32 protein-coding genes (2 of these 32 only partly in view) are annotated in these 57,671 nt (G+C 49.2%); 20 read left to right on the forward strand and 12 right to left on the reverse strand.

The window, feature by feature from the left end; genetic code table 11:
* From ACE3MZ_RS05380 to ACE3MZ_RS05400, 5 genes are all read left to right on the forward strand, one after another.
* On the forward strand, nt 1-1,177 hold the 3' portion of the coding sequence (locus tag ACE3MZ_RS05380) for a sensor histidine kinase (protein ID WP_411345448.1). 977 nt of this gene lie to the left of the window's left edge; the window shows 1,177 of its 2,154 coding nt (coding positions 978-2,154); its start codon lies off the left edge, out of view; the stop codon is at nt 1,175-1,177.
* Nucleotides 1,152-2,735: a response regulator gene (locus ACE3MZ_RS05385; protein ID WP_411345449.1), complete on the forward strand. Its 1,584-nt coding sequence runs from the start codon at nt 1,152-1,154 to the stop codon at nt 2,733-2,735. The genes ACE3MZ_RS05380 and ACE3MZ_RS05385 overlap by 26 nt, the downstream gene beginning before the upstream one ends.
* Before the next feature lie 139 nt (nt 2,736-2,874).
* Nucleotides 2,875-5,724, forward strand: coding sequence for a CHASE3 domain-containing protein (locus tag ACE3MZ_RS05390; protein WP_411345450.1), 2,850 nt, complete (start codon nt 2,875-2,877; stop codon nt 5,722-5,724).
* A 292-nt stretch (nt 5,725-6,016) separates the two neighbouring features.
* Nucleotides 6,017-7,528, forward strand: a complete 1,512-nt coding sequence (locus ACE3MZ_RS05395) for a hypothetical protein (protein ID WP_411345451.1) — start codon at nt 6,017-6,019, stop codon at nt 7,526-7,528.
* Between the two features lie 349 nt (nt 7,529-7,877).
* Nucleotides 7,878-9,527 (forward strand): hypothetical protein, encoded by a 1,650-nt coding sequence (locus tag ACE3MZ_RS05400; protein WP_411345452.1) that lies wholly within the window; start codon nt 7,878-7,880, stop codon nt 9,525-9,527.
* Between the two features lie 192 nt (nt 9,528-9,719).
* Here ACE3MZ_RS05400 and ACE3MZ_RS05405 read toward each other — a convergent pair whose 3' ends face one another.
* The 4 genes from ACE3MZ_RS05405 to pruA all read right to left on the reverse strand — a co-directional run bounded on the left by ACE3MZ_RS05405 (nt 9,720) and on the right by pruA (nt 17,487).
* A complete protein-coding gene (locus ACE3MZ_RS05405) occupies nt 9,720-11,624 on the reverse strand; it encodes an ABC transporter ATP-binding protein (protein ID WP_411345453.1) in 1,905 nt (634 codons plus the stop codon).
* Nucleotides 11,614-13,359 carry an ABC transporter ATP-binding protein gene (locus ACE3MZ_RS05410; protein WP_411345454.1) on the reverse strand — a complete coding sequence of 582 codons (1,746 nt, stop codon included), beginning with the start codon at nt 13,357-13,359 and terminating at the stop codon, nt 11,614-11,616. Before ACE3MZ_RS05410 ends, ACE3MZ_RS05405 begins: the two co-directional genes overlap by 11 nt.
* A 913-nt stretch (nt 13,360-14,272) precedes the next feature.
* On the reverse strand, nt 14,273-15,448 hold the full coding sequence (locus tag ACE3MZ_RS05415; protein ID WP_411345455.1) for a GNAT family N-acetyltransferase: 1,176 nt from the start codon (nt 15,446-15,448) through the stop codon (nt 14,273-14,275).
* 470 nt (nt 15,449-15,918) lie between these two features.
* Nucleotides 15,919-17,487, reverse strand: a complete 1,569-nt coding sequence (gene pruA / locus ACE3MZ_RS05420; protein ID WP_411345456.1) for an L-glutamate gamma-semialdehyde dehydrogenase — start codon at nt 17,485-17,487, stop codon at nt 15,919-15,921.
* A 220-nt stretch (nt 17,488-17,707) separates the two neighbouring features.
* Between pruA and ACE3MZ_RS05425 the strand changes: the two genes are divergently transcribed.
* Nucleotides 17,708-19,477 carry a sigma-54 interaction domain-containing protein gene (locus tag ACE3MZ_RS05425; protein WP_411345457.1) on the forward strand — a complete coding sequence of 590 codons (1,770 nt, stop codon included), beginning with the start codon at nt 17,708-17,710 and terminating at the stop codon, nt 19,475-19,477.
* A 104-nt stretch (nt 19,478-19,581) separates the two neighbouring features.
* On the opposite strand, the gene ACE3MZ_RS05430 is transcribed toward ACE3MZ_RS05425, so the two are convergent.
* Nucleotides 19,582-20,496, reverse strand: coding sequence for a proline dehydrogenase family protein (locus ACE3MZ_RS05430; RefSeq protein ID WP_411345458.1), 915 nt, complete (start codon nt 20,494-20,496; stop codon nt 19,582-19,584).
* A gap of 355 nt (nt 20,497-20,851) precedes the next feature.
* Nucleotides 20,852-22,498, reverse strand: a complete 1,647-nt coding sequence (locus tag ACE3MZ_RS05435; RefSeq protein ID WP_411345459.1) for a methyl-accepting chemotaxis protein — start codon at nt 22,496-22,498, stop codon at nt 20,852-20,854.
* A gap of 345 nt (nt 22,499-22,843) precedes the next feature.
* On the opposite strand from ACE3MZ_RS05435, the gene ACE3MZ_RS05440 reads away from it, so the two are divergent.
* From ACE3MZ_RS05440 to ACE3MZ_RS05490, 11 genes are all read left to right on the forward strand, one after another.
* Nucleotides 22,844-24,079 carry an aminopeptidase gene (locus ACE3MZ_RS05440; RefSeq protein ID WP_411345460.1) on the forward strand — a complete coding sequence of 412 codons (1,236 nt, stop codon included), beginning with the start codon at nt 22,844-22,846 and terminating at the stop codon, nt 24,077-24,079.
* A gap of 557 nt (nt 24,080-24,636) precedes the next feature.
* Nucleotides 24,637-27,021: a glycoside hydrolase family 3 N-terminal domain-containing protein gene (locus ACE3MZ_RS05445; protein WP_411345461.1), complete on the forward strand. Its 2,385-nt coding sequence runs from the start codon at nt 24,637-24,639 to the stop codon at nt 27,019-27,021.
* A gap of 270 nt (nt 27,022-27,291) precedes the next feature.
* A complete protein-coding gene (locus ACE3MZ_RS05450) occupies nt 27,292-31,110 on the forward strand; it encodes an alpha-mannosidase (protein ID WP_411345462.1) in 3,819 nt (1,272 codons plus the stop codon).
* Between the two features lie 8 nt (nt 31,111-31,118).
* Nucleotides 31,119-32,438 (forward strand): glycoside hydrolase family 125 protein, encoded by a 1,320-nt coding sequence (locus ACE3MZ_RS05455; RefSeq protein ID WP_411346708.1) that lies wholly within the window; start codon nt 31,119-31,121, stop codon nt 32,436-32,438.
* A 169-nt stretch (nt 32,439-32,607) separates the two neighbouring features.
* On the forward strand, nt 32,608-35,778 hold the full coding sequence (locus ACE3MZ_RS05460) for a beta-galactosidase (RefSeq protein WP_411345463.1): 3,171 nt from the start codon (nt 32,608-32,610) through the stop codon (nt 35,776-35,778).
* Nucleotides 35,779-35,936: 158 nt separating this feature from the next.
* Nucleotides 35,937-37,379: an alpha-L-fucosidase gene (locus tag ACE3MZ_RS05465; protein WP_411345464.1), complete on the forward strand. Its 1,443-nt coding sequence runs from the start codon at nt 35,937-35,939 to the stop codon at nt 37,377-37,379.
* A gap of 410 nt (nt 37,380-37,789) precedes the next feature.
* Nucleotides 37,790-38,854: a response regulator gene (locus ACE3MZ_RS05470; protein WP_411345465.1), complete on the forward strand. Its 1,065-nt coding sequence runs from the start codon at nt 37,790-37,792 to the stop codon at nt 38,852-38,854.
* Nucleotides 38,851-40,827, forward strand: a complete 1,977-nt coding sequence (locus ACE3MZ_RS05475) for a sensor histidine kinase (RefSeq protein ID WP_411345466.1) — start codon at nt 38,851-38,853, stop codon at nt 40,825-40,827. The genes ACE3MZ_RS05470 and ACE3MZ_RS05475 overlap by 4 nt, the downstream gene beginning before the upstream one ends.
* 297 nt (nt 40,828-41,124) lie before the next feature.
* A complete protein-coding gene (locus ACE3MZ_RS05480; protein ID WP_411345467.1) occupies nt 41,125-42,639 on the forward strand; it encodes an ABC transporter substrate-binding protein in 1,515 nt (504 codons plus the stop codon).
* A gap of 125 nt (nt 42,640-42,764) precedes the next feature.
* Complete coding sequence (locus ACE3MZ_RS05485) at nt 42,765-43,673, forward strand: ABC transporter permease (RefSeq protein WP_411345468.1); 909 nt, start codon at nt 42,765-42,767, stop codon at nt 43,671-43,673.
* Between the two features lie 14 nt (nt 43,674-43,687).
* Nucleotides 43,688-44,593 carry a carbohydrate ABC transporter permease gene (locus ACE3MZ_RS05490; protein WP_411345469.1) on the forward strand — a complete coding sequence of 302 codons (906 nt, stop codon included), beginning with the start codon at nt 43,688-43,690 and terminating at the stop codon, nt 44,591-44,593.
* Between the two features lie 281 nt (nt 44,594-44,874).
* Here the strand turns inward: ACE3MZ_RS05490 and ACE3MZ_RS05495 are convergent, their stop codons facing one another.
* The gene (locus ACE3MZ_RS05495) at nt 44,875-45,897 is read right to left on the reverse strand and encodes an ABC transporter substrate-binding protein (RefSeq protein WP_411345470.1); all 1,023 of its coding nucleotides are present in this window, start codon (nt 45,895-45,897) and stop codon (nt 44,875-44,877) included.
* A gap of 97 nt (nt 45,898-45,994) precedes the next feature.
* Nucleotides 45,995-47,995: a helix-turn-helix domain-containing protein gene (locus tag ACE3MZ_RS05500; RefSeq protein ID WP_411345471.1), complete on the reverse strand. Its 2,001-nt coding sequence runs from the start codon at nt 47,993-47,995 to the stop codon at nt 45,995-45,997.
* Nucleotides 47,996-48,399: 404 nt separating this feature from the next.
* On the opposite strand from ACE3MZ_RS05500, the gene ACE3MZ_RS05505 reads away from it, so the two are divergent.
* Nucleotides 48,400-48,828 carry a DivIVA domain-containing protein gene (locus ACE3MZ_RS05505; RefSeq protein WP_411345472.1) on the forward strand — a complete coding sequence of 143 codons (429 nt, stop codon included), beginning with the start codon at nt 48,400-48,402 and terminating at the stop codon, nt 48,826-48,828.
* 76 nt (nt 48,829-48,904) lie between these two features.
* On the opposite strand, the gene ACE3MZ_RS05510 is transcribed toward ACE3MZ_RS05505, so the two are convergent.
* The 3 genes from ACE3MZ_RS05510 to ACE3MZ_RS05520 form a co-directional block, all read right to left on the reverse strand.
* Nucleotides 48,905-49,819 carry a TetR/AcrR family transcriptional regulator gene (locus tag ACE3MZ_RS05510; protein WP_411345473.1) on the reverse strand — a complete coding sequence of 305 codons (915 nt, stop codon included), beginning with the start codon at nt 49,817-49,819 and terminating at the stop codon, nt 48,905-48,907.
* 215 nt (nt 49,820-50,034) lie between these two features.
* Entirely contained in the window at nt 50,035-53,157 is a 3,123-nt protein-coding gene (locus tag ACE3MZ_RS05515) for an efflux RND transporter permease subunit (protein ID WP_411345474.1), read from the reverse strand.
* Nucleotides 53,150-54,667 carry an efflux RND transporter periplasmic adaptor subunit gene (locus ACE3MZ_RS05520; RefSeq protein WP_411345475.1) on the reverse strand — a complete coding sequence of 506 codons (1,518 nt, stop codon included), beginning with the start codon at nt 54,665-54,667 and terminating at the stop codon, nt 53,150-53,152. Before ACE3MZ_RS05520 ends, ACE3MZ_RS05515 begins: the two co-directional genes overlap by 8 nt.
* A 364-nt stretch (nt 54,668-55,031) precedes the next feature.
* Between ACE3MZ_RS05520 and ACE3MZ_RS05525 the strand changes: the two genes are divergently transcribed.
* Together ACE3MZ_RS05525 and ACE3MZ_RS05530 are read left to right on the forward strand one after the other, a co-directional pair.
* Nucleotides 55,032-55,202 (forward strand): hypothetical protein, encoded by a 171-nt coding sequence (locus ACE3MZ_RS05525; RefSeq protein WP_411345476.1) that lies wholly within the window; start codon nt 55,032-55,034, stop codon nt 55,200-55,202.
* A gap of 288 nt (nt 55,203-55,490) precedes the next feature.
* Nucleotides 55,491-56,780, forward strand: coding sequence for a TolC family protein (locus ACE3MZ_RS05530; protein WP_411345477.1), 1,290 nt, complete (start codon nt 55,491-55,493; stop codon nt 56,778-56,780).
* A 263-nt stretch (nt 56,781-57,043) separates the two neighbouring features.
* On the opposite strand, the gene ACE3MZ_RS05535 is transcribed toward ACE3MZ_RS05530, so the two are convergent.
* Nucleotides 57,044-57,671, reverse strand: the final stretch of a protein-coding gene (locus ACE3MZ_RS05535) for an MFS transporter (RefSeq protein ID WP_411345478.1). It continues 629 nt past the right edge of the window; only the last 628 of its 1,257 coding nucleotides appear in the window; its start codon lies beyond the right edge, outside the window — the gene reads right to left on this strand; its stop codon occupies nt 57,044-57,046.

Here is a 57,671-nt window from a genome sequence, read left to right on the forward strand (position 1 = left end):
ATACAGAGAGGATGGGCAATCGTATCTGCTGACCAGCATCCCGGTGGAACGACTCGGTGCACGACTCGTACAGGTCACTTCGCTGGAAACGATGCTTCAGGATACTGGTCGCGCACGGAATCTGATCATTATGGCGACGGTTGCTTTTATCTTGCTCGTCTCGCTGATTACGTATGTGGCGAATGCATTAATTCTCAAAAATCTGCGCAAGCTGACCCAGGCGATGCAGCAGATGCGCCGGGGAGAGTTTCCCCCTGTCGTTCAAGTGGACGGCGGTGGGGAGATTGGCGAGCTAGCGTACCATTTTAACCGGATGAGTAGCACGATCAACGAATTGATTGCGCAGGCAGTACGCAAGCAGGCGCTGATGAAGGAAGCGGAACTGCGAACGCTGTACAGCCAGATTGATGCGCATTTTCTATACAACACGCTAGAAAATATCAAAATGCTCGCCGAAATTCAAGATCAGCGTCAGATCTCCGACGCGCTCACTTCGCTTGGCGGGATGATGCGTTATAACTTCAAGTGGGCGGGCGAATACGTCACGCTGGAACAGGAGCTGCGCCATATTCGCAATTATATCGACGTAATGAATATCCGCTTCGACGAGCCGGTTATACTGGATGTGCAGGTAGCGCCTTTGTACAACGAACTGGAACTGCTCAAAATGTCGTTGCAACCCATTGTAGAAAATGCTTTCAAACACGGCTGGGACGAGGAGATGAGTAGAGAGCGCCTGCTAACCATTTCTGTAGAAGACGAGGATCATATAGAAGATACAGATGTCACGCTACCCGGAACCAATAGAAGAGTACAGGGCATGGACGATAGCATAGAGGAAGCGAAGCCTTCTCATGTCCTTATCCGTATATGTGATAACGGTCAGGGGATGAGCGCTACTGCATTGCAACAACTCAATGCCAGATTACTGCAATATGATGGGCATACTGAACCGTCTGAGCTAGCCTCACAGACCGATTCCTCCTCATCTGTATCTATACATCAGGGTGTTGGACTGCTGAATGTGCAGCAGCGTATTTCACTATTTTTCGGTGAACCGTACGGCTTGCAGGTGCGCAGTGTGGAGGGTGCTGGTACTGAAGTCAGATTGCGTATACCCAAAATTATACTGGCAGGAGGAGACATTCGGCATGAGACAACTACTGATCGTGGATGATGAGAAGAATATTCGGCATGGCTTACAGGTGATGATCGAGCGGCAATTTCCGGGGCGTTATGTGATTCGTAGCGTGCGTCATGGACGCGAAGGACTCGAAGCGATCATGCAGCTGGCTGCCGATCTGATCATTACCGATATTCGTATGCCGGTGCTCGATGGTATCGGTATGCTGGATGAATTGCGGGGTATGGCAGAGTTGTCGGTACAGCCGGAAGTGATCGTGCTGAGTGGGCATGATGATTTTGAATATGCGAAGGCGGCGATTCGTTATCAGGTGCGCGAATATCTGTTAAAGCCGATTCGGCGTGAGGATCTGTTTCAAGCACTGGAGCGGCTGGAAGTGGAATTGCACCAGCGCGATGAACGGGCGCGTAAGCTAGCGGATGCGCAGCAATATCGAACGCGCTGGCAGGAGGAACAACTATCTCGCTTGCTGGACAGCAACGGGCAGGATGCCGATAACATGCGTATGGACGGCGATTTGCCGGATTTGCCGCACCCTTATGTGATCTGCATTTGGCAATGTGTTACAGCGGATGGGCATCCCGTTCCGGTACAGGAATTGGATATGCTGTTGCGTCAGCTGGATGCAGGAGAAGGCTACGGTACATCTGCCATTGCGGATACGCAATTACTGGATCGCGAGGGTAGGCGTGTCTGGATTGTGCATGATCAGCAATTGCCACGGTTGCAGGAGCTAGCGCAGGCGGCAGGACGGCGTGATGTATCCGGCTTGTGGGTGGGCATGAGTCTGGCAGGCGAAGGGATTGCGCGCTTGCCGCTTGCGTATACCGAAGCTTGCAGAGCGCTGGGATACGGATTTTTCTGTCCGGGTGTGTATCTGCTGCATTATCAGCCAGAGCAGGAGTATGTAGCGTCCTCATCGGTGTCGGAGGAAGAGATTCGCCAGCTTGGCAATCTGCTTGGCACTGGCGATGTGGAGGAGATGAACCGTCGACTGCACCGACTGTTTCGCTTGTCGGAGCTGCATCATATGAATATCGACGTTGTACGGCGTACTGTATTGCTGGTGAACGAGCATATTCTGGATGAAGTCTTTCGGCATTTTGGCGAAGCATCGCTGGAAGTGCTGCGATTGTATCGCCGAGTGTGCAGTCTGGAGCATTATCGTTATTTTCACGATTATTACCGTGATCTGGAACGCTTATTGCTCTGTCTGGACGAGTATATCGGTCAGCTGCGATTCGTGCATAGCGAGCATCACCGACTGCGCGAAGCGGTCGAATACATGCAGCAACATTATGATCGTCCGCTCAATATGGCGATGGTTAGCAATCATGTGTCGCTCAACTATTCGTACTTTAGCGAAGCGTTCAAAGCGTACACTGGTGAGAACTTTGTGTTGTATTTGAAAAAGTTGCGTATTGCGCGTGCCAAACCGCTGCTGCATGAGTCGGAATTGCGGCTGAGTGAAGTCAGCCGACAGGTTGGATTCGAGAGCAGTCGACACTTTTCCAAAGTATTTCGTGAGCTGGAAGGCATCACCCCACAGCAATACCGATCCAAGCTGGAATTACGATCGAAAATTTATTAATATTTTCAGCGAATTTTACATTCTGATCGTTTGCAAACACAATAATTTGAAGTAAAATAGTTGGGTAGCCAAAATAATTGATTTTCGGTCTATATTATCGAACATATTGGCCATTTAACTATATACTGGAGGGCTTTAAGTGCCAAATGGTGCAAAATGGAGTATACGCACTAAAATTGTGGCGGGTTATATCGTGATTATTATCTGTCTGGGCGTCGTGCTGACAATGATGTCAAGCCGTGTGAACCAGCTGGAAGAAGAAAGCCGATATATTAATGATCATGACCTTGAAGTCCATAACCTGACCAATGCACTGGAAAAGCATGTGCTGGATATGGAAACCGGGCAGCGAGGCTTCGCCCTGACCGGAGAAGAAAGTTATCTAGTGCCTTATAACGATGCCGCGACCCAGTGGGAATCGGATTATAACGAGTTATTGTCCCTCATTGCAGGCAATGCGTTACAGCAGAGCAATCTGGAGACGATCAAGACAGGCATTCAAAGCTGGATCAATGATGCGGGCACGCCCGTTATTCAGATGAAGCGCGATGGCGACGAAGCGGGTGTTACACGCTTTTTTGCTAGCGATCCGGGCAAGCAGCAGATTGACCAGTTACGCACAGAATTGGACGCATTCCGTACGAGTGAAAAGGCATTGACCACAGCGCGTATTGAAGCAACATCGGCAAGCAATGAACGATTGCTGGCGATGATGATCGCTGTGTGGGTGCTGCTCGGTCTAGTGTCGATTTTGACAGCGGTATTCATTTCCCGGCAGATCGTGCGCACGATCAATGATGTGCGCGATACGGTAAGAGGGATTGCGACTGGTGGCAATCTCAAGACACGGATCGAGATTCAGAGCCGTGACGAGGTCGGTGAACTAGCGGAAGCTGCCAATGAACTGCTGGATCATGTGCAGTACGAGAACTGGGTCAAGGATCAGATCGCTCAGGCAGCTACTCGTTTTCAGGAAGCATCTGATGCGAATGCGTTAGCATCAATTTTGCTAACCAAAGGCAACAAATGGTTTCACGCGCCGTATGGGATCGCTTATTTGCAACATAGCGATGGCACATGGCACCGGGCAGCGACATTTGCCGCTGATAACGAAGAGGCAGAGCTAGGAACAGAGATGATTCAGCAAGGACGCGGTTTGACCGGTCAATGTATTGCTGAGCGTCGCATGCTGGAACTGCATCCACTTCCGGCAGAGTATATACGCAATGTCAGCTCCGGTCTCGGACAAGCAGAGCTGCAAGCGATGGTAGCGGCGCCGATTATTTTTGAAGGCAGAGTCATTACCGTTGTCGAATTCGCGCTGCTTCAGCCGTTGACCGAGCAGCAAAAGCAGCTGTTCCAGCAATTGCTGGATATCTTTGCAGTTACGATGAATTTGGTGATGACTCGTATGGAAGTGGAGCAGTTGTATCGTGATTCGCAGTCGATGAATCACGAGCTGCAAGTACAGTCGGAGGAATTGCAAGTTCAATCCGAAGAACTGCAAGCACAGACGGAAGAATTGCAGATGCAGACGGAAGAACTGCAAATGCTTAACGAACGCTTAGAACAAGGCAAGATGGCAGCGGAGAGTACAGCGATTGAGCTGGACAAATACGCCCAGCAATTGCAGGTTAGCTCCCGCTACAAATCCGAGTTTCTGGCGAATATGTCGCATGAGCTTCGTACTCCATTGAACAGCATGCTCATTCTGTCGCAGATTCTGGCGGAGAATGGTTCTGGCAATCTGGTGGCAAAAGAGCAGGAATACGCTTCGATCATTCACTCGTCCGGTAAGGATCTGCTGAATCTGATCAACGATATTCTCGATCTGTCCAAAGTGGAAGCTGGTAAAATGCAGCTGGAGATTAACCCGATCAGTGTACAAGCGATGGTAGAGCAGATGGAGCGTAGTTTCCGCGAAACCGCAGCGCTGCGCGATCTGTTCTTCAAAGTCGATATCGACGCCAATGTGCCGGATCTGATCTATTCTGATGAACTGCGTATTCAACAGGTACTGCGTAATCTGCTGTCCAATGCGTTCAAGTTCACGCAGACAGGCGGCGTTACTTTACAAGTAGAGAAGATCAATCGCATCCAGAACACTGATTATGAGAATGCTCAGCCGATGCTCGCATTCAGTGTTAGTGATACGGGGATTGGTATCTCTGCCGATAATCGCGATGTGATCTTTGAAGCGTTCCGTCAAGCAGATGGCGCAACCGCTCGTAAATACGGCGGCACAGGACTCGGATTGTCAATTTCCTCGCAGCTGGCAAGTCTGCTCGGCGGTACGATCCATCTGGAGAGTAAGTTGAACGAAGGCAGTATCTTTACCTTCTATATTCCGTGCATGATGACTGATCCGAATGAGGAACATGCGATGTTCGAAATGGCTGAATCGTTACCTGTGAATCGCACGTTGTTTATGGAAGAAGGTACATTGTCTTCCGCCGATCGACTCGATTCGTATCTGACTCCCGATCGTCCCCTGTTGAATCAGCATACACAGCCACCTGGTAGTGGACACGCTGGATTGAATCTGGACGATGCAGTCATTGTACAATCGCAATCTCCCGCCACTGATATTCTAAGCGGCAAGAAAGTTCTGATCGTAGACGACGATATTCGCAACGTCTATGCACTCACCAGTATGCTGGAGCGGTATAGTATGAATATCGTGATTTCGCAAAATGGACGCGATGCGCTGGAGATTCTGCATATGCATCAGGATATCGATCTTATTTTGATGGATATTATGATGCCGGAGCTGGATGGATACGAAACGATGAAAACAGTACGAAACCTGTACGGCTACAGCGAAGTGCCGATCATTGTTCTGACTGCGAAGGCGATGAAAGAAGATCGTGAGAAGAGTGTTCAGGCAGGCGCAACCGACTATATGAGCAAGCCGCTGCAAATGCAGGATGTGTTGCAACGGGTTCGTTATTGGCTGCACCAGCAGGCTACACGCTACTCTGCACATTAAGGCAAAATTCAATAGCTACACTGCAGCATTCCAAGACCCGGATATCCCGTCAACGACGCGGTATCCGGGCTTTTTGTATGGGTTCAAGTGCGCATTTGAAAATATATAAAGCAACTTAGTTATATAGGTCTTAATACCCTTGATGTGTCTAATTTTAAATAGTACATTTTTACTATAAACGTGGTGAGTTGCGTCATCTTTTTATCTCATTCACTTGCACTTCAATCATGGACTTATACAGCACGATCGGAAGCAGGGCACCCGTTCATTTTGAGAGAGAGGAAGATATCCAATGAATATCAGTTCAAGCCCTGGTTATGCATCCGGCAGCAGCAACTTGCAGCAGAGCTATTCTGCCAAAAGTACCAGTGTCGATTCGACGGCAACCGATGTTCCGAAACAGGAACAGGATAGCAACGATCCACAGGTAGTGGCGGACAAAGCAAAGGAACAAAAGCTGAAGGATCAGAAAATGCAGGATCAAAAACAGCAGGACAAGCTATCCGAGGAACAGAAAACCGAACGCAAAGAAGAGTACAAAAAAGAAGACAAGGCAAAAGAAGTCCGCAAAAAAGATCTGGACACCTTGTTCGACAAGCAGCAGCAGGAACAACAGGCAAGCAGCAAAGCCGCTCATGATGTATTGATCGAAACGATCTATAGCAAGCTTGGTACGGACAATCAGATGGCGGTAACCAAAAGCAACTATGAAGATACGATCAAAAATCTAGTCAGCCGTGGATTTCAAGTGAGTGCGGACGAAGAACGTTTGACGATCTCTTCCAAGATTCATCAGATGAAGCTGGAAATTAGCAAAGATTCGTACGAGCAGTACATGCAGTCCCTTTACCTCAAAGCGGCAGCGGCTACCAGCAATGGTGAAACGAACACTGGAACATCTGATAGTGGAAGTACAACGACTCCAACCAATGGCAGTGTAACGATTGGAACAGGCAGCGGCTCAACCGGGAATCACTCTTCGTCCGATGCGGCAAATACCGACACAGCGACGAATCCGGTAAACAATCAGCCAACGACAACCGAACCGACACCAACACCAGCAGAACCTACATCGACCACAACGCCGTCATCCTCTAGCGGCGGATCGGACACTTCCACATCTACCCAACCGGAGGCAACGACTCCATCCACAGACAACACCGGTCAGGGCAATTCACCTTCCAGTGATACGACGAGCAACACACCTGTTGCGAGCGACAGTAGCACGACACCAACCAGCGATTCGTCTAGCAGTGGAACAACGACAGGAAGCACAACGCCGACTACTGACTCATCGAGTAGTACGACCCCAACCAGTGGTGCATCCAGCGGTGGCACAACGACAGGAAGTACAGCGCCGACAACTGGATCATCAAGCAGCACGACACCAACTAGCGATTCATCCAGCGGTGGTACGACGACAGGAAGCACAACGCCAACAACTGGATCATCGAGCAGCACGACACCAACTAGCGATTCATCCAGCGGTGGTACGACAACAGGAAGTGCAACGCCGACAACTGGATCATCGAGTAGCACGACACCAACTAGCGATTCATCCAGTGGTGGAACAACGACAGGAAGCACCACGCCGACAACTGGATCGTCCAGCAGTACAACGCCATCCAGTGGCACTAGTAGCGCTAGCACGTCATCCGGTAATAGTACTAGCACTGGCAATACTACATCGTCAGGCAGTACAGGGACAGGAAGCAGCACGTCCTCGGACAGTGGATCAACGGGAAGTACAGGCAATACAAGCGGAACGGGCGTTGGCTTGATTCCAGGCGGGATTTTAAAATAATCTTCACCATCCTATACATTGTGCACACATATGCAATGCAGCCTTTTTCCTAATTATGGAAAAGGGCTTTTTTGTTGCTTCATGTCGGTTCTTCGTCAGCCCCAAAATACATAATTCTCATAATAACCAGTACACGCGTTTATTAATTAATTGGATAAAAATACCTTTATTAGGAATAAAGTACCTTGCTGTATAGCTATATAAATAGTAAATTATTACCAATAAATATGGTATTATATTCCTTAATTGTATAAGACATAAATATTGAACCTATAAATAAAATGAATTCTCTGCCACTGCTGTCGACGTGTACAGAATCAACAATCTACAAAGCGAGGAGCACACTTCCATGAATATGACAACAGCTAGCTACACTTCCTCTTCCAATATGTATAGCCTGTATGGAGGGTTACAAAGCCGTCTGCAAGATAGGTCCGTTGCGACAGATATTGGTTCTGGAACCGATCAGGATACGTCGTCCGACAGCCAAACACCGGCAGAGCAGAAGATCGAAGATAACAAACAGTACAAGCAAGAATTGCAGGATAAGGAACAACGTGATAAAGATCTGGATAAATTGTATGAACAGCAACAGAAGAAAACGGAACATGTTCATCAACAATTAAAACAGACGATGACGGGTCAGGGATATTTTCAAATTGGCGAGCAGCAGGACCTCGCCCTCACCAAAGATAACTTTGATACAACTGTCAAAAATCTAGTACAAAAAGGATTTCAGGTGGATAGTACAGAGCAGCAGGTGACAATCTCGTCCAAACTGCACCAACTGAAACTGGAAATGAGCAAAGAGTCATATAACAAATATGTGGAAATGACCTATGGCAAACAGATCGCCGAGCAGATGAACGGAACGAAAACGACCGGAACTGTTAATGCTTCGACATCGATTATCTATACAGGTAATGCTGGTAGTCTGTCTGGCAATGCGTCAGTCCAAGCAGGCGGCACCTCCGCTAGCGCATCTGCTGGAACATCTGGTACGTCGGCATCAGCAGGAACAACAGTTAACACAGGCAACGCATCACAGTCCCATTCCGTAGAAGCTCAGCCAGCGACTCCATCTGAGCAACCTGTATACACTCCGCCAGTTGCACCGAAGCAGTCTGTGAGTGAACAGGAATCGATAGATCATCAACCGACACCAACATCGCAACAATCAGAGGATCTCAATACCGGTTCGCAATCAACAGAAACACATGCTGGCGATGGTAGTGTAAACGCTGACACAACTTCCAGCAATACAGGAGCAGGAGGAGCAGCCAACGCACCGGCACCGTCAGATCCGACACCAACGCCGACAACTGACAACACACCAGCACCAACATCCGGTACTACCCCGTCGAATACTGGAAATAATCCAGCACCAGCTAATCCGATTCCGGTAGCGATCCCAGTAACTTTGCCTAATGTAGTGACAGACACAGTCGCATCGGTCGTAAACAGCCCTGCTGCTTCTCAAACTGCACCTGTAACGAATGCTACTCCTGCTCCAGAAGTAACAACACCAGCACCAGTAACACCGACACCAGTCACTATCCCGGCAGCTGTATCTGCACCCGTAATGACACCGGTCACTAGCACTCCGGTAACAGCGACACCGACTACCAGTACTCCAGTGACAGCAGTACCATCAACGACACCAATCATCAATACTACGGCGACAGCGACACCAGTCACAGCACCAGTTACTAGTACTCCGGTAACAGCGACGCCGGCTACCAGTACCCCGGTAACAGCAGCAACGCCAGTAACATCTACACCAGTAGCGACGTCGACACCTGTGAGCACTACGCCAGCCGCGTCTACAGTTAATAAGCCATCAGCAACGACAAGTACGCTGCCCCAATCCACAACAACTGCACCAGCAAGCACTACTACAGCCGCAAATACAACAACACAAGCAGCAACCAATCCCAATGTATTGGATGCACTCGTTGGTGGTTTGAACAAAACGCTGGTAGGCACACTGCGTAAATAAACGATCTATTATCTATTGTAAAAAATTGTATAGAGGAGGGGCGGCAACCAGATGCCCCGGAAGATAGTATCTTCTACTCAAAAAGCCTGCTTTTCCGGCTCGCCTGTGCAGTACATTCACTGTACGGACGGGAGCTGCGGAAAGGCAGGCTTTATTATATAGAGTAAACCTGTAAAAGAAAAAGGAGCTTACTCAGGCTTCTGCGGCTGTGCTATCGCTATGACGCGCATGCCGATATAGCTCGGCATAGATGCCACCGTTCGCCAGCAGACGAGCATGTGTACCTTGTTCCGCAATGCGACCATATTCCATCACAAGAATGCGGTCCGCGTGCATAATCGTTGACAGTCGGTGAGCGATAACGATAGTCGTTCGTCCACGCGAAACGGTTTGCAGTGCCTGCTGTACAAGCTGCTCTGTATGCGAATCCAAATTAGCTGTCGCTTCATCCAGAATCAGCACCTTCGGACGAAACACAACGATCCGGGCAAAGGAGATGAGCTGACGTTCCCCAGCCGACAACCCGCTTCCCCGCTCGGACAGCAGAGTATCGTACTGCTGCGGCAGGCGCTCAATCATCTCATGCGCACCGACAAAGCTACATGCTTCCATCACCTGCTCACGAGTAATATCAGGCTGGAACAGACGTACATTGTCGATAATCGAACCTGAAAATAAGAACGGTTCCTGCTGAATCAATCCAACGATCTGATGCAACTGCTGCTGTGGAATGTGACGCAGATCGATATCGTCAATCGTAACCGAACCGTCCCACACATCGTAAAATCGATTCAGTAAAGAGATCAGCGTACTTTTACCAGCACCTGTCGTTCCGACGACACCAATCATCTCACCCGCACGAATATGCAGATCCAGCTCCGGCAGGACGGGCTGATTTGCTTCATAGCCGAAGGTGATATGGTTGAAGTCAACCTTGCCTTTGACTTGACTCGGATCAAGCGGTTTCAGTTGATCTCCTTGTGCGTCGGCGATCTCCGGTTTTATACGCAAAATACGCCAGATGCGCTCCATCGATACGATCGTGGATTGAAATGTATTCCACTGCATCGTAATCTGTGTAATCGGCTGGAAAAATTGGCGAATGTAGCTGATAAATGCGTACAGTACACCGACCTCCATTTGCTTGTTAAACACTGCAACGCCGCCAAGCCATACCATCAGCACCAGCGCAATATTGCCAAGCACATCGAAGGTACGGTTGAACAGCACGTTCGATTTGAGCTGTCGCACATTCGCCTGCCAGTAGTCACTGTTATATTCAGTGAATCGGCGGGTTTGTTCTTTTTCCTGATGAAAAATCTGGATCAATCCCATACCAGACAGATTCTCAGCGGTAAACGCGACCAGTGTAGACAGGCGGCTGCGCGCATATTGATACACTTCGCGCAGCCGCTTGCGAAATAAAATCGCTAACGTCACAATCACGGGCAGCGTCAGCATCGAATACCATGCCAGCGTCGTATCCAAGCGGAACATAAAGTAAATGATAAATACGAGCATCATACCGTCACGAATCAGACTGAGCAGCACTTGAGTGAAAAATTGGCTGATCGTCTCTGTATCGCTGGATACGTTAGTCACCAATCCACCGCTGCTTGAGCGATCAAAAAAACTCATCGATAGCTTGGAAATATGTTCAAACAGGTCTTTACGAATACTGGCAACGATGTGTTGACCTGCATATTGCAGCAGATTACTTTGTACATACGTAAAGATCAGACTCACAATCGCTAGCCCCAAGAAAACCAGCGCCATTTCGATCAGAAAACGCAGATCATTATTGCCTACCGCGATATGATCATCAATCACGATACTGACTAGATAAGGCTGCAATAGATCAGCAGAGATTGAGAGCATCGTCGCGAAGATAATTCCGACGAAGGTCAGCCGATGCGGACGAGCATACCGTAAAATCGACCGTAGTGCCTCGTAACGTTGCGGTTGTTCTGATGGGGACGAGTGATGTGCCGTAGATGATCGTTTGCCATCCGGAGATAACGGCTTGTTGCCGGATGGCAAGTGCTTCGCTTGATCCGATGTGGATTTGCCTAAATCGGCAGATGATTTATTCGGCATACAGCCCCTCCTCCTGCAATTGATACATCGATGCGTAGATTCCTCGTTGTTGCAGCAATTGCTTATGACTGCCCTGTTCGGCAACTGTTCCTTGATCCAGCACGACGATATGATCTGCCTGCTTGACTGCGCTGATTCGGTGGGAAATGATCAGCGTGGTGCGCGCCTTGCGTTCCTGTGCTAGATTGGCAAGGATGCCCGTTTCCGTTACGGCATCCACTGCGCTCATACTGTCGTCGAGAATGAGAATCGGACCGGTTTTGGCAAGTCCGCGTGCCAGACTGGTACGCTGGCGTTGTCCGCCGGATAACGTAATGCCACGTTCACCCAGCTTCGTATCGAAGCGGTCGGGAAAACGAACAATCGGTTCATAGATCATCGCCTGACGCGCGTGATTCTCTACCTTTTCCAGCGAAATACTACGGTCGCTGAAGGCGATATTGTCGCGGATCGTTGTACTGAACAGAAAGCCATCCTGCGGCACATAAGCGATGCGCGAGCGCAGGCTCTTGATCGAGATGCGGCGTACATCCGTGCCGCCGAGTAGGACGGTGCATTTGGGTGGATCATAGATGCGCAGGAGCAGCTTCACGAGCGTTGTTTTACCGCTGCCTGTTTTGCCGACGATGCCTACCGTTTGTCCGCTGGCGATTTTGAGATGAATATCTGACAATGCGGGACGGTCGCTGCCCGGATAAGAGAAGGTCAATCCTTTCAGCTCCAGATCGGGTGAAGCAGCAAGCGGCTGGGCATGCTCATCATCGCGAATGTCCGGTTGTTCACCGAGCAAACGATTTACCCGGTCAAGCGAAGCGCTGGAGCGCTGCATCATATTGATCACGTTCCCAATTTGCTGTAGTGGTCCAGACATGATGCGCAGATACAACGTTAACGCGATAAAATTCCCAATCGTGATCTCACCGCGAATCGCCAGATAACCACCATATAGTAGCGAAATGACTAGTGATAATGCCCCCAGAAAAGGCACCGCTGCCTGAAACAGCGACGACATCCGCACCAGATGCAATTGATTGTCGCGAATATCATCTACTGTATTGCCGAAGCGCTGGTTAGCAGTCGATTCGATAGCAAATGTTTTGGTCACACGAATTCCGCGTAGCTGCTCTTCTGCCGAATCGGTCATGACGGCAAGCGATTCCTGTACACTCATTGACCGTGTACGAATCCGAGGTCCGAAGTATACGACCAGAAATGGAATCCCGATCATCGGCAGCACACTCACTCCGATCAGATAGAGCGGAATATGGCTAAGCAGCATCATGACTACACACGATAAAAAAAGAAATACCGCATTGGTCGTCATCGTGACTCCGTTGGAAATGGATTCGCGCACAGAGTTCACATCATTGGTCATCGAACTGAGCAGCTTGCCTGTGCCTTGACGAGAAAAGTAATGCTCGCTCAGTGTAGCGAATTTGCGAAACAGGCTTTGACGCATCGCAAACTCGAATTTGCGTCCAAGCCGCATAACCGAGAATTGCCCGGCGCCGAACAGCAGATTGTACACGATGCCGATTAGCGCCAAAATCAGGCTGTAGCGAATGATCATATTGTACTGAATGCCGCCCGCCAGCAGCGCATCGGTAAACTGTCCCAATACGCGTGGTAATGATGCCTGTGCGATATTGGACAGGATGATCAGCGCGACAGCCATCAGGTAGTAGTACCAGTGCTGACGAACATAATCCGTCAAAATGCTTCGGTCCTTTGTCATGGATGTGTTCCTTCTTTCTATTGGTAGCTGTTGTGCTGAAGACTGGTTGGTGATGGAGGGGCGGGAGTGTTGTAACTGCGTCTAATGTGTGAATGCGCTGGAGTGCTGGTGGTGAGGTGGGGATGGTTGCTTTGTTGCGCTATTATTCTTTTAACCAAAATGTGGGTGGAGTATGTAAAAAATGTCGTGAATTTTGGTGCTGGAGTCTGAGTGCGTTTTGAGCAGTTGTTACTTGTAGGCGGGTTTTTTGGGGATTGTGTGGTGGGGGCATCATGCACTTCGGAAAGGAATAAGGGAACGTCCTCAGGTGGAGCCGCGGGAATCTTTTGGAATTAGGCGAGAATGAAGATTCCCGCCCCTCCAAAGTCGTCCTTATCCCTTATTTCCTTTCCTACGTTCCGTGCACACGCATCAGTTTTAGATGCTTTATAAGCATAAAATCATTAGTATCGATCCTTATGCTGTTTTAAATCAAGTTTAAATTTACTTCAAATCGTACTCATCAATGTTATGCGAAAAGGATTCTATATGTGGTGGGCATTGTTTCATTCAATCAACAATTTATATGATCCACAGAACAGTCAAACTAGAATCTTGGATGAAATAACTTCATGCGTAGAATTTACATTGCCAAGTATACTTTATTCTGCGCACAATACAGAACTCCAAACTCCAAACTCCAAACTCCAAACCCCAAACCCCAAACCGCAGAACCCCGAACCCCTTAATATTTTTAACATGTTATTCAGTTTACTAGACGCTATAGAAGTGGGTAGCAGGTATTCTGGAAAGGCATATGAATGGGATGGTTAGTGGTTGTTTTTCTTGTATTGATATAGTGTTTGTGGATAGCTTAGATATTGGTTTACTGATATTGGTTTACTGTGTTCCAAAGGCTGCTTTCTATGCTACTTTAGATAAAATACAGTCCGTACATGTATGGGAGGGCTATGGTGGGGAAGGGGAGGTTGTGTTGGGACAGAGCCTCGGTATAAGGGTTGAACAGGAGGGAGCAGAGGTCCTGATCATTTGGGATGGGATAGTTGCCCTGTGGTGTTTGTAGGGTGTAGCTATTGTCTTCGTTGATGGTGATTTGGATGTTTTCGTCTTTGGCGAGTCCATGTAGTAAGCCGGTTTGGGATAGTAAGGCTCCGCTGTTGATGATCATCATGGTGCCGCCGTTGCGGATGGCGGAGACGGTAGCGCCTGCTTCTTGTGCGGTGGTGAGCATTGGTTGCTCTTGCCATGGAATGGTGGCAGACAGGGAATCCAGTTGAAAACGGCGGATGGCTTCGCCCCAGAGTTCGCGCACGGCGTCGGGTCTGCCTGCCCATTCGATAACAGAGCCGCGGCGAGGTTCGTTGATGGCATTTGTAGTGTCTGTTGGATGGGAAGTAGCGGTAGAATCAGCAGCGTTGACAAGGTTGGCAGGAATAGAGAAGATCGCAAAGGCGGCGATTCCATTAGGAGTCGCGGCGACGAGAATATGTTGTTGTTGGCGATTGACGTGTGCCATCGCTTCGGCGTGGATCATGAGTTGCATTTCGCTTAGGCTCATGTTGACGTGAGCGCTTGGGAGTTGGAGCAGAGCATGTACAGCGAAAATATCCTGTGATTCCAGCGGGCGGATGTCCCACAGATGGGAGGATTGCCATTGCGATGATATGTCAGCCGAGATGGTCGCCTGATGAATATGACCGAAAAATTGGCTACCCGCACGCGTATACAAGGAACGATCTCCAGAAATGAACAGCACCGCTGCACCTGCGGCAATAGCATGCTGTTTGCATTGCTCCAGCAATTGCCCGGCAAGCCGTTGCCCGCGATACTCAGGATGGGTGCATACTGCTCCGATGGAAAAGGCAGATAATATCTGTTGACCAGACGTGATCTGCACAGGCACAAGTCCCATAAAGGAAACAAGTTGCCCCTCTTCTGTAAATGCTCCATATGAATGGCTGATGCCCGGACGAAACAGCGTCGGAAAGCAATGTCCCATATACCGTTCTCCCGTTTCACAAAAGACCTGTTCTGCTAATTCTACGGCGAATGGCAATTCCTCATTATGTACTCTACGAATATTCATCATCCTAATTCCTCCTTGGAATCATTCACTTTATCAGATCATACATTCAACATACCGATTTAAAAGTTAAAGCGCTATAACTTTTGTGTATAACAATAGAGTTGTATATGGCAAGATAACGGTCGACGACAAAAAAGGAACACGCTGTCATTGTGACTGATTTACACACAAAGTGCAACAATGACAGCATATCCCGATGATTGGATCACCTATTTACTTCAACAACATTCCATGCTTCAACATCATATAATTAATATGTTATGCAGCATGCTTGCACAACTTACACAGCTAATACATATCATGCTTACGTAGCTTACGCGTATTATATCTACGCAGTTAATGCGTATTATATCTACTCAGCCAATGCGTATTATGCTTATGCAACTAATGGATATCATACTTACGTAATTCACATCCATCGCCCTATCGTGTTGTTCATACCTGCACAATCTGAGCCTTCCTGTGCAAATGAATTACAGTTTGCGGGAAGTCAGCTTTGCTTGAGTAAACAGCAGCAGATAATCATGTCCGCCAGCTTTGGAGTCCGTACCCGACATATTGAATCCGCCAAATGGATGCGCCCCAACGAGTGCGCCTGTACATTTGCGATTGATATACAGATTGCCGCAATGCATCTTGTTCAGAGCTTCATCGATCCGCTCTTCATTGTTGGAAAAGAAGGAGCCAGTCAATCCGAACTCGGTATCGTTATAAATGTCGATTGCTTCGCGGTAATCATCGGCAGGGCAAAGCGCCAGCACTGGTCCGAAAATCTCTTCCTGCATCACGCGCGCGTTACGATTCACATCGGCGATAATCGTCGGCTGGATATAGTAGCCGTTGCCGTCCGCCCGTTTGCCACCTGCCAGCAGGCGACCTTCGGTTTTGCCGATCTCGATATAGTTCATGATTTTATCGCATGAAGCCTGATCAATGACCGGTCCAGCGGGATAATTATCCTCTGGTAAGCCGCTGGACAGTTTACCAGTCAAGGTGACGATCTTCTGAACGAGCTCGTCATAGACTGAGCGTACGATTACTGCGCGCGAACCAGCAGAACATTTTTGCCCTTGAAAGCCGAAGGCGGAGGAAACAATCGCCTGTGCTGCTGCATCCAGATCTGCCGTTTCATCTACAACAATACCGTCCTTGCCGCCCATCTCTGCGATCAGGCGCTTAATCCAGATTTGTCCATCCGCCGTATCGGCAGTTAATTTGCTAATACGCAGTCCAACTTCCTTGGAGCCGGTAAAGCTGACGAACCGTGTGTGTGCATGGGTGGTCAGATAGTCGCCCACTTCAGCACCGCTACCCGGTACATAATTGATCACACCCGGTGGCAAGCCGATTTCTTCCATCAGCTCTACAAAGGCGTGTGCAATGGCAGGCGTAGTAGAAGCCGGTTTGAGCAAGACGGTATTACCGGATACGATTGCCGCTGTCGTCATACCGACGCAGATCGCCAGCGGGAAGTTCCACGGTGGAATGACGATGCCAACACCGAGTGGAATGTAGGACAGGCGGTTATCTTCGCCAGCAACAGCAGTGAGCGGTTGTGTCTCGTTGATCTGATCCAACCGAATCATTTCGCGTGCGTAAAATTCCATAAAATCAATCGCTTCCGCTGTATCGGCATCTGCTTCTGCGTAATTTTTGCCGGATTCCAGAATCATCAATGCGGAAAATTTATGCTTGCGCTCACGCATCAATTGAGCGGCATGAAACAGGTAGTCGGCGCGCTGACGGGGTGGTACGGTTTTCCACGTTTCAAAGGTGGACAATGCCGTTTGCATCGCTTGCTCTGCCAGTTCGCGATTTGCCTTGCTGACATGGGCAATGATCTGATCGGTATCGCCCGGGTTGATGGAAGTAATCACATCATCGGTAAAGAATTGTTCGCCGCCGATATGCAGCGGAATCTTGCGTCCCAGTTCACTTTTTACTTTGTCCAGTGCTTTTTTCATGGCATCGCGGTTTTCCGGTACGCTAAAATCAACAAATGCTTCATTGGCAAACGGTTTGATATTCGTCACTTTACTCATGATCCATATCCCCTTTCGGATGGTTAAGCCTGATGAAATAAAATCGGTTGATGGACGAAGCTTCCTGTTCAAGCATCAATGGCAGATGAACAGTCGTTCCGAACGTAGCAACACTGATGATCCATTCCCGCCATGCCTTACACAGCGGTATGTTGGCGGTTGTAAGGAGTAGCAAGCTCATGTAAAATGGATACAAAATAACACGAAGTGAGAGGTTGTTATGTTCAATAATGAACAGATCGTGATGGAAACTACATGGACACAGTTGAATATACAGGATGAGCGTGACACACTGCTGCAACTGCTGGAAGACGGTCAAGCGGTATACGTGCACACATCGGACGACAAGCATTATTTATGGACAGCGGACGATCTGGCGTTCTGGCGCAATTGGGACGGGACATTGCATGATGGTGTTCATTTGTTTGCACCTTCAACGCTTGTGAATGCTGCTGCGCTACAGCATGGCAATGATGACCAGTCGTGGCTGCCTGCATCGATCCAGCGTCCACTGCTCCTGACGGATACCGACAACAACGATGTGCTCATCGGTTGGTTAACGGCTCGGCAAGTTGTTCAGCAACTTGTTACGAACAAGCGTCGTGCGGAATTATATCTGGATGTATTGCTGGATACGATGACCGATGCAGTCACTGCCATTGACCGCGATGGTACGGTGCTCTGCTGGAACGAGATGGCTGCCGACATGTACGGCATTCCACGCGAGCGCATGATTGGACGCAAAATCAGTGATCATTTTAGCCCGGAATCGCTCATGCTATTGCAGGTGCTGGACAAAGGGCGTCGGGTGCGCAATATGTACCACCAGTCGTCAGAAGGCACACATGTGCTCATCAATGCTTCGCCGATTGTGGACGATGCGGGTCATATTGTTGGCGGGTTGGCGTCAGAGCAAGATATTACGCATCTGGTCAAATTAAATCAGGAGCTATCTTCGGCACAGGTAAGCATTCACGAGACACTGCCGCGCGGCGATGATCCATTCACTCTGATGGACGGGCAAAGTCACAGCATTAGCAAGGTGGTACGCATCGGCAAGAAGGTCGCTGAACTGAATACACCAGTACTGCTGTACGGTGAACCCGGCTCTGGCAAAGAACAGCTGGCACGGGCTATTCATCTGGCAGGTGCATACAGCGATGCTCCATTTCTGAGCATTAATTGCGGCGCGATTCCACCGGGGCTACTGGATAGCGAGCTGTTTGGTTTTATCGGCGGCACCTATTCTGGGCAAGATATTCAGGAAGCGGGTAAATTGGAGCAGGCAGGTTACGGCACCTTATTTCTGAACGAGATCCATCGTCTCACCCCGGAGATGCAGAACAAGCTATACCGCGCGCTGCAATCCCGTTCCTTCCGCCGGTATGGCGGTCAGGAAGAATTACCGCTGCATACGCGTATTATCGCCGCCAGTCGTTCCGATCTGGAGCAGCTAGTTGCCGCCGGACAATTCAGTTCGGAGCTGTATTATGCACTCGGCGTTGTCAGCATTACCGTTCCCCCGCTGCGTGAACGCAGAGAGGATATCGCGATTCTGGTACACATGTACTTGCGCGAATTTGCCATGCAATACCGTAAATCGTTACCGAAAGCAGCGCCGGATGTGATGTTCGCTTTTGCCCGTTACGATTGGCCGGGCAATGTCGCTGAGCTGAGAGCAGTGATCGAACGCTGCGTCATTTTGAGCGATCATGACGAGTTGCAGCCAGAGCTATTACCGGATGCTTTTCAGAAATTTCTGCATCTGCCGACGACAGCGCCTGTTACACTTCCGCCTCGATCCACGAGTTCTAGCGAAGCTCCTGTGCGGCATCAAGGATTAAAAGCCCGCATTACAGATGAAGAGGAAAAGGAACGTATTCAAGAGGCGATCCGCAGTGCTTCCGGCAACAAAAGCACTGCTGCCCGCATGCTAGGCATCTCGCGCGGTACGCTGTACAACAAGATGACCAAGCATCAGCTGCTTTGATGACAGCAGATGTACCGATCGGAATGTACAACATTCCATACTAGCCAGCCATCCTGCCGTCCGTTTGTTCATGCACAGTGATTGTATGAGGAACGGGCGGCTTTTTAGCGAAATAGATTTTTCATCACAAACCATACATTAGCTGGACGTTCGGCAAGACGGCGCATATTGTAGCCGAACCAGTCGCGTCCATACGGTACATATACGCGCACTTTGTAGCCTTCCTGCACAAGTCGCTTTTGCAAATCTTCGCAAATGCCATACAGCATTTGAAATTCAAATTGCTCCAGCGGAATGCCGCGCTCGCTAACCGTTTCTTTGACAAACCGGACGATTGTCTCATCGTGTGTAGCAATCGCGGTATAATTGCCGTTGCGCAGATGTTGGAGAATGATGCTGCGGTAATTGGTATCGACATCTTCTTTGGCTGGAAATGCGACGGTTGCTGGTTCTTTGTAAGCGCCTTTGACCAATCGCAGATTCGCATGCAGTGCATTCAATTGCTCCACATCTTCCGATGTACGGAACAGATATGCCTGCAATACGATCCCTACATTGTCAAACGATTGTCTCAATTCCCGATACACATCAAGCGCTGGCTGGCAATGCGAATAATCCTCCATATCGATCCGAACGAAGTTACCATAACTGCGCGCCCGTTCTACGATCTGCCGCATATTGTCCAGACAAAGCTGGCGATCAAGATCCAGCCCTAGCGAAGTCAGCTTGAGCGACAGATTGGATTGCACACCACTGCTGTGTACAGCATCCAATGTTGCCAGACACATCTGAAGGGATTCCAGTGCTTCCTCGCGTGTGGAAATGAATTCACCCAGATGATCCAAAGTTGCCAATCGTCCATCCAGATTCAACTGCCGCACCGCCTGAATCGCTTCTTCAATGGTAACGCCTGCAACAAACCGTTTGGCACCAAAGCGCAAACCGTACTTTTTTGCCATCCGATTCGCTGACGGATTTTTGGCTAGGGATTGAAACACATTGCGAAGCATCGTTTCCATAATACCCCTCTTTTCCACAATAACTGGTTGAATACACTTTCATTCTAGTCAGTCTGATAAATAATGTACACAAAAATGTTCAAAATAATACGAAAAAGTGTGAAAAAGTTTGTTTATCTTTGATTAATTGTTCAATATTGAACAATTAGGCGAGTTATTCTTAACCTAATCTGAGGGGGCGAGAATGAAAGGTCGAAAACCAATACAGCAAAAACCAAGATAGCAAAACGAAAGCATATAAAACGGAAACCTCGAAAGCCTCGCTATCTGCAATCGTCAAAAGCAAAAGAAAGCTCCCTTCATAGAGATGAATGAAGGGAGCTTTGAATGCTATATAGACGTTGGATGGATATCGTTAAGCGATATCAGCGACGGCAGTAGTCGAAGCACGATGAGCATGCAATCGGTTATGGGAATCAGAGTCAACGTTCTGAAGCGAATGAGTGGATGAGCGGGAGTGAGTATCATGTTGCTGGCTGAATTGCTGCATAAGGTCGCTCAGCTGGTCGCCCATTTTGTTTAATTGATCGGCTTCGTTACGTACTGCATAGCTATGTTCGAGTTGCTGATTGACTGTGCCAGCAACCATTTGCTGACTGTTTAGCGATTGCTGGATCATCTCGGTCACATAATGTGTCGCTTCATTCACTGCTTCCGCATTGCGATCCAGCTCTAGTGTACGCGTCGTGATCTGCTCTACCTGCTGACCGTTAAGCTTGGTCGCTTCCACAATATGACGGAACGTCTCATGCGTCTGCCGCACATCATCCAGTGTCAGGCGCATTTGCTGTGCACCGCGTTCGGATGATTGCAGTGCATTGCCGGTCGCGCCAGTAAACTCGTTAATGATGGCGGACATACGTTGCAGTGCATCCGCGGTTTCGATAGACAGCTTTTTCACTTGTTGGGCGACAACGGCGAAGCTTTTACCGTGTTCACCAGCGCGTGCAGCTTCGATGGAAGCGTTCAGCGATAACAGATTCGTTTCCTCGGCAAGGTGAGCGATAATACCGATAAAGCGGGCAATTTCCTGTGCGCGATCATCGACACCGTGAATCCCGGCAGCCATTTGCTCCACATCAGATTGCAAAGAAGATATACGCTCAGTGATCTGATCCAGCGATTGTCTGCCATGTTGGGCACGATCAATCGTTGTCGCGGACGATTGGCGCAGCTGTTCGAGTGCGCTGGCGATATCGTGAATGGCAGCAGTCATACGGTTCAGCTTGTCCTCGCTCTGCTGCTGGGAAGGCAGCAATTGACTTGTCGCGGCGCTGCTAATCTGCTCAACGGAACGGGCGATTTCTTCGGACAGCAGGACGAGCGATTGCGAACTGGTCTGCAAGGAACTAGCGGATTGCTCCATATACTGTCCGGTATGTTGCAGATTGTTCAGGGCGGTACGATTCAGCTCATCGGCGCTATGCTTCTGAGCTTCTAGCGAACGGGTCGTCCGATGCTTGGTCACAATGAGCAGACTGGCAGCAGCGCTGGTCAGCAGCAAGAATACAGCGTGAATGAGCAGCAGGGAGAAGGAATAATTCATATGCCCACAGATTAGCTCTGGAAAGAGGAAGAAGCCTGCGATATGATGCACCGCAAAAATTACCGTCGTCAGCAGTACCAGTTTTAACGAATCGTAAAAGGCGACAAAAGCGACGACCATAAATACGGAAAAGTGGTACTCGACCAATCCGTCACCAGCAGCAATCAGCGCGATACTACCAAAGGTCAGAATCAACGTATTGAGTACGGGCAGATAAGCGTGCATCGGCTGTTTGGCGAACAGGCTCAACGATACGAGGAACAGAATAAGTGGAATAGCGAGCAATACATAACGCATCGGTTGCACATGATCCATACTGCCGTGCGACATATGATCCATGTCCATATTCATAGGAACGGGAATGATGGTAGTAAACGTATGCAGCGCAAACACGATAAAAGAGAGCGCTACCGTAACAAGGCATAACATGTTCATAACTTTGTTTTTTTCATACATCAATGAGGGGCTCCTTTGGGCATCAAGATCGTTGGTGGGGTAGAGATGACATGCAGGGTGATGTCGGATGGGGGATTACACGGTATAATGAGGAGATGGTGACGCTGTATATCCTTCATGACCTGTTTCGTATCCGGTGTATCACTTCACAGATACCTTATACACTGAAAAGTTTAAAATTGAATCAATGGTTTTGTTCGATATTATAGGACGTTATTCAGTAGAAAGAAATTGTTTTCGACAAAATTCATCAAATCTACATTCAATTTTGTCAAATACAAAAACAGGTGTTTAAACAAGGAAACAGATGTAAGGATTTTAGCGACAGAGAAGGGGATAGAACGAATGAGTACATTGACAAACATGTTAGAAAAATACGCCGAACTGGTGATCAAAGTAGGAGTGAATATTCAGCCCGGACAGGTGCTTATCGTCAATGCACCGCTGGAGACCGCCGATCTGACAAGACTGATCGTTGCCAAAGCGTACGATGCTGGTGCCAAATACGTAATCGTAGATTGGGATGATGAAGCCGTTACCCGCATTCGCTATGAGCACGCCGCAGACGATACCTTTGACTACTATCCGCAATGGCAGGCGGAAATGATGGAGAAGTTTGCTCAAGAGGGCGGAGCGATTCTACGTATTAAAGTACCGAATCCTGAGCTGTTCACTGGCATCGATTCGTGGAAGGTGTCCACTTCGGTCAAAGCAGCGGCGATTGCTAATGAGAAGTATAGCGTCTTCACCCGCAACAGCCGCATTAGCTGGTCGCTGATCAAAGCGCCAACAGCCGCATGGGCGAACAAAGTGTACGCCGACCTGCCGGAAGCTGAACGCATCCCGGCAATGTGGGAAGCAATCTTCATGATGAATCGGGTCAAAGCGGACAATGATCCGGTTGCCGCATGGCGCGAGCATATTGAACATCTGCGTCAGGGCAAAAACCTGTTAAACGGCAAACAATACAAAAGTCTACATTATCGCGCGCCCGGAACTGATCTGCATGTCCAGCTGCCGCAAGGTCATCTGTGGCGCAGCGGCGGTGGAGAGAATGAAGCGGGCGTCTATTTTGTCGCTAATATGCCGACAGAGGAAGTATATTCGATGCCGCATCGCAATGGCGTGAACGGCACAGTTACGAGTACGATGCCGCTCAATCTGAACGGTCGTCTAGTCGAGGGCATTCAATTAACCTTCAAAGATGGCAAAGTGGTGGAATATGATGCAACATCCGGTCGCGAGCATCTGACTTCGCTTCTGGAAACGGATGAGGGCGCACTGCATCTGGGCGAAGTGGCATTAGTGCCGTATGATTCGCCAATCTCGAACCTGAACCGTATTTTCTACAATACAGGTATCGATGAGAATGCGTCCTGCCACTTTGCGCTGGGCAGTGCGTATCCGACCAATCTGGAAGGCGGCACCAAGATGAGCAAGCAGGAACTACTGGATCACGGCGCTAATGTTAGTCTGACACACGTCGACTTTATGGTCGGTTCGGCAGAGCTGGATATCGACGGCGAATTGCCAGACGGCACGATCGAGCCAGTATTCCGCAAAGGCAACTGGGCGTATTGAAGGAAATGAATACTATCGCAATGAAACGAAAGGAGCAGTGTCGTATGATGACGCTGCTCTTTTTTGTATTCCATTTCTATCATCTGAACGTATATCCGAACAGACATACAGAATGGTGAAATTCTTTTTATTTTGTGAAATTTTTTTTCATTTCTATCCATTTGGCAGAGCGTCTCTATGCTGTCATAGCCGAAGGATGATATGGTAAATGACGTATAATCGTTTGAAAATGGGGAATATGAAGGCTGAAAACATTGCTATTCCCAATTTTGTTGGCATAAAGCAGAAAGGGGGCGATAGGAGTTGTAATTTCTGATTTTCAAGTATATGTGAAAATAATTTTTATAATAAAAAATAAATCTTTTATCGTTCTGAGACAGGTATCCCCGGTTCGAGGCAGAAATACTACACACAACCAGCCGCTGTCGGCATGTCCCGCGCGGAGCTGGAGCATCACCAAATAAACAACACAGGATTGCGCTGCAGCCAGACACATTCTACATTCCACCAATCGCACAGGCAGCCGCGCCACGAAAGGATCAAAGGTGACTATACACATGAGTTACAAAGACCCATCGACACCGTTGCAGGAACGGGTACAGGATTTGCTGGCACAGATGACGCAGGATGAGAAGATCGGACAATTGGTGCAGCCATTCGGCTGGCGCATGTTTGACAAACAGGAAGATGGCACAATTACGCTGACCGAAGCGTTCAAAGAAGATATTGTCGCTGGCAAGATCGGCGCATTGTATGCAGCCTTGCGCGCCGATCCGTGGACAGAGGTTACGCTGGAAACCGGGCTGTCCCCGCGCGAAGGAGCGGCGGCGCTGAATGATATTCAGAAATTCGTCATCGAGAACTCGCGGCTAGGCATTCCACTTATGTTTGGTGAAGAATGTTCGCATGGACATATGGCAATTGGCGCTACCGTTTATCCAGTGCCATTATTGGCAGCGAGTACATGGAACCCGGAGCTGTATGAGCAGATGTGTCATGCAGTGGCAGTGGAGACGCGTAGTCAGGGGGGCGTAGCAACGTATTCGCCAGTGCTGGATATTGTACGCGATCCACGCTGGGGGCGTACCGAGGAAACGTACGGCGAAGATCCGTATCTCGCATCACAGCTAGCCATGGCGGCAGTGCGAGGATTACAAGGAGAATCGCTGGACGGACCGGACAGTGTGATTGCAACGCTGAAGCATTTTGCTGGATATGGCGCGTCTGAAGGTGGACGCAATGCTGCACCTGTACATATGGGCATGAAGGAATTGCATGAAGTCGATCTGATGCCATTTCGCAAAGCGGTAGAAGCGGGGGCGATCTCGATCATGACCGCGTATAACGAAATCGACGGCGTGCCATGTACGTCAAGCGATTATTTGCTGGATGAGGTGCTGCGCAAGCAGTGGGGGTTTGACGGTTTTGTCATTACGGATGCGAGTGCGATGAATATGCTCGTAGGTGGCTACAACATCGTAGAAACAGGTGAGCAAGCAACCGCCCTTTCCCTGAAAGCAGGCATTGATCTGGAAATGTCGGGGTATATGTTTGGCAAATATCTAAAATCCGCGTTGGAGCAGGGCATCGCCGACGAAGCGCATCTGGATCAGGCAGTGCGCCGTCTGCTAGAGATCAAATTCCGATTGGGGCTGTTTGACCATCCGTATGTCGATCCTGACCGCGCAGAACGTGTGATTCATTCGCCCGAGCATGTAGAGTTGGCACGCGAAGTAGCTCGTCAAGGCATTATTTTGCTGAAAAACGATGCTTCAGCACTGCCACTCTCCGCTACACATACGGGGAACATTGCCGTCATCGGACCGAATGCCAACAAGCCGTACAATCAGCTTGGCGATTACACATCACCGCAACCAGCTGGCAAAGTAGTAACGCCGCTGGAAGGCATTCGTCAGCAGCTGGCAGACGCCGGACAGGAAGAACGCCTACTGTATGCACCGGGTTGCCGCATCAAGGATGGTTCGCTGGAAGGGATTCCGTATGCACTGGAAATCGCAGAGCAGGCAGAGACGGTCATACTCGTGCTGGGCGGTTCCAGTGCGCGTGATTTTGGCGAAGGAACGATCGATCTGCGTACCGGGCAATCGCTTGTGCATGATTCTGAGGAGAGCGATATGGAGAGCGGTGAAGGCATCGACCGTGTTGATCTCAATCTCGCGGGCGCACAGCTGGAGCTGTTCAAGCAAATACAAGCACTAGGCAAAAAGCTGATCGTCGTTTATATCAACGGTCGTCCAGTAGCCGAGCCGTGGATCGACGAGCATGCGCATGCGATTGTCGAGGCATGGTATCCGGGGCAGGAAGGTGGGCATGCGCTGGCGGAAATTCTGTTTGGTCAAGTCAATCCATCCGGTCGATTAACGATCTCGGTACCAAAACATGTCGGACAATTGCCGGTGTATTACAATAGCAAGCGCACTCGTGGCAAGCGTTACCTAGAGATGGATCTGCAACCAGCGTATCCGTTTGGACATGGATTGAGCTATACGACATTCGCCTATGCAGAGCCTGTCGTGCGTCAGATCAACGTTTCGCTGGCAGCGATTCAGGCAACGACTGCGGCACAGGCAGTGTCAGATGCCCCCTCTTTGGCAAAGGCAAAGCATACACCTTCAGCACTCGTAGCCGAAGTGGATGTGGAGATTACGAATACCGGAGATGTAGCAGGTTGGGAAGTAGCACAGCTGTACATCTCCGATCTGGTCGCTACGTTTACGCGACCGGAGAAGGAGCTGAAAGGATTTGCCCGCGTATATTTGGAGCCGGGCGAGACGAAGACAGTTACGTTTACGATTACGACAGAGCATCTGGAGCTAGTCACTTCCAGTCTGGAACGAATCGTAGAGAGTGGTGAGTTCCATTTGCAAATTGGGGGCAGTTCAGCGGCTGGACAGGTCGTCTCGCTCACGATTACGAACTGAATTATGACTGTGTCATGAATGCATCACATATCTCGCATATACCTCAGCAACCCGCATGGCGAAAGGGATAGCATATGACACATACTCGCTCATATCTGACATATTGTATCCGCAAGTCACGTATAGCATAATTCCGGTAAGCTGTACTGCCTGATCGCACTTAGGCACAGGCAGTACAGCACATCTATGTTGTCTCAGTAAATTAGGTATATATCCTTGCGTATTCATCCGTATTCGTTCCATCAACCTTGAACTTCAGGGAGGCACACTATGCATCGTATTCAACGATTTCTCAAACATCTGGCGACTCACGAGTGGCTGGAACAGATTGAACTGAAACAATGGACAGTAGAGGAAGTACGCTATATTACAGCCGGACGATATGAAGTGCTGAAGCCGCGCCAGACGAGCGATCTGACACTTCGGTCAACACACGGCATTACGTATATGCTGGAAACGGATATCGAAGTTCCGGCGGAATGGACAGGTCATCCGGCAGCTATTGTATTTAGTGCTGGTGGCGGCGAAGGATTACTGAAGCTAAACGGTGAGTTGTACCACGGGTTGGATCGCAATCATCAATTTGTACCGCTGCGTACTGAACAGATCGGACAGACCTTACGGGCAGAGATTGAACTGTACGATCCGATTCCTGAGCCGCATGATCCGCTAAATGGTCAACCGGAATTCGTCGCCCCGCTGACGGGCTTCACTGCCAGTCTAGTCAGCATCAATGCCGGACTGCGCAGTCTGATGCACAGTGTGCGTCTGCTGCTGGATGCGTCACGTCGTTTGCCAGAAGGTGAGCTGCGTCGTACCGATATTGAGCATGCACTTATCGAATGTATGCAGGCGGCGTATAATCTGCCGCAGGAATCATGGGAATTGGAGCAGCCTTGGCTGCAATTGCAGCAGTTGTTGCAGGAGCGAGTGGGCAAATACGCGCCAGAAGCCGCTACCGATGGACGCATGATTATGGTCGGGCAATCGCATATCGATATCGCATGGCTGTGGCCCATTCGGGAAACTGTGCGCAAAAGTAGCCGTACCTTTTCGACGATGTGTACGCTGCTGGAACAGTACCCGGAATTTGTCTACACTCAGAGTCAGCCGCAGCTATTCGCATATGTGAAGGATCATTACCCGGAGCTGTATGTCAAGATCAAGCAATATGTTGCCGAAGGACGCTGGGAATTGGTGGGCGGCATGTGGGTCGAGCCGGATCTGAATATTCCGAGCGGCGAATCGCTGGCGCGTCAGTTGTTGTATGGACAGCGCTTTTACCGTGAAGAATTTGGACAGACGTCATCGATTGAGTGGCTGCCGGATACATTTGGTTATGCCGCTTCGTTGCCACAGTTGTTGCGGCAGGCAGAAATCCCTTATTTTATGACGACCAAGCTGAATTGGAATGACACGAATATATTCCCGTATGATCTGTTCCAGTGGGTAGGGATCGACGGCACGCCAGTATTGTCATATCTGAATCATGGAGTGAACGAGCATACGACAGTCAAAGATATCGACGAGCACTGGACATCGTTCCGGCAAAAGGATATTCATCCAGAGCAAATGCTGCTATATGGACACGGTGACGGCGGCGGCGGTGTGACGGAGGAGATGGTCGAATACGTACAGCACGCCCAGTGGATGATCGGTCAGCCCAAAGCCGAATTTGGTACGGCGAAGGAATTTTTTGATCATACATTGGAAAAGGGAGACGACCTTCCGGTCTGGCGCGGCGATCTGTATTTGGAGCTGCATCGCGGTACATATACAACCCAGGCATGGAACAAGCGCTACAATCGCAAAGCGGAAGTATTATATCGCGAAGCGGAAATTTGGGAACAACTGGCGGTGCTACATCTAAACCGCAGCAGTCTGGCGGCGAACGATAGTACTAGTGAAGCGGAAAAGGCAGACGTTCGTACGTTGCATGCCACAACAGCATCGACAAACGCACATTCGGCAGGAAACGATCCACATGCGGAACATATTCCGAACGATGTGATCGCTGCTGCAACTGATCCTGCTGGTGGAAATGCCGCACCTTCTTTAGCTGACGCCGCTGACGGCAATACTGTACCATCCGCAGCTGACTTTTCGGTTAGCCCGCTCATTCTGAACAAAGCGGATAATCATGCACCGATTACGGCAGAGCTGTTCCGAGCAGGATGGATCGGCATCATGCTGAATCAATTTCACGATATTGTGCCAGGCTCGGCAATTACGGAAGTGTATCATACGTCAGATGTGGAATATGAGGAGATTTTGCGTATCGGAGAAGGCGCATTGGATCAGGCGCTAGCGTTGTGGATAGATTCGTTATCGTTGTCCGGTGAAGGCACACCATATGCCGTATTCAATAGTCTCGGCTGGGAACGCGGCGAATGGGTAGATATTCAGGGCGACGACGATCTGAAACAGATTGCCGTATACGATGATCAGGGGAATCCGCTGGCATTTGATATTATCGTCAACGAGCTGGCAGAGCCAGTAGCAGAATTCCCAGCAGCACCAAAGCTACGATTTACCGCAGCCCGCAGCAAGCTACCTGGACGCGTACCGTATGGAGCGCAGAATACAGAACCAACAGCACAGCAATCCACTACAGCACATCAGAATAGTGATCACTCGCCAAACGCTAATCAAGAAGCAGCACCGAATCAGGATGCGGGTACATCTCCATTTACCCTGCGCATTCATGTGCCATCTATTCCTGCATTTGGCTATCGGGTGATCTGGCTACGTGAAAAAGAAACCGGGTTGTCATCCACTACAACGGTGCCGGATTATCAACCGGACGATCAACAAACGTACGAGCAATCAGATGTACATGAATACGAACACGAAGACGATGTGCAAAGTCCAGCGGATGTCGTGCTTGGCGCACAGGTTCCGGCAATCTGGGAAACGCCGTATTATAGCATTCGCTTTAACGAGCAGGGCGAGATCATTTCATTGTACGACCGGGAATATGAACGCGAAGTGTTAAAGCCGGGGCAAGCGGGCAATGTATTCGGATATTACCACGACCGTCCGACCTTGTGGGATGCGTGGGATGTAGACCCGCATTTTGATAATCAGGTGGCAGGCAAGGCGAATCTGATATCATCACGCGTCGTTATGAAAGGGCGCACTGGCGATATTTTGTATTTCCGCTGGGAGCTAGGTGGTTCGATCATTACCCAGGAAATGTATCTGTACAACCACCATCGGCGCATTGATTTTAAAACAGAAGTGAACTGGAATGAAAGTCATAAGCTGCTCAAAGTCGAATTCCCGGTTGATCTGATCGCCGAGCAAGCGACGTATGAGATTCCGTTCGGCGCACTAGAACGGACGATGAACAACAATACGTCATGGGAGCGTGCACAATTCGAAGTGTGCGGACATCGCTGGGCAGATGTGTCGGAAGGCAATTACGGCGTCAGCCTGCTCAACGATTGCAAATACGGCTATGACATCAAACATGCACGCCTGCGCCTTTCACTATTGCGTGCGCCAAAATGGCCGGATGGCGAAGCCGATATTGGGCAGCATGAATTTACGTACTCACTGCTTCCGCATGGCGGTAACTGGCGCGAAGCGTACACTGTCCGCGCAGCAGCAGAGCTGAACCAACCCGCACCAGTGCGGATGATTGCATATACACCAGCCGTTGACGCTACCATTGCTACGCAGTCGCAGTCGCAGTCGCAGTCGCAGTCGCAGTCGCAGTCGCAGTCGCAGTCGCAGTCGCAGTCGCAGTCGCAGTCGCAGTCGCAGTCGCAGTCGCAGTCGCAGTCGCAGTCGCAGTCTCTGCTGGACTACACCAGCGAGCATGTCGTGCTGGATAGCATCAAACCTGCAGAGGACGGTGACGGTACGATTTTCCGATTGTACGAATCGTCTGGCAGTCGGTGTGCAGCTACTCTTCGTCCGGGCAACTGGACAATGTCGGAACACAATCATAACGGGCAATGGATATTGACCAATCTGCTAGAAGATGAAAAGGAACAGCTGGAATCCGCCGATGGCGTAATGACACTGTCCTTTAAACCATACGAGATCAAAACGCTGAAATGGAAAGTAGGGACAACGCAATGACACAACCGATGGCGAATATTGCAATGAGTACGTTTGAACTGCCGGAAGTGATCAAGCAGACACTAGCAGAAGCGGAGCAGCGATTGGCACATCGTCCGAAGCTGGCACAGCAATTCCGCAACTGTTTTCCGAATACATTGGAGACGACAACCAAGCTGCTGGATGACGGCACGACTTTTGTCATTACCGGTGATATTCCGGCGTTATGGCTGCGCGATTCGGTCGAACAGCTGATGCACTATGTACCACTTTGCGGTAAGGACGAGCAGCTGCAACGGATCATTAGCGGGCTGATCCGTCGTCATATGTTCTATCTGTCGGTTGATCCATATGCCAATGCGTTTAACGAAACCGCTAACGACTGGCATTGGGACCCGGCGGATGAGACGGAGATGGGACCGTGGGTGTGGGAGCGTAAGTTTGAGCTGGATTCGCTTTGCTTTACGGTACGGCTGGCGTATCAATATTGGAAGCACAGCGGCAATTCGGACATTTTTGATAGTGGGTTTAAAGAAGGACTGCGCAGCATTTACAAGCTATGGCGCACTGAGCAGCAGCATATGGAACAATCGCCATACCGATTCACCCGGCGTAATTGTCCAGCGATTGATACGATCCGCAATCAGGGCAAAGGCATGCCCGTTAACTACACTGGCATGATCTGGTCGGGTTTCCGTCCTAGCGATGATGCATGCGATCTGCATTATAATATCCCGGCGAATATGTTTGCTGTTGTCTGTCTGCGTCAGATGCAGGAGATGGTGCGGTTTGTGTATCGCGATCTGGCATTTGCCGATGAGCTGGCACAGATGGAAGAGGAAGTGCAGCACGGCATTGAGCTGTACGGCATTTACCGTCACCCGGAATACGGTCCGATCTATGCGTATGAAACAGACGGATTTGGCAACTATTGTCTGATGGATGATGCTGGTACGCCGAGTCTGCTGTCGATGCCGTATCTGGGTTACTGTCGACCGGATGATGCTATGTATTTGCAGACACGCAAATTTATTTTGAGCAAAGAAAATCCGTTTTACTTTGAAGGCAAAGCTGCGCGTGGCATGGGCAGTCCGCATACGCCGCCGGATTATGTATGGCATATGGGTTTGTCGATGCAAGGACTCACCGCCAGCACAGACAAGGAAATGCTGGAGATGATTGATATGCTGGAGAGTACGGATGCCGATACCGGTTATATGCACGAAGGCTTCCATGCTGACGATCCACATACCTTTACCCGCCCGTGGTTTGCATGGTCGAATAGTCTGTTTTCCAATCTCGTGTACACCGCTATGCAAAAAGGGCTGCTGGATAATAATCACGCATAAGACGTATGTGCATGGTTAGAGGTGCATCTTAGGTGCAGATATGCATGCGTAAGTCACATATGCATATGTAGGTTAATGCATCGTTACATGTACACCTGTTTTGAATAGGCGGTCAACGGCAACAGATCCACTGAATGTATTCCAATTGATGATAAAAGGGAGATTACGCATGAATTCCATTCTATCCAATCATTCCTCTGCATTGCGTACCGTTATTTTTTACGATTCCGGGTTTCCGTTTGATGGGCAGCGTCCGGGTGAGCAACAGCTCGCTGAACTAGGGAGCGACGTTATTGTTGCCGATGCCGCGGGACTTGCGGATGCGCTGACACACGCAGATGTGTACGTGCATCTGCATGGCAGTTATTTTCCCAAAGAAGCATGGCATGCTATTTGGCAGCATGTACGGGATGGCAAAGGGCTGGTGCATCTGGGCGGTGTTCCGTTCCGCACACCGGTGCGCTGGACGGACAATGGCTGGCAAAAGGAAAATGATCAGACTGCATATCATCAGCAGCTGAATATTCACGAAGCGTTGCCGGTTGATCCCGCGCCGATTGCAAGCTACGCTGCCAGCACCGATATTCCGCTGCTGGCAGGTCAGGAGCAGCTATTTGCGATCGACGCTACATGGGGACTCGTCTTGCATGTTACCAAAACGGATGATCATCCGGGGCAGGGCGGTTCCAGTGGTCCGATGGATGCGCATATCTATCCATTGCTCAAGGGCATCTCGCAGGATGGACGCGAAGTGGCAGCACCCGTTGTATTGCTGGAACATACAAAAGGTGATTTTGCCGGTGGACGATGGGTATTTGCCAATCAACTAGCAGGAGAGTCGTTCTGGGAACAGGGCATCGCCGCGCTGCTAAGCTGGGCGCAATTCGCAGCACGCGGTGTAACTGAAATCTGGGTGAAGCCGAATTATGCCAGCTACGATCCGGGCGAGCGCCCGACGCTGACAATTCAATTGCAAAGCTTGCAGCGTCATGCAAGTGGCGGCGAGGTGACTGGTGATTGGACATTTGCGCTGGCATTGCACAACACCAGTGATCATCAAGTTTCCCAGTCTGCTGCTGAAGAACAAGCGGCAAGCAGTCAATCTTTACTGTGGAGTCATCAGCTGACCATTCCGGCTTTCCGTGAGCTGAACTTTGTCAAAGTACCCGTGGACATTATCGTGGAGCCGGGATATTACGAGCTGTATGTGACTATTACCTCACCGCATGGAGATGTCCGTCAAGTGCGTCAGGGCTTCTGGGGATTTCATGCGGAGCTGCTGGCAGCGGGCGAGATGCTGACCGTAGACCGTGATTATTTTCGCAAAGAAGGACGACCGTTACCGATTGTCGGCATGACCTATATGACTTCGGATGTAGCGCGCAAATATTTATTCCTGCCGAACGCGTCCGTCTGGGATCGTGATATGTTGCAAATGAAGCATGCAGGCATTAATTATTTGCGCACAGGGATTTGGACGGCGTGGCGATACATTATGTTTGTCGATGGGCATCCGTATGAGGAAGTGCTGCGGGCGATTGACGCCTTTATTTTGACTGCAAAGCGGCATGGGTTGGAACTGACCTTTAACTTTTTCGCCTTTACCCCGGAGCAGTGGGAAGGTGTGAATCCATATCTCGATCCGCGTAGTGTAGAGGCGCAGAAACGCTTTATTTCTGCCGTCGTTACCCGCCACAAAGACACTGCCAATCTGCATTGGGATCTGATCAACGAACCGTCCATGTTCCACCCGGACAAAACCTTCAGCGGTCCACAGCCGGTGTACGATCGCTTCGAGCTGGAAGCGTATCGCCACTGGGTGCAGCAGCGCTATAACAACGATATTGCCGCGGTACAGGAGCGCTGGAATATGACACCTGCCGAGCTGCCGGACTTTGCCGCAGTGCGACCGGTTAGCCCGGATGAGGTCAGCTTCCGTACTACATCCATTTATCCGAAAAAAGGCAATCGCTGGCTGGATTACAGCCTGTTCACGATGGATATGCACAATGCGTGGGCAACTGAATTGCGTGAGATGATTCAGTCCATTCAGCCACGTCAGCTAGTGACAGTCGGGCAGGATGAAGGGCTAGCAGGACAGCGTCCATCACCGCTACTGTATGCCGAAGCGGTTGATTATACAACCGTGCATTCATGGTGGGAAATGGACGATCTCGTCTGGGACGGTATTCTGACCAAAACACCGCAAAAGCCGAATCTGATTCAGGAAACTGGCATTATGTATATCGAAACGCCGGACGGTCGCGCGAAGCGTAGTGAACAGGAATTGAAATATATATTGGAGCGTAAATATGCGTATGCCTTTTCTACTGGCGGCGCGGGTGCAGTGCAATGGATCTGGAATATCAATTTCTATATGCACAATGTGAATGAGTCGAATATTGGGGCGGTGCGTGCCGACGGAACGGAGAAGCCAGAAGCGGATGTATCGTATGATTTTGGACGCTTTATGAATGAGATTCGCGATCTGTTTGAGCAGCGGACATTGGAGCAGGTGGCGGTCGTCTATCCATATTCCAATGATTTATCGACCCGTAAATTGGCGCGGGCAGCAACAGCGAAGCTGATCCGTACGCTCACCTATGAGCTGAATGTGCATCCGCGTGCATTTGGCGAATATCATCTGCATGAGCTGGAAAGTGGGACACCGCCGAAGCTGATCATCGTGCCAAGTGCGCATAATTTTCAGGACGACGCGTTGCAGCAGTTGCTGACGTATGTAGAGCAGCACGGAAGCACGCTGCTATTTACCGGACCGCTTGATCTGGACGAGTACTGGCAGCCGGTCAATCGCTTGCCAGATGTGACGGAGCAAGCACCGTTATCCAATGTACGCCGAGAGGAAGGATTACAGCTGGGCGATACTGTATTACCGGTATCCTTTGGTGGAACCTCAATCGCCGAATTGGTCAAGCAAGCACCATTGACGGGCATCTCACAGGTGAAAACTGTTCCGCTTGGCGCAGGCAAGCTCATCTGGAGCCCTCTGCCGGTGGAGTTAAATGACCGTACGGATACGTTGAACGCGTTGTACGAATATGCGCTTAACGAAGCAGGCGCAGAGCCGGAATTGCATTGGCAGCAGGGCGGCGATCTGCCGGGCGTATACGGACGTAAGCTGGATTTTGCAAAGGGAAGTTTGTTTATTTTCGTATCCGAATATGGTGCAGATGCATCGATTGCTATCACTAATCCATTAAATCAGCAGCAATACAGTTTCACACTGGAAGCTGAACGTACAGTCATGTTTGCCACAGATTGCGAGGGTGAGCTGTTGTCCGTGTACCGTCCGCATGAAGTGGAGATTCAGATGGATTAAGCCTATACAGGTATACATGCGCCGACATCCTGCCTGCATATTGGCAAAAGTGAAAAATGATCCACCTAAACGAAAAATGATCCCGCAGGAAAAATGTATCATGCCCGTAATTGTTTATAGAGAACAGGAATGAATCATCACGGGGGAGGCTATATGACATGAGCGATGCAAAAACGACTGAAGCAACAGACAAGGAACAGGAGCAGATTGACAAGCTGTTGGAAGTACAGGATGGTGTACACAATTACAGCAGTGAGGACGCTTGGGTGAAACCGGAAGACCCGTATTTGCTGGAACGATTGGAATGGTTCAAAGACCAGAAGTTGGGGCTGATGATGCACTGGGGACCTTACTCGCAGCTGGGCGTCGTCGAATCGTGGGCATTGAGCGACGATGACGGCGACTGGTCGCGTGATGGCATCGACTGGCAACCAGATGCGCAGGAGCTGAAGCGTGAGTATTTTGGACTGAACCAAACATTCAATCCCATTCGCTTTCAACCGGAAGAATGGGCAGAGCTAGCAAAAGAAGGCGGCTTCCGCTATCTGAACTTTACGACCAAGCATCATGACGGCTTCTGTATGTGGGACACCCATACGACGGATTACCGGATTACTGGCAAGGACACGCCGTTTCATGCCCACAAGTATGCCGATATTGTAGGCAATCTGTTCAACGCATTCCGCGAGCGCGGACTGGCAATCTCAGCATACTTTTCCAAAGCGGACTGGCATACGCCCTATTACTGGGCAGATGGGATGGAACGCGGACAACAGAGCTGGCGTGGACCAAGCTACGATCCACATCAATACCCGTGGCTGTGGGAGCAATTTGTCCAGTTTACTCATGACCAGATTGAGGAGCTGCTCACCAACTACGGTCGCGTGGACGTATTGTGGCTTGATGCGGGCTGGGTACGCGCAGGCAAGGGTGGACAGGATATCCGTCTCGGAGAAGTCGTCGATAAAATGAGAAAGCATCAACCATGGCTGCTATCCGCTGACCGTACCGTAGGCGGGGCTTACGAAAATATCGTCACACCAGAACAAACCGTACCAGAGCACGCCATGTCCATCCCGTGGGAAAGCTGCGTCACGATGGGCACATCGTTCTCATTCCGCTACGAAGATCAATACAAATCCGTGCGCCAGCTCGTACACCTGCTAATGGAGATCGTCTCCAAGGGTGGCAATCTGGCACTCAACGTAGGTCCACAACCCGACGGTCGTCTGCCCGAAGGTGCCATCGCCCGGATCAAAGGACTAGGTGCTTGGCTCAACACCTACGGCGAAGCCGTTTACAGCACCCGTAGCTGCGCCCCAGCCTATACCGACAACTGGGCATTCACAGCCAAGCCGTCTCAAAACAAAGTATACGCCAGCTACCTCTACATCGACGAACAAACCCAAGTCCCAACCATGCACACCATCCCTTACGAGGGAACCGTACAATCCATCGACCTGCTGGGCGAAACCATCACCGAATCCCTACATTTCCAACAAACAACCAAGGGCATCGAAGTTCACCTACCACCCTCAACCCCAACGAACTCCCAACCCCAAACCCCCATCGCCCACATCTTCCGATTGCACACAACCTAAAAACAAACCATCCAAACCAGCCCCCAAAGGCTGGTTTCTTTTCAATGCAAAATAAAAAACCAATCCCCCATCCCTCCCAGCTACCTACCCACCCCACATGCTTGCTTCTGCGTATAGATTAGATGCAAGCATCGCGGAACGTAGGGAAGGAAATAAGGGAAAAGGACGACTTTGGAGCCGCGGGAATCTTCATTCTCTCCCAACCCAAAGATTCCCGCGGCTCCACCGGAGTCCGTTCCCTTATTCCTTCCCGCAGTGCATGTTGCACTAGTCAAAACCCAAAGCACCACCATGTGCAAAAACATGATACAGTATGTCAGAACTATTGCCATGAATCTACAAAAAACGTTAAGATATGAACAATTCACATTCATTTCGACAAAAATCCCCATTACACAGAAGGTGACTATATGAGAGTACTGCTAGTAGACGACGACGTAATCGTTACAAAAGGCTTGCGTAATATTATCCCTTGGCACGAATGGAACGCCGAGATTGTGGGTGAGGCACGGAATGGCAGCGAAGCGCTGGAGATTGCCTTGCAGCGACACCCTGACCTGATCATTACCGATATCAAAATGCCGATCATGGACGGACTGGAGCTATGCCGCCGTATCCATGAGCAGATGACCGATACAGCGATCGTATTGCTAAGCGCGCACGAAGACTTTGACTATGCCCGGCAAGCGATGCAATACGGTGTACAGCAATACATCGTCAAGCCTGTCGCCAGGCCCGAGATTGAACAGCTGACCGACTATGTACGCGAACTCGCACAGCGGCGTGGACAGCGGTTAGATCATTATCATTCCCTGTTTGGCAAAGAGCTAGAACAGCGTTGTACCGAAGCATGGCAGGCGGGCGATATGCTATTTTTCCAGCAGCTATTCGATCATCAGCTGGCGGCAGAGTTGCCTCCGGCGGAAGTGAAGGCACTGTGTATCCGCGTGCTGAATCTATTGTTTGATTTTAACGACCGCATCGCTGGTGCTCAGTTGGGAGCGCGAGCAACGTATATGGATCGGTTGCTAGATTTGAAAACATCGCCCGAAGCGATCGCCTTCACCTGTGAATGGTGCAGCACGATGGGCAAGCTCGCAAGTGAGAAAAAAGACACCCGTCAGCATTCGCTAGTCGACTATGTAAAGCAGCATGTGCAGGAGCATATCCACGAACCCGATCTGTCGCTTGCCAGCATTGCCGCGCGATTGGATCGTTCCCCCGCCTATGTTAGCGCGGTATTCAGTCAGAATACTGGCACGAAGCTGGGGAGTTATATTACGTCAATCCGTATGGAGATGGCACGCCGCTTGCTGCTTGATCCGGCGGTGCCCGTGTATGCCGTATCCGAGCAGCTTGGATTTCTGGATTCGCATTATTTTGCCCGTGTATTCAAAAAGCAGGAAGGCATGACCCCGTCGGAATATCGCAATCTGTATCTGAACGGCAACTCTGCAACCGGAGCGCGGTCATGAGATGGGCGAGCGGCTGGCGCAGTTGGCTGGAGCGAACCGGCATTCGTGGCAAAATCGCTGTCTTGTTTATCGGCGTCATCACGTTAACTGCGGTGCTATCGAACGGGATTTTGTATGTTGTATTTACCGGCATTATGCGCGAGCAGCTATTGGAAGATCAGCAAAACATTATGCTGCAAAGCCGCAACAATATTCAAAATGTCGAGACTAGCATCGATCAGGCAACATATTATTTTTCCACTGACAAGACGATTGCCGATATTCTTAACCAACCAACGGCAGATGATATTGAACGGTATCGCAACTTGAATATTATGAATCAGCAGTTTATCAAATATCTGGATGTGCCGCTGAGTAGTGTGGTGAACGCATACTCGGCGCTTTTTTTCGTCAGTGATACGTCGCCTGTTGCGCAGACCCTGCCGACAACGAGCTTGCAGCTATTGGGCGGGCTGTCGGATTCCGGGGGCAATCGCTTTTTCAGTCCACAGCTAGCGGCAGGTGAGGAATGGTTCAAGCGGACGGTAGAGCTGCAAGGAACGCTGAATATTTTCTATGCAGATGGTGATCAGGAGCATGTGTACGTTGCCAAGCAGGTGCGCAATCCACTAATCATGAACAGTAACAATGAAATGGGCGTCGTCGTGATCGCTATCGACAAAAATGAATTTGGACGCCAGATTGAGAATTCCCAGCTGACGAGCGGAACGCGCTTGTTGCTGGCAGATCAGAGTAATCGGGTGCTGTACAGTAACGACCGCTCCTGGACAGGCGTGCAGATTACGGATGGCGGACAGCTGGCACCGCTGCTGGAATACGCCGATGTGGGCGGCAGCACCGATTTGGATTATAACCATACCTCGTATATCGCTGACGTGTACCCGCTAAAATGGGGCTGGAATCTGGTCGCCCTCATTCCGTACAGCGATGTAACCGAGCGTTTGTCGATCATTCGCTATCTGATCGCTGGCATTACCGGGCTGGTCATTGTAGTGGGCGTCGTACTGACGCTGATCGTGTCCAACAGCATCGCTCGTCCAGTAATCAAGCTTGCCAATGTTATGAAAAAGATCAAGGATGAGTCCAATATCGACGTATTTATCGAGCCACCAGAGCAGAATGAAGTTGGCGTGCTGTACCGTCAATTCAACAACTTGATGCAGCGCATTAACGGTCTGGTTGACGATGTAGTACGCAGTGGGGAACGGGAGAAGCAGGCGGAGATGAAAGCGTTACAGGCGCAGATCAATCCGCATTTTATATACAATACGCTGGATTCAGTCAACTGGCTGGCACTGAGTCGCGGGGAGGACGATATTGCAACGATGGTATCTTCGCTTGCAGCGATTTTGCGTTATAGCATTCGTGAGCCGGGAGAAAAGGTTCCGCTGGAGCAGGAAATCGACCATGTGCGCAACTATGTCAGCATCCAGCAGATGCGATATGGCAACAATTTTGACGTGCAATATGATATCAATTCCCAATTGTATCGATATCCGGTACCCAAATTCATCATTCAGCCATTGATCGAAAATGCGATCCAGCATGGAACAGAGCGGCATAGCGGACAGGGTCATATCGTATTGCGCGCACAGATCATAGAAGGTACGCAGATCGAACGATCATATGGAAAAGCTCCAGTGATCGATGGCATAGATATAAGCGATCTATCGCAGCAGGTATCATTGCAGCACCCAGTAACGCCGCCGATATCAGATGATGCAAGTTCTCACACGATGTCGTGTATCCGATTGATCGTTGAAGACAACGGACCGGGCGGCGATATTGTCACGCTGAATCAGTATTTGAATGATCAGCAAGAAGTATTACCTAGCTCTGACGGTATCGGCATCCGCAATGTACATCAGCGTATCCGTCTGCACGACAATGACGAACGATACGGATTGCATTTTGAATATGAGAATGGAGTAATGAAATCTATCATCACCCTTCCGTATGAGGAGAGAAGATAACGCTTACCATAAAAATATGCACCTTATCTAAAAAAAGTACGCTATCTATGCTGTCATCGTTAGAGGATAATAAGTCTATACACAAGAAACGACAACAGAGCCGGATGAAAGGTCATGACGATCTGATTCCGCTCATGCCCTTCCGGTTGCCCATAGCACCGGAAAGTCAAAATATAATGCGGCAAACAATGGATTATCAATATCATTAAGCCTTAACACCCATTATATTCGACATAGTGGCAATATCATACGCAACATCATGTTCAGCTTGGTACAAGACGAAAAGGGGATGAAGCAATGCTGTACAAATCAAAAGCCTGGTCTTTAAGCCTGGCGGTACTGCTGTTACTGTCTGTCGTATTGTCTGCATGTGGAGGCTCGGATGAAAGCTCCGCTACCGATGCCAACGGAGAACTTGCTCCGGTTGAGCTAGTCTTTTACAACTACGCTACACCGATGAAGGGACAGGAACGTGTTCTTCAGGAAATTAACAAATACCTGAAAGAAAAGATCAATGCCACCGTCAAAGTCGTGACGATGGAAGGCAGTGATTTTGAAACGAAAGTACCGGTCATGCTCGCTTCTGGTCAGCCGATGGATATCGTGTTCACCAGCTCATGGACGAACAACTATCTGTCCAACGTATCCAAGCAAGCCTTTACCCCATTGACCGAATTGATGGACAAATACGGTCAGGATCTCAAGAAAACCGTACCCGATACATTATGGAAAGGCATGACCGTCAAAAACGAGATCTATGCCGTTCCTAGCTACAAAGAAATCGGTCATCAGGTTGGCGTACTCATGCGCAAAGATCTGGTGGACAAATATAAGATCGATACATCCAGCATCCAATCATGGAAAGACATGGAGCCGATCCTGAAAACGATCCATGAAAAAGACCCTAGCATTCTCGCACTTGATGGCTCGGAAGGCATGTACCGTTCTATTCCGGTACAGCATATGTCCGGCGACTGGAATCTGCCTGGCGTCATTAACGTAGGCGATCAACCGTACTACAACCGTCCGGATGACAAAATCTTTGATCAATACGAGACACCGGAATTCAAAGATTTTGTAGAAACGGCATACCGCTGGAACCAAGCGGGCTATACGCCGAAGGACGTAGAATACCAGAGTGAGAACGATTGGAAAGCTGGTAAAGTATTCGCTGGCTCCCTGCTGTATGCACCGAACTATGTGTACAAACGCAGCGCCCAGCTTGGATATGAGCTGGACTACCAGAATCTTGGTAAAGGCGTGGTAGAGACAAGCGATGTACAAGGTGGCGGCTTCGCCATTCCGCGCTCTTCCAAAAATCCAGAACGCGCTATGATGTTCCTGAACCTGCTGTACACCGATCCGGTGCTGGCGAATATGTTCGTCCATGGTATCGAAGGACAGGATTACGAGAAAGTGGATAATACATTTATCAAGCCTGCCGAAGGCGTCGATCCACTCAGCCCGGATTATGATTACGGGTATGGCTGGATGTGGGGCAATGTGAATATTTTCTACTATGATCAATCGTATCCGAAGGACACACTGGAACAGTTCAAGAAGTTCGAAGACAACAATACACCATCACCTGCGCTCGGCTTCAACTTTGATACGACACCAGTGCAGACGCAGATTGCTGCGATCAACAATGTCATCAGTCAGTTCTACCCGCCGCTCGTCCGAGGTACGGTCAACCCGGATCAATACTTGCCGATGTTTATCCAGAAGCTGAAGGATGCTGGTGTGGACGAACTGATCACCGAGATGCAATCCCAGTATGATCAGTGGAAAACAGAGCAAACCAAGTCCTGATATAAAAGCCGCTATCAGATCGCTATGCATTCACCAATCAACTATACAAAAGAGGAGAGGGGCGGAACAGCAATTCCGCCCTTTTGCTTTCCATACATCATTTGATCAGCACAGGGGGAGAGGGCATGACATTACTGTACGAACTGCGCAAGCATGGAGCGCTGTTTCTGATGGCGCTGCCGGCACTGGTACTGCTGGTGCTGTTTAATTACTTGCCGATGTTCGGCGTCATTCTGGCATTCAAAAACTACAACTTCTACGACGGGATTCTTGGCAGCCCATGGGTCGGGTTCGACAATTTCAAATATCTATTCAAAGGCGATGCGTGGCTTATTACGCGTAACACACTGCTGTATAACTTTGTATTCATTATCGTCGGATTGGTGCTGTCAGTGGCGATGGCGATTGTGCTGGACGAGATTCGTAGCCGCTTCTTATCCAAGACGTATCAGACGATTCTCATCATGCCGTATTTTCTGTCGTGGACGATTGTAGCACTAATCTTTTACGCCTTTTTAAGCGCAGACAAAGGGATTATCAATCAAATGATCTCATCGCTCGGCTTTCATCCGATCAATTTTTACACGGAGACGACGTATTGGCCTTACATTCTCGTATTCGTCTTTTTCTGGAAAAGTGTCGGCTATAACAGCATCATCTATCTTGCTTCCGTTACTGGCATCTCGCCGGATTATTACGAGGCGGCAACGATTGATGGTGCCAACAAATGGCAGCAGATTCGCTACATCACACTGCCATGTCTGAAGCCGATCATTATTATTATGACCATTCTCAGTATCGGTAAAATCTTTTACGCCGACTTTGGACTGTTTTATCAGGTCACATATAACTCCGGTGCACTCTATCCGGTGACACAGGTTATCGATACGTATGTATATAACGGTCTGACCACGATGGGCAATTATGGTATGACTGCTGCTGCCGGACTGTATCAATCGTTTGTCGGCTTTGTCCTTGTTATCTTCACCAACTGGGTTGTCAAAAAAATCGACCGTGACAGCGCGCTGTTCTAAAAGGAGGCTGTACGATGGAACAAACATCCAACCGTTTCAATCAGCTGCCGCGCAGCTGGAATCTGGTGTTCAATATTATTCTGATCATATTATGCGTCATCTGTATCATTCCGATCATTCTCGTCTATGCCATCTCATTTACAAGCGAATCCAGTCTGGCGGCAAAAGGATACCAATTCTGGCCTTCGGAATGGAGTCTGGCGGCATACGGTTATATTTTCCGCAATAGCGATCAGATTCTTCAATCGGCATATGTGACGATTGGTGTGACTGTGATCGGTACGCTGTTCAGTCTGATCGTGACCGCCCTGTTCGCGTATGTACTGTCGCGTCGTGATTTTCGTTATCGCAACATTATGGCGTTCTTCCTGTTCTTCACGATGCTGTTCAACGGTGGTCTGGTGCCATCATATATCGTCAATACGAATGTGCTGCATCTGGGTGACTCATTCTGGATTCTGATTTTGCCGTATTCACTCAGTGCGTTTAACGTCATTATTTTACGGACATTTATGCAGCAGTCGATTGAGACGGCGATTCTGGAGGCGGCGCGGATTGATGGAGCGGGAGAGTGGTATATTTTCGCTCGGATCGTATTGCCATTATCTAAGCCGGGTCTGGCAACGGTCGGTCTGTTCACACTCGTTACGTATTGGAATGACTGGTTTCTCGGTCAGTTGTACATCACCAATCCGAAGCTGGTCAGCCTGCAATACATGCTGATGAAGCTGCAATCCAATATCGACTTTGTGACCAACAATGCGACCTCAGCGACCAACAATATGCTGATGGCGCAAATTCCAGCAGAAGGCGCGCGGATGGCAATTCTGGTAATCGTATTGACACCAATCCTGTGTGCATATCCATTTTTCCAAAAGTATTTTGTCAAAGGTCTGACGATTGGCGGGATCAAAGGATAACGTACTACGTGTATGTATCATGCAATCAACCAAAAAACCTGATCACCCCCTCACAGCTGGGATTTCCCTACGGTGTGAAGGCAGTTGATCAGGTTTTTGGTCATGCTTTTGTTCTATCTCATGTGATACTATAGTTGGTTTGTATTGTCATTGCTAGTGAATTGCATATATGCTATTTGTTCACTTCCATAAGGTTGTTTAATCTACAACTAAGAATAATTGCTCTAAAAATAAGAATTGCTCTACAAGTAAGGATCATATATCTACAAAATACAGCGATATTACTGTTTATTTTTGTCCACGATCATATCTGCGAGCAGACCGATCTGTCCAACGATTGATGCTGGATCGTAGAAGGAGAAGGTGTCATATGGCAAATCGTACACTTGTCCGCTTTGAACAGCGGGCAGGTTTTTCCAGATGGAACTGTTCAATACTGCATCTTTCTGAGCTTCGGTTGTGCCGTCGTTGAAGCAGATGAAGATATGATCGGCATTGGCATACTCCGGCAGACTTTCCAATTGAATCGACAAAATCTGCTTGCCGCTGTCAATCACTTCTTTTTGTACATTGTCCAGCGGTTTCAATTGTAAGCCGTCATACAGCGCATAACCACCGCGACCGTAGTTATCGCCAAGAATGGAAATGTCTTTGTCGCGTACATTGATCAGCACAGCGGTTTCACCCGGCTTCACAACGTCCTTGATCTTCTCGCGTGCTGCATTGGCGGCTTCGTCATATTGCGTCAGCCATGCCTGTGCTTGCTGTTCACGTCCGAGCAGCTTGCCGAACAGTTGAATTTCTTCTTTTGGATTGTTGTACGCGTTGTAAGGCACGTACAGTGTCGGAGCGATTTTGCTGAACTGATCATAGGCTTCTACGTCGAAGTCATTGATTACGATCAGATCGGGATTGAGCGAGATTACCTTTTCCATTGAAGTCGGTGCACCGATATCTTCGATACCCTGTTCCTGCTCCTTCAGAAATGGACTTCCCATCCACCATTCCTTATTGGCGGCAACTGGCTTTAGACCGAGCGCCAGCAGAGTACCATGATAATACGTAGACACGATACGCTGCGGATTCGTTGGGATTGTAATTTTGCCTTTGGCGGTATCGATTGTACGCGTAGCCGATGTGTCGGTAGCAGCTGTCGTACTTGTGTCCGTACCGGATTCTGTCGTTGTTGCTGTACCGGATGAGGCTGTCGGAGCAGCGGACGATCCGCATGCAGAGAGCAGCAGGCAGAACATCACCATCATCGCTATCATACAGGCTGGCTTGCGAAGCAGCCGATTATTCATTGTTCATTCCCCCAGTTTGCTAATTGATAATCATTATCAACCAGAATCATAACAACCTACTGCGGGAACGTCTATGGACAAACATGATCAATTCCTGTCACAAATATGATGCCAGACTATCCAGCCATGCCTGTAATTGCAATTGCTGGGAAAAAGGGTCAAATCCATAAAATACATGCCGATCCATAAGATGCACCTTGCCCGCCTGTACCGCCGGTAATTGCTTCCATAGTGGCGACTCCATCACTGGCGCAGCTAGTTGCCGCTGCTGACCATCCTGATGTTCCACCGGATAATGAATGACGATCATATGATCAGCAGCATAATCGTCCAACCGATGCAGCGGAACTTCTATATTGAGCAAGCCTGTATCAATCAACTGCTGTCGCACTTGATCCGGTGGCTTACACCCTAACCCGTCATATAGGAGCGGCCCGCCCATGCTGCGCAGATTCCCATACACATATACCTTTTCAGAGACGATTTTGTAAATGCCCACCGTCTCGCCTTGATCCTGCCAGCGACGTAGCTGTTGTCGGACTTCTGCTAATTGATCATCCCAGCTGTCCAGCCAATGTTGTGCCTGTTCGCTGCGCTGGACACGCTGTGCAAGCCAGAGCCATTGCTGCCGCCAATTGTACTGCTCCACAGGTAAGCACTGCACTGGCGCGTACTCATCCAACCATTCTGCATGTGGATCATCCGTGTAGGCGAAGACTAGATCCGGCTGTTGCTCGCTCAGTACAGACAGCGAAGGAGAGGGCATCATCGTAATATCGACTTCCGGCAGCGCAGTATAGCCATTTACATATTCAGCTGTCTTCCGATGCGTTTGCCAGTGGTGCCACATCCTCCTGTCGATCTGCCCGGCAACCGGAAGGATACCTAGACCGAGCAGCATTGCCGTTAACGGTCTATTCCACGTCACATAGGATTTGGGCACCATCTTGTACTGACGCGGTGACATCCCGAATTGCTGCTTGAATTTGCGGCTAAAATAATGCATATCACCGTACCCGCAGCGGCGTGCGATCCCATCCAGACTAGCATGCGACAGTTGCAGCTCCAACCGCGCGCGATGCAGCCGTAATCGGCTCAAATATTGGCTGAACGAGCAGCCTTTATGACTGCGGAACATCCGTGAGAAGTGCTCTGGCGTCATCCCTGTTTTCCGAGCCAGTTCATCCCGGCGCAGATCGTCACGATAATGGGTCTGCACATAGCTGATCATCTGCTGAAAAGACAAGTGCTCGTTATGCACTCCAGTATCTGTTTCCAATGACAACAGATGCAGCAGCTCATAAAAGCTCCGGTAAAAAGCCAACATATTCAGCGTTGAATGCAGCTGTGCAACATCTCCGGCTAACTTATCCATGTCCTCACACAAGCGCCGCATTTCGGCAGGCGAGTGAATGAGCAATACAACGGCTGTGCCTGCAATATCACCCGTTCTCACTCCACTTGGTAGAAACGAAGGCCATACCGCATCTGTCGCCTGTTGCTGGTCATCCGCATGGCTTGGCAGTTCTCGAAACACAAGCCGATACAATTCCAGCGGCTGCTGTCCCGTACTGCCGATATGTACACCTGCTCCAGACGGGCAAAATAATAATTGTGCGTCATCCATTGTAGTCATTTGACCACCAATCGTCACCTGTGCCTGACCTTTGCTTATGAACAGCAGCGTATGCCCATCCGCCACCATCCATTCCTGTCCATCGGCATCATCGAACACCATGTTTGTAAAAGACAACGGCATCCACACGATCGGCAATATACCATTCGCCGCATAAGAGAGCGGAAGCGATACTATATTGTTATCTACAGTATGCTGAATAGAATCAGACAACTCTGGTTGTGGCGACGAGTTGATCCGCTCCCATGTATCTATATATTCCAGCACCTGCGCCTCCATAGTGTACTGCTTCAACTGCTGGCGCAGCGCTGCCGCCTGTTCCTGCTCCAACTTGCCTACATAACGTACCGTTCGATGCCGCACTTTGCCATCTTCAGTCCGATACGATTCCACCAGCCGATAATACGTATGCGTATTCGTCCCACGTCGAACGAGTTGCTTTTTCAAAAACATATCGCCCATCACACTCCATCCGAGAGCAAAATAACAATCAACAAAATAATCAACGAAGAAGTAAAACGAAGCAATAATCAGCTGCGTTCCAATGTAGCCGTAGCCAAATATAGCCGAATATAGTCAAACGAAAGTTAAGGACTACATATTAAAGTAAGGACTACACTTCATACGTTCATTTTGCCGTAAAAAAGCAATCTGCGAAAGAGCCAAACTTACAATGGCACAACTACCAATACAACCACTGACAACAGAACGAATGGGATACAGGCAGTAAACATGCCGCAAATCGCTCCATATCAGCGTTCAACCGCATTCGAATATTTTCCCAAACGCCCGGTTTGTGATACATTAATAAACAGATAAAGCTGGGTTTTGTACCATGCTTAACAGGAATGAGGGGAATGAAGGATATGGCTGTAGATGAAAACTATCAACGCAAGCTGGAAGATCAGAAGCGTTTGTTCAAGCAGCTTGGCGTCAAGTTCGATTCACTTACGATTCATGAGAAGGATTTCACCACCAAGATGAGAGGCTATTCACAGGAAGAAGTGGATTTCTTTCTCGATGATGTCATTCAAGATTATGAGCGCTTTTACAAAATCATCACTGATCTGCTGGATAAATATAACGAGCTGCAACGCCGCCAAACGTATGAAAAAGAACGCGCTGCCGTGGAGCGTGATCGCGTCACTGCCGAGCAGGAACGTGCCACCGCCAGAGCACGCGCGCTGGAAAGTGGTGTGGAGCGAAGTGTTGTAACCGATGCGATTAGCAGTTTGGAACGCACAATTGCTCAACTGAAATCACGTCTGGACGAGAAGCGTGACGATTCATACTGAATAACTAAGAAAGGGATGCCCTGCGATGGTTCACAGGGCATCCCTTTTCTTTGTACGTTAACGGTATTCATCCAGCTTAACTTGTAACCGTGCTACTGCTCTGACGCAGATCAACAATCTGTTGTAACTTGCGTGCATATTCCGCCAGTTCGTCATATCCGCTAATAAAGTTCAGCAGGGCACGAATCATACCGGAGCGACGTTCCGTACGAATGACTTCTTGCTCCAGCGAATGCAGCACTTGCCACAGCTCTTGTTGTTCCTCGTCACCGATGGCGAGGGCGTCCACATGGCGTTTGATAGCAAGCAGCAGTTCATGAATCATGATGCCCTGAAATACCGGGCTTTGCTCCACACATTCCGGCTTCATGGTCACTTTTTTCCAATCCCAGATCGGTTTGTACTCGTATTTGACCATATTCTTGACCATCTGGTCGACCAATCCAGCCAGAAAGCGTGCTAGCTCCTCATTGGTCGTCTGCGGCTGTAATCCGATGACTGGCAAGAACAAATATTGCATCAATAGCGAACGTACCATGAAGATAATGTCGTACACATAGATGCTCACCTGTTCACCATAAATATCGGTCAGGCAATCTGTACACCAGCGATTCGCCTGATACTCTACCTGCAAGCAGGCTTGCAGCAGCTTCTCATTTTGCAAAATCGTCTTGTCGTGCAGCGCCATCAGAATAGAGTGGATCTTGCTCTCCAGCATCATGCTTAGATGCAGCTGTACGAATCCGTTCAGCTTTTGCTCCGGCGATTGCTCCATGCCAGCGTACAGCCGTTCAATCCGTTCGTTGATCATACGCCCGTGCTCCAGAACTGTAGCGATCAGAACGTCTTCTTTACTCTGGAAAAACTTATAAAACGAAGCCTTCGCCATACCGCTTTCCCGGGCGATTTCGTCTACCGATGTCGCGGTATAGCCTTTTTCCGAGAAAAGCCGAACTGCCGCTTCGATAATATCCTGTTCTTTTGACTTCAAGGGCGTGTCCTCCTGAATCCGGGGAAGGGCAGAAGCCATTCATCACCGGATAAAAATGCGACAAACGGACAGTTTCCCGTCCGTTTGCCTGTTGTGCCGCGAATGCTGCGGACATTCTATTCCCGCATATCGATTCGTTAGTCACTTGCGATGTTCAGCTGCAAGTGGATATGATCTCGGTACGATATCCGCTTATTCCTGTAACGGTCTATACATTATACTTTCGGAGCAGCATTAAGTTTCTCTAAGCGTCTTTGTTTTCGTTCCATTTTGCGAATCTGGCGTTTTTCCTTCCAGCGTGCGACAACCATATAGAGAGAAGGAACGACGAACAGCGTCAGAATGGTCGAGAAGATCAGACCGAAGATAATAACGACACCGAGCGGTCGGAATAGCAGTTCCCCAATCGTAGCAATCGGGATCATACCTACGATTGCAGTCAGTGAAGTGAGCAAGATCGGACGGAAACGAGCGGAAGCTGCCATAATGACTGCTTCTTTCAGTTCCATACCTTCACGCCGCGCATCCTCGATAAACTCGATCAGTACGATACCGTTCCGTACGACGATACCCGCGAGCGCGATAATACCCATGACCGACATGAAGCCAATCGGTGTACGTGTCAGGAACAGACCGAGAATACCGCCTGCCGCCGCCAGATACACGGTCGTCATAATGATCAGCGGAATCGACAACGAGTAGAACTGAATCACAATCAGAATGAAGATCAGGAAGACGGCAACAACGAACAGCTTGCCGAGATCGCCGAACGTATCCGCCTGATCAGACGTTTCACCGCCGATTTCGTACGTGTATCCTTCTGGGAAATTCATTTGCTGCAATTTTGGCGTGATTTCTTGCATAACTTCGGTTGCAGTGCGACCATTCACATCTGCTTCAATCGTATTCACACGTTGCAGATTGTACCGGTCAATTTGTTGGACTGTGAATTTCGGCTTCATTTCCACGATCTGAGACAGTGGAATTTGCGTGCCAGCCGAGTTGGTTACATTGGTTTGTTGCAGCAGGGCGGTTGGATTCGCGGTTTGTGACCCTTTGATATACAGCTTCATATCAACCAGATCATCACCGTTGTCAAAATCACCTACGCTCATACCGCTACCCATCATCAGCAATGTCTGGGTTAGATTGTTGTAGCTCACTTTGTAACGATCCATAGCTTGCTTATTCACGACAAAATCAAGTGCATAGTTGTCGATGCCCAGACTGTCGCTAATGCCGTACGTTCCTGGCGTGTCGCTAATAATCTGCTTGATTTCGTTGGACAGCGAACGGATTTCTTCCAGATTGTCTCCGAGAATACGGATCGATACTGGCTTACCGACCGAGACGCCGACGGCGGTTCCGCTAACGGAAGTCTGGATACCCGGATAATCGGCTTCCAATTGATCTGACCATTTGTCCGTCGTTTGTTCTACCTTCATGTCATGTTTACCAGTAATAAGAATCTGACCGGTATTCGTGCCACCACCAGCAAGTGCGCTCAAGTTGGTAAACAGCTGAGGTGCGGCGCCGCCAGAAGCGTACGCCATATTTTCTACTTCCGGTTGTTTTTTGAGCCATGCCGCCATGCTGTGAACCGTTTTATCGGTTTCTTCCAGCGATGTACCAGACGGCATATTCACATTGATCGTAATCTGCGGGTCTTCCGATGTTGGGAACAGCTCAATCGGTGTAAAAGCAGCCAATCCGTACGCAAACGTACTGACGAGCAGACCGACGATGGCTACGATCAATGGACGTTTCAACACTTTTGGCATCAGACGATGCGCATAGCCATTGCTAACCGCTTGAATCTGTTTGCCCAGCAAACCAGCGGGTTTGTCCACATGACGACGACCGCGTTCCAACTGGCGTTCTTCATACCATTGACGGAAGATCGGAATAATCGATAGCGACATAATCATCGACGCCAGCATACAGAGCGAGATAATCGTCGGAATCGGGCGGATAAATGCTCCCATATCGCCTTGCAATACCATCAACGGCAGGAAGGCAGCAATCGTTGCGAGTGTCGCCGTAATGATAGAGATAGCGACCTCTTTTGTTCCTTTTAGCGCTGCATCGGTTGGATTCTCACCAAGCGTCGATAGTCGCCGCTCAATATTGTCGTTGACGACGACCGCGTCATCGACCAGAATCCCGAGTACGATAATCAGACCGACAATCGTAATCTGGTTGAGCGTGATCCCGAGTTGCGGCAGGAAGATCATGCCGAGTGCAATAGAGATTGGAATGGCAAGCGCGACAAACGCCGCAGTCAGCCAATTCATACCCAGTGTACAAATTAAGATAACCGCTGCAATCGCAATCGCCATCTCTTTGATCAGGTTGTTGTAACTTTTGTTCACCTCATCATTTTGAGCGAACAGCGATTCAATTTTGATATTAGCGGGCAGTGTTTTTTTCAATGTATCCATCTTGGCGGTCAGACGTTGATTCATCGTCGGAACGTCCGAACCGGTCTGACTGCTAATATCGAGCGAGATGGAAGGTGTACCGTTGTAATAACTCAAATACGATTCGGTTGCTTTGACCAGCTGTACATCGGCAACATCTTTCAGATATACCGGAATCCCGGCTTCCGTCTGAGACACAACGATATTTTTGAGTGTATTATAATCGGTTGCCTTGTCGACCGTGAGTTGATATGTACGGTCTGCATACGTAAAGTTCCCGGTTGGCACTCGGTTATTTTCCGATTGGATTGCCTGCATTACGGTTCCCCACGGAATTCCGTATTGTTGCAGTTTCGCCATATCGGCATCGATGCGTACTTGCTGATCCGGAATCCCTTGGATCTCGACATCGGTAATGCCCGGAACCGAACGCAACTGATCGCGCCAAGTATTCATCAAGTCACTCAGTCCATAAATGTCTTCTTTCGTTTTGCCATAGATGGCGAACGATTGGACAAAGGTTTGCGTCAGATTATCGTTGACGACTGGCGTATCTGCATCGGCAGGAAGCTCTGCTTGCGCATCTTCTACTTTGCGACGCAGCTCGTTCCAAGTGTCTTTGGCATCGGCGCTGTCCTCTGCCTGGACTGTAATGGAAGAAATACCGTTACCGGAGGTGGAGGAGATTGTCTTCAGATCCGTAACTTCCTTGATCTTCTGCTCCAGCACCTCGGTTACCGTCTGCTCCATCAGATCAGGGCTGGCACCAGCATACGTTGTTGTAACAATTGCCGTTTTGACCACAACGTCTGGCATGAGCTGCTTCGGCAAACCCATCAGCTGGGCAGCACCGAAAATAATCAGCATCACGAAGAACAGAAGCGTGATTTTACGTTTTTGAACAAAGTACTTAATCATTAGCAGTGGCCTCACCGTTTGTGCCGGTTGAAGCTGCATTGGATTGGCCAGCGCTGCTGTTGCCCTGCGCGTTGTTCGTCGCAGCATCACTTACTTTCAATTCGTCGCCATTGAATAACCGATCGGCGCCGCGGGTAACGACTTTGTCGCCTACTTTCAGACCGCTTGTAACTTCATAGCTATTATTGTACAGATTGCCCAGCTTGACAGTTGTCTGTACAGCTTTGCCATTCACGGCTTTGAATACATACGGTTCACTGCCGGAGCTAACGACTGCTTCCACCGGCACGAGAATGCCGCTCTGCGAGGAAGCTTGACGGGAAGCGCTCACGACCTGTCCTGGTTTCCAATCTTGGTTCGAATTGCTAATTGCAACTTCGACGCTGATCGAACCGGTATTTTCATTTGTTTGTGGATACAGCTTGCTTACTTTTCCAGTACGTACATCGTCGTACAGACTGATGCTCACCTGTTGTCCGACTTTCCACTGACTGATCTCGCTATCTGGAACCGGCAGCAATACTTTCAGACGATTGATTTCGCCGATTGTAAATACTTCGGTGCCTGCGCTAACCGTTTGTCCAGCTGACAGCGTTTTGGTCAAGATCGTACCGGAAGCAGGAGATTGCAGATTGCCGCGAGTCAGATTGAGCTGCGCGGTATCGCGGGAAATGACCGCCTGGTCATAACTAGCCTGTGCTTGTTCGACCCCAGCCTGTGCTTGCTCGACTGCGGCGTTGGCTTGAGCTACGCTCGCCTGTGCATTTTCGATGCCAACCTGTGCCTGTTTTACAGCAGCAGCGGCAGAAGCGCGATCCGAATCTTTGGCACCAGCAAGTGTCAGGGACAACTGCTCCTGTGCATCTTTTAAGCCAGAATCCGCATTATCAAGCGCTGTTTGTGCCTGTTCGTTTTCCTGCTGAGTCAGCAGCCCATTATCGAACAACGTTTGTGCACGGGTAGCGGCTGTTTTCGCTTGGTCATAAGCAATTTGTGCCTTGTTGACCGCGTTTTGCGCTTGCGCCTTTTCCTGCGGACGTGCACCATCCAGTACGCCTTGCTGACTTGCCTGTGCACTTTCGACCTGTGCTTGTGCAGAAGCGATACCAGCAGCGGCAGCTTGTTGACCAGCTTTGGCATTGGTCAGCGATGCTTTAGAGCTGGCAAGAGATGCTTGCGCGGCTGCAACTGACTGACTTGCATTTTCAACTTCGAGCTGAAGATCGGCCGTATCCAGTCTTGCAAGCACCGATCCTTTATTTACACGGTCACCTACATCGACGCCTACCGATGATACCGTTCCGTTAATCCGGAAAGACACCGGTGTTTCGTCATAAGCAGCAAGTGTGCCGGACAGATCATAGACCGCATCCAATGGTTGCTTCTTGATCGTACTCACTTCAACAGTAGTTGTGGTCGGCTCGACAGCAGCATTGTTTGCTGTTGAGCAGGCGGTCAGGCTGACGGCAAGCAGCAGCGCTGAAAAGGCTGTTGGCCAGCTTTTTTTCATATTGCAGGTTCCTCCTCTAAACTCCCCAGTTTTTTTTATACTCCTTAGTTCATGGCTGAATTATAGAATTAATCCAGTCTACTTGTCAATCATATCAAGACCTCCCGCCGATGTACTCAATCCAGAGATGTAGATTGAGAAAATGGGAACTCCGTCTCTAAGCCGATGCACATTTACCAAATAGATGTACCAACAACAATTACGTATATGTACAGACTCCTATAGCACAGTATCGGACAAAGGTAAGAGGAGATGTACATGTGGCACATAAAAAAAGAATGATGTGACTTGTGAATATTGTGTGAACGGGGAGACATTTGATGTTATAATTAAAATATACAACATTTGGAAGGAAGGTAGACGCATGAAAATTAGTGATGATCTGCAAACTAACCATAAAGCGACGTATGCCGAAGAAGAGCAGCCTTCATATCTTGCCGTCAAGACGTCCATTTCCAACGCACGCGCGCAACTGGTTATTGCAGCGCTTGTACTGGTTGTGTCTGTCGTCCTGTTCATTGAGTGGCAATGGTAGCCCATAACATGTTCCTGATCGTGCACATATCATATATAACTTTTTATATAGAAGATAAAATGGATCGTACTGCAACCTTCACCTGATGTCGGCGTCTAATAAGATAGAGCCGGCAAAGGTGACTTTTTTGTGTGCAGTTGAAATTGTTCTTATGTTAAGGTGGAATAAAGGTTGATTTATTTTGTTAGGAATGCTAAATTAATTTTATTAGTATTACTAAGTGTTTTGCAGACAGAGGATGAACGTCGGTCTCATATTTGCTGAAATACATGAAGGAAGGAATTTTGAATGATGAAAAAAGGAATGGTTAGTGCTTCGGTATTCGCTGCTGTACTGCTGGCTGCAACTCAGCCTGCTACATTTGCCAATGCCGCAGATAGCACCACAACAACTACACCTGCTACAACAGGTACAACAACGGATCAAACGGCAACAACCGATAGCTCCACTACAACGCAGACCCAGATCTCTGGTGTACGCGAAGCAAAAAAAGTCGATAGCCTGGATCTGGAAAAAGTAATCGATCTGGCGATCAATGACTCGTACAACCTGCAATTGCTGCAACTGAAATACCGTGTACTGGATCAACAAAATGCCAGTCTTGGTTTGAACTATGTTGATTATCTGAACGCTTCTCCGGGTCTGCAATATGTAACAACGAACCGCAGTAACGAAGTGAGCCTGTCTACTGGTTCCCAAACAGGTCAAACGTTGGAAACCAATATTCGCGATCTGGATACCCAGAAGCTGAACACACAATTGCAAGTCGATGAAGCCAAAGAAGGTACGAAGCTGGCAATGACCGGTCAGTACGTTCAACTGCTGACGCTGCAAAAACAAATCAACCTGTCTCAAGAATATATTCAAGTGCTGCAACGTGACGTGCAACGTGCACAAACGCTGCAAAGTCTTGGTTCCGGTACACAAGAAGATATCGACAAAGCGGATCGCGCACTCAAAGCAGAGCAGGATAACCTGACCAGCTTGAACGATTCGTACCAAAAAACACTGTCCACACTCAGCTATGATCTCGGCATCGTATACGATCCGAATATCAAACTGGCGGACGTTGATGTAAAATTGGATGCTGCACCGACAGTTGATGCAGATACACTGCTCGGCAAATCGTACCAGATCCAATCGCTGGGCAACAGCCTGAACAAAGCGGAACAAGATGAGCAAAAAGCAATTACAGACAACAGCTTTGAAGATCAAGCGAACAAAGCAACGACTCAAATTGCCGCTCAACAACTGGAACAAGGCAAAGTAACCTATGCCAAAGCAATCGAATCGAATCTGAAAGATATGGACACTGCGCTGAAAGACGTGCAAACAGCACAACGCTCGGCACAGGATGCTAGCGTCGATGGCGTGAACATGCAGATTCGTTACAATGCAGGCGTCGTTACCAAATATGATCTGGACAAATACCAGTATCAAGTCGATGCTTCCCAAATCAAAGCACAACTGACTCAACTGCAATATTATGTACAAAAAGCAAAAGTAGATGCGATGAACAACGGCTACATCGCCAGCAGTTCATCATCGGCAAGCAGCTCTGCTTCGTCAGGTAGCTAAGCTGATTGGTAGATACACGCTATCAACTCACAGTGTAACCGTTGGATTGATGCAACCGGATAGACTACGGAATCCGTCATCCGACGTTACACTGTATGAGTAATGAAATAAACCGCCGCAGTTCACAGATTATGTCTGTGAACTGCGGCGGTTTTTGTTTGACCGAACATAGCGATTGGTTTGATTGAATGATCTACACAGCTAGTAGAACGAAGCATATGTGAGATCAGGTGGCACGAGAATAGACAAATTGCTTCACTACATTACTCGGATGCACCGTTCGTCCATTCGTTCAGCTTGCGATCCGTCGGCAGCAGGAAGGTGAATGCGCCAAGCAGCGGCAAGAAGCTGCACAGCTGCATTACTGGCGAGATGCCGATTGCATCAATCCAGTTGCCAAGTACGAGCGCGCCTACACCACCCAGTCCAAAAGCAAGCCCGGTGATCAAGCCCGATACGGTACCAATCCGACCGGGTACGAGCATTTGCGCATACACGACCGTCACCGAGAAGCTCGATGTGACGATAAATCCGACCAGCGCCAGTAGTACACCTGTCCAGAACAGATTGGCATAAGGGAGCAATAGCGCGAGTGGAGCAGCAGCTGCCATAGACGTGAAGATGAGATTACGTTTACCAAAACGGTCGGCAAGCGGCCCGCCGAAGAACGTGCCCACCGCACCCGCTGCCAAGAACAGAAATACATACAATTGCGCTTCACCGACATTTGTATGGAACGTATCAATTAGCAAGAAGCTGTAGTAGCTACCGATGGATGAGACATACCAGGAACGAACGAAGACGAGCATAATGAGCACCACCATTGCAAACGCAATGCGCTGCTTCAGCTCGGGGCGGATCACACCAGCTGTTTGTTGTCGTTTCGCAATC

This window comes from Paenibacillus sp. WLX1005 (genome assembly GCF_046603685.1).
Lineage (GTDB): Bacteria > Bacillota > Bacilli > Paenibacillales > Paenibacillaceae > Saccharibacillus.

Excerpts from the sequence above, each read along its gene's own strand:
- ACE3MZ_RS05385 (WP_411345449.1), top strand. The coding sequence starts at position 1,152 with ATGAGACAACTACTGATCGTGGATGATGAGAAGAATATTCGGCATGGC.
- ACE3MZ_RS05395 (WP_411345451.1), top strand. The coding sequence starts at position 6,017 with ATGAATATCAGTTCAAGCCCTGGTTATGCATCCGGCAGCAGCAACTTG.
- ACE3MZ_RS05400 (WP_411345452.1), top strand. The coding sequence starts at position 7,878 with ATGAATATGACAACAGCTAGCTACACTTCCTCTTCCAATATGTATAGC.
- ACE3MZ_RS05405 (WP_411345453.1), bottom strand. The coding sequence starts at position 11,624 with ATGCCGAATAAATCATCTGCCGATTTAGGCAAATCCACATCGGATCAA.
- ACE3MZ_RS05410 (WP_411345454.1), bottom strand. The coding sequence starts at position 13,359 with ATGACAAAGGACCGAAGCATTTTGACGGATTATGTTCGTCAGCACTGG.
- ACE3MZ_RS05415 (WP_411345455.1), bottom strand. The coding sequence starts at position 15,448 with ATGATGAATATTCGTAGAGTACATAATGAGGAATTGCCATTCGCCGTA.
- pruA (WP_411345456.1), bottom strand. The coding sequence starts at position 17,487 with ATGAGTAAAGTGACGAATATCAAACCGTTTGCCAATGAAGCATTTGTT.
- ACE3MZ_RS05425 (WP_411345457.1), top strand. The coding sequence starts at position 17,708 with ATGTTCAATAATGAACAGATCGTGATGGAAACTACATGGACACAGTTG.
- ACE3MZ_RS05430 (WP_411345458.1), bottom strand. The coding sequence starts at position 20,496 with ATGGAAACGATGCTTCGCAATGTGTTTCAATCCCTAGCCAAAAATCCG.
- ACE3MZ_RS05435 (WP_411345459.1), bottom strand. The coding sequence starts at position 22,498 with ATGTATGAAAAAAACAAAGTTATGAACATGTTATGCCTTGTTACGGTA.
- ACE3MZ_RS05440 (WP_411345460.1), top strand. The coding sequence starts at position 22,844 with ATGAGTACATTGACAAACATGTTAGAAAAATACGCCGAACTGGTGATC.
- ACE3MZ_RS05445 (WP_411345461.1), top strand. The coding sequence starts at position 24,637 with ATGAGTTACAAAGACCCATCGACACCGTTGCAGGAACGGGTACAGGAT.
- ACE3MZ_RS05450 (WP_411345462.1), top strand. The coding sequence starts at position 27,292 with ATGCATCGTATTCAACGATTTCTCAAACATCTGGCGACTCACGAGTGG.
- ACE3MZ_RS05455 (WP_411346708.1), top strand. The coding sequence starts at position 31,119 with ATGGCGAATATTGCAATGAGTACGTTTGAACTGCCGGAAGTGATCAAG.
- ACE3MZ_RS05460 (WP_411345463.1), top strand. The coding sequence starts at position 32,608 with ATGAATTCCATTCTATCCAATCATTCCTCTGCATTGCGTACCGTTATT.
- ACE3MZ_RS05465 (WP_411345464.1), top strand. The coding sequence starts at position 35,937 with ATGAGCGATGCAAAAACGACTGAAGCAACAGACAAGGAACAGGAGCAG.
- ACE3MZ_RS05470 (WP_411345465.1), top strand. The coding sequence starts at position 37,790 with ATGAGAGTACTGCTAGTAGACGACGACGTAATCGTTACAAAAGGCTTG.
- ACE3MZ_RS05475 (WP_411345466.1), top strand. The coding sequence starts at position 38,851 with ATGAGATGGGCGAGCGGCTGGCGCAGTTGGCTGGAGCGAACCGGCATT.
- ACE3MZ_RS05480 (WP_411345467.1), top strand. The coding sequence starts at position 41,125 with ATGCTGTACAAATCAAAAGCCTGGTCTTTAAGCCTGGCGGTACTGCTG.
- ACE3MZ_RS05485 (WP_411345468.1), top strand. The coding sequence starts at position 42,765 with ATGACATTACTGTACGAACTGCGCAAGCATGGAGCGCTGTTTCTGATG.
- ACE3MZ_RS05490 (WP_411345469.1), top strand. The coding sequence starts at position 43,688 with ATGGAACAAACATCCAACCGTTTCAATCAGCTGCCGCGCAGCTGGAAT.
- ACE3MZ_RS05495 (WP_411345470.1), bottom strand. The coding sequence starts at position 45,897 with ATGAATAATCGGCTGCTTCGCAAGCCAGCCTGTATGATAGCGATGATG.
- ACE3MZ_RS05500 (WP_411345471.1), bottom strand. The coding sequence starts at position 47,995 with ATGGGCGATATGTTTTTGAAAAAGCAACTCGTTCGACGTGGGACGAAT.
- ACE3MZ_RS05505 (WP_411345472.1), top strand. The coding sequence starts at position 48,400 with ATGGCTGTAGATGAAAACTATCAACGCAAGCTGGAAGATCAGAAGCGT.
- ACE3MZ_RS05515 (WP_411345474.1), bottom strand. The coding sequence starts at position 53,157 with ATGATTAAGTACTTTGTTCAAAAACGTAAAATCACGCTTCTGTTCTTC.
- ACE3MZ_RS05520 (WP_411345475.1), bottom strand. The coding sequence starts at position 54,667 with ATGAAAAAAAGCTGGCCAACAGCCTTTTCAGCGCTGCTGCTTGCCGTC.
- ACE3MZ_RS05525 (WP_411345476.1), top strand. The coding sequence starts at position 55,032 with ATGAAAATTAGTGATGATCTGCAAACTAACCATAAAGCGACGTATGCC.
- ACE3MZ_RS05530 (WP_411345477.1), top strand. The coding sequence starts at position 55,491 with ATGATGAAAAAAGGAATGGTTAGTGCTTCGGTATTCGCTGCTGTACTG.